At 67.3% G+C, this 56689-nt stretch carries 54 protein-coding genes and 2 pseudogenes (1 of these 56 cut by a window edge); 31 read left to right on the top strand and 25 right to left on the bottom strand.

Annotation, left to right across the window (positions count from 1 at the left end; genetic code table 11):
• The 6 genes from ABTX24_RS17580 to ABTX24_RS17555 all read right to left on the bottom strand — a co-directional run.
• A protein-coding gene (locus ABTX24_RS17580) for a TadA family conjugal transfer-associated ATPase (protein ID WP_350841329.1) crosses the window boundary here: on the bottom strand, positions 1-1195 show its 5' portion. The gene continues 203 nt to the left of window position 1, outside the view; 1195 of the gene's 1398 nt are visible here — the first part of the coding sequence; the start codon lies at positions 1193-1195; the stop codon falls past the left edge of the window.
• The gene (locus tag ABTX24_RS17575) at positions 1192-2376 is read right to left on the bottom strand and encodes a CpaE/TadZ family protein (RefSeq protein ID WP_350841327.1); all 1185 of its coding nucleotides are present in this window, start codon (positions 2374-2376) and stop codon (positions 1192-1194) included. The genes ABTX24_RS17580 and ABTX24_RS17575 overlap by 4 nt, the downstream gene beginning before the upstream one ends.
• Before the next feature lie 13 nt (positions 2377-2389).
• On the bottom strand, positions 2390-3175 hold the full coding sequence (gene cpaB, locus ABTX24_RS17570) for a Flp pilus assembly protein CpaB (RefSeq protein ID WP_350841325.1): 786 nt from the start codon (positions 3173-3175) through the stop codon (positions 2390-2392).
• 24 nt (positions 3176-3199) lie between these two features.
• A complete protein-coding gene (locus ABTX24_RS17565; RefSeq protein WP_350841323.1) occupies positions 3200-4345 on the bottom strand; it encodes a pilus assembly protein TadG-related protein in 1146 nt (381 codons plus the stop codon).
• Positions 4333-4746 (bottom strand): TadE/TadG family type IV pilus assembly protein, encoded by a 414-nt coding sequence (locus ABTX24_RS17560; RefSeq protein ID WP_160023427.1) that lies wholly within the window; start codon positions 4744-4746, stop codon positions 4333-4335. Before ABTX24_RS17560 ends, ABTX24_RS17565 begins: the two co-directional genes overlap by 13 nt.
• Before the next feature lie 74 nt (positions 4747-4820).
• Complete coding sequence (locus tag ABTX24_RS17555) at positions 4821-5027, bottom strand: Flp family type IVb pilin (protein ID WP_160023429.1); 207 nt, start codon at positions 5025-5027, stop codon at positions 4821-4823.
• 283 nt (positions 5028-5310) lie between these two features.
• On the opposite strand from ABTX24_RS17555, the gene ABTX24_RS17550 reads away from it, so the two are divergent.
• Entirely contained in the window at positions 5311-6054 is a 744-nt protein-coding gene (locus tag ABTX24_RS17550; RefSeq protein ID WP_350841321.1) for a prepilin peptidase, read from the top strand.
• A gap of 132 nt (positions 6055-6186) precedes the next feature.
• On the opposite strand, the gene ABTX24_RS17545 is transcribed toward ABTX24_RS17550, so the two are convergent.
• Positions 6187-6387 carry a hypothetical protein gene (locus ABTX24_RS17545; RefSeq protein WP_350841319.1) on the bottom strand — a complete coding sequence of 67 codons (201 nt, stop codon included), beginning with the start codon at positions 6385-6387 and terminating at the stop codon, positions 6187-6189.
• On the opposite strand from ABTX24_RS17545, the gene ABTX24_RS17540 reads away from it, so the two are divergent.
• The 4 genes from ABTX24_RS17540 to ABTX24_RS17525 all read left to right on the top strand — a co-directional run bounded on the left by ABTX24_RS17540 (position 6379) and on the right by ABTX24_RS17525 (position 11720).
• Positions 6379-7836 carry an ATP-binding protein gene (locus tag ABTX24_RS17540; RefSeq protein WP_350841317.1) on the top strand — a complete coding sequence of 486 codons (1458 nt, stop codon included), beginning with the start codon at positions 6379-6381 and terminating at the stop codon, positions 7834-7836. The genes ABTX24_RS17545 and ABTX24_RS17540 overlap by 9 nt on opposite strands.
• A complete protein-coding gene (locus tag ABTX24_RS17535) occupies positions 7833-8528 on the top strand; it encodes a response regulator transcription factor (protein ID WP_350841315.1) in 696 nt (231 codons plus the stop codon). Before ABTX24_RS17540 ends, ABTX24_RS17535 begins: the two co-directional genes overlap by 4 nt.
• An 80-nt stretch (positions 8529-8608) precedes the next feature.
• Entirely contained in the window at positions 8609-10105 is a 1497-nt protein-coding gene (locus ABTX24_RS17530; protein WP_350841314.1) for an MFS transporter, read from the top strand.
• A 16-nt stretch (positions 10106-10121) separates the two neighbouring features.
• Entirely contained in the window at positions 10122-11720 is a 1599-nt protein-coding gene (locus ABTX24_RS17525; RefSeq protein ID WP_502891090.1) for a glycoside hydrolase family 13 protein, read from the top strand.
• A gap of 10 nt (positions 11721-11730) precedes the next feature.
• On the opposite strand, the gene ABTX24_RS17520 is transcribed toward ABTX24_RS17525, so the two are convergent.
• Positions 11731-13431, bottom strand: a complete 1701-nt coding sequence (locus ABTX24_RS17520) for an alpha-glucosidase (protein WP_350841310.1) — start codon at positions 13429-13431, stop codon at positions 11731-11733.
• 69 nt (positions 13432-13500) lie between these two features.
• On the opposite strand from ABTX24_RS17520, the gene ABTX24_RS17515 reads away from it, so the two are divergent.
• Positions 13501-13980, top strand: a complete 480-nt coding sequence (locus ABTX24_RS17515) for an OsmC family protein (protein WP_160023444.1) — start codon at positions 13501-13503, stop codon at positions 13978-13980.
• A 22-nt stretch (positions 13981-14002) separates the two neighbouring features.
• Here the strand turns inward: ABTX24_RS17515 and ABTX24_RS17510 are convergent, their stop codons facing one another.
• On the bottom strand, positions 14003-14518 hold the full coding sequence (locus ABTX24_RS17510) for a potassium channel family protein (protein ID WP_350841308.1): 516 nt from the start codon (positions 14516-14518) through the stop codon (positions 14003-14005).
• Between the two features lie 210 nt (positions 14519-14728).
• On the opposite strand from ABTX24_RS17510, the gene ABTX24_RS17505 reads away from it, so the two are divergent.
• On the top strand, positions 14729-16447 hold the full coding sequence (locus tag ABTX24_RS17505; protein WP_350841306.1) for an AMP-binding protein: 1719 nt from the start codon (positions 14729-14731) through the stop codon (positions 16445-16447).
• Here the strand turns inward: ABTX24_RS17505 and ABTX24_RS17500 are convergent.
• Positions 16438-16998, bottom strand: coding sequence for a TetR/AcrR family transcriptional regulator (locus tag ABTX24_RS17500; RefSeq protein WP_350841304.1), 561 nt, complete (start codon positions 16996-16998; stop codon positions 16438-16440). The genes ABTX24_RS17505 and ABTX24_RS17500 overlap by 10 nt on opposite strands.
• A 97-nt stretch (positions 16999-17095) precedes the next feature.
• Here ABTX24_RS17500 and ABTX24_RS17495 point away from each other — a divergent pair, with 97 nt between their 5' ends.
• On the top strand, positions 17096-18535 hold the full coding sequence (locus tag ABTX24_RS17495) for an MFS transporter (RefSeq protein ID WP_350841302.1): 1440 nt from the start codon (positions 17096-17098) through the stop codon (positions 18533-18535).
• A gap of 4 nt (positions 18536-18539) precedes the next feature.
• Here ABTX24_RS17495 and ABTX24_RS17490 read toward each other — a convergent pair whose 3' ends face one another.
• From ABTX24_RS17490 to ABTX24_RS17480, 3 genes are all read right to left on the bottom strand, one after another.
• Complete coding sequence (locus tag ABTX24_RS17490; RefSeq protein WP_350841300.1) at positions 18540-19307, bottom strand: thioesterase family protein; 768 nt, start codon at positions 19305-19307, stop codon at positions 18540-18542.
• A 7-nt stretch (positions 19308-19314) separates the two neighbouring features.
• The gene (locus tag ABTX24_RS17485; protein WP_350841298.1) at positions 19315-20943 is read right to left on the bottom strand and encodes an AMP-binding protein; all 1629 of its coding nucleotides are present in this window, start codon (positions 20941-20943) and stop codon (positions 19315-19317) included.
• Between the two features lie 64 nt (positions 20944-21007).
• Positions 21008-22324, bottom strand: coding sequence for an MFS transporter (locus tag ABTX24_RS17480; protein WP_160023456.1), 1317 nt, complete (start codon positions 22322-22324; stop codon positions 21008-21010).
• 135 nt (positions 22325-22459) lie between these two features.
• Between ABTX24_RS17480 and ABTX24_RS17475 the strand changes: the two genes are divergently transcribed.
• From ABTX24_RS17475 to ABTX24_RS17450, 6 genes are all read left to right on the top strand, one after another.
• Complete coding sequence (locus tag ABTX24_RS17475; protein ID WP_350841296.1) at positions 22460-23347, top strand: helix-turn-helix transcriptional regulator; 888 nt, start codon at positions 22460-22462, stop codon at positions 23345-23347.
• Positions 23348-23369: 22 nt separating this feature from the next.
• Entirely contained in the window at positions 23370-23921 is a 552-nt protein-coding gene (locus ABTX24_RS17470) for a flavoprotein (RefSeq protein WP_350841294.1), read from the top strand.
• Between the two features lie 195 nt (positions 23922-24116).
• Complete coding sequence (locus tag ABTX24_RS17465; protein WP_160023463.1) at positions 24117-24380, top strand: hypothetical protein; 264 nt, start codon at positions 24117-24119, stop codon at positions 24378-24380.
• A gap of 42 nt (positions 24381-24422) precedes the next feature.
• Positions 24423-25121, top strand: a complete 699-nt coding sequence (locus ABTX24_RS17460) for a hypothetical protein (RefSeq protein ID WP_350841292.1) — start codon at positions 24423-24425, stop codon at positions 25119-25121.
• Positions 25122-25518: 397 nt separating this feature from the next.
• Positions 25519-26547, top strand: coding sequence for a caspase family protein (locus tag ABTX24_RS17455; RefSeq protein ID WP_350841290.1), 1029 nt, complete (start codon positions 25519-25521; stop codon positions 26545-26547).
• 324 nt (positions 26548-26871) lie between these two features.
• Complete coding sequence (locus tag ABTX24_RS17450) at positions 26872-28176, top strand: tyrosine-type recombinase/integrase (protein WP_350841288.1); 1305 nt, start codon at positions 26872-26874, stop codon at positions 28174-28176.
• Here ABTX24_RS17450 and ABTX24_RS17445 read toward each other — a convergent pair.
• Positions 28171-28377 carry a helix-turn-helix domain-containing protein gene (locus ABTX24_RS17445; RefSeq protein ID WP_350841286.1) on the bottom strand — a complete coding sequence of 69 codons (207 nt, stop codon included), beginning with the start codon at positions 28375-28377 and terminating at the stop codon, positions 28171-28173. The genes ABTX24_RS17450 and ABTX24_RS17445 overlap by 6 nt on opposite strands.
• 286 nt (positions 28378-28663) lie before the next feature.
• Positions 28664-29970, bottom strand: a pseudogene (locus tag ABTX24_RS17440) (ISL3 family transposase).
• Positions 29971-30132: 162 nt separating this feature from the next.
• Here ABTX24_RS17440 and ABTX24_RS17435 point away from each other — a divergent pair.
• Positions 30133-30642: a DinB family protein gene (locus ABTX24_RS17435; protein ID WP_350841284.1), complete on the top strand. Its 510-nt coding sequence runs from the start codon at positions 30133-30135 to the stop codon at positions 30640-30642.
• 51 nt (positions 30643-30693) lie between these two features.
• Here ABTX24_RS17435 and ABTX24_RS17430 read toward each other — a convergent pair.
• The 3 genes and pseudogenes from ABTX24_RS17430 to ABTX24_RS17420 all read right to left on the bottom strand — a co-directional run.
• Positions 30694-30894: pseudogene (locus ABTX24_RS17430) on the bottom strand (ISL3 family transposase); the annotation flags it as partial.
• 381 nt (positions 30895-31275) lie between these two features.
• Positions 31276-32181 carry a hypothetical protein gene (locus tag ABTX24_RS17425; protein WP_350841282.1) on the bottom strand — a complete coding sequence of 302 codons (906 nt, stop codon included), beginning with the start codon at positions 32179-32181 and terminating at the stop codon, positions 31276-31278.
• Positions 32182-32399: 218 nt separating this feature from the next.
• Positions 32400-33761 (bottom strand): ApeA N-terminal domain 1-containing protein, encoded by a 1362-nt coding sequence (locus tag ABTX24_RS17420; RefSeq protein WP_350841280.1) that lies wholly within the window; start codon positions 33759-33761, stop codon positions 32400-32402.
• A gap of 1237 nt (positions 33762-34998) precedes the next feature.
• On the opposite strand from ABTX24_RS17420, the gene ABTX24_RS17415 reads away from it, so the two are divergent.
• Together ABTX24_RS17415 and ABTX24_RS17410 are read left to right on the top strand one after the other, a co-directional pair.
• A complete protein-coding gene (locus ABTX24_RS17415; RefSeq protein ID WP_350841278.1) occupies positions 34999-35259 on the top strand; it encodes a hypothetical protein in 261 nt (86 codons plus the stop codon).
• Positions 35260-35421: 162 nt separating this feature from the next.
• Entirely contained in the window at positions 35422-35769 is a 348-nt protein-coding gene (locus ABTX24_RS17410) for an FCD domain-containing protein (protein ID WP_350841447.1), read from the top strand.
• A 95-nt stretch (positions 35770-35864) separates the two neighbouring features.
• Here the strand turns inward: ABTX24_RS17410 and ABTX24_RS17405 are convergent, their stop codons facing one another.
• A complete protein-coding gene (locus ABTX24_RS17405) occupies positions 35865-37124 on the bottom strand; it encodes an MFS transporter (RefSeq protein ID WP_350841276.1) in 1260 nt (419 codons plus the stop codon).
• 385 nt (positions 37125-37509) lie between these two features.
• Between ABTX24_RS17405 and ABTX24_RS17400 the strand changes: the two genes are divergently transcribed.
• The 5 genes from ABTX24_RS17400 to ABTX24_RS17380 all read left to right on the top strand — a co-directional run bounded on the left by ABTX24_RS17400 (position 37510) and on the right by ABTX24_RS17380 (position 41262).
• Positions 37510-37866: a hypothetical protein gene (locus ABTX24_RS17400; RefSeq protein WP_350841274.1), complete on the top strand. Its 357-nt coding sequence runs from the start codon at positions 37510-37512 to the stop codon at positions 37864-37866.
• The gene (locus ABTX24_RS17395) at positions 37859-38704 is read left to right on the top strand and encodes a class III extradiol dioxygenase subunit beta (RefSeq protein WP_350841273.1); all 846 of its coding nucleotides are present in this window, start codon (positions 37859-37861) and stop codon (positions 38702-38704) included. The genes ABTX24_RS17400 and ABTX24_RS17395 overlap by 8 nt, the downstream gene beginning before the upstream one ends.
• A 70-nt stretch (positions 38705-38774) precedes the next feature.
• A complete protein-coding gene (locus ABTX24_RS17390; protein WP_350841271.1) occupies positions 38775-39758 on the top strand; it encodes a bifunctional 5,10-methylenetetrahydrofolate dehydrogenase/5,10-methenyltetrahydrofolate cyclohydrolase in 984 nt (327 codons plus the stop codon).
• Complete coding sequence (gene purU, locus ABTX24_RS17385) at positions 39755-40627, top strand: formyltetrahydrofolate deformylase (protein ID WP_350841269.1); 873 nt, start codon at positions 39755-39757, stop codon at positions 40625-40627. The genes ABTX24_RS17390 and purU overlap by 4 nt, the downstream gene beginning before the upstream one ends.
• Positions 40624-41262, top strand: a complete 639-nt coding sequence (locus tag ABTX24_RS17380; RefSeq protein ID WP_350841267.1) for a cyclodeaminase/cyclohydrolase family protein — start codon at positions 40624-40626, stop codon at positions 41260-41262. The genes purU and ABTX24_RS17380 overlap by 4 nt, the downstream gene beginning before the upstream one ends.
• Before the next feature lie 59 nt (positions 41263-41321).
• On the opposite strand, the gene ABTX24_RS17375 is transcribed toward ABTX24_RS17380, so the two are convergent.
• Genes ABTX24_RS17375 through ABTX24_RS17360 form a run of 4 tightly spaced genes read right to left on the bottom strand, consistent with a single transcriptional unit; the run spans position 41322 to position 43751 of the window.
• Positions 41322-41639, bottom strand: a complete 318-nt coding sequence (locus ABTX24_RS17375; RefSeq protein ID WP_350841265.1) for a muconolactone Delta-isomerase family protein — start codon at positions 41637-41639, stop codon at positions 41322-41324.
• On the bottom strand, positions 41636-42343 hold the full coding sequence (locus ABTX24_RS17370; RefSeq protein WP_350841263.1) for an alpha/beta fold hydrolase: 708 nt from the start codon (positions 42341-42343) through the stop codon (positions 41636-41638). Before ABTX24_RS17370 ends, ABTX24_RS17375 begins: the two co-directional genes overlap by 4 nt.
• Positions 42340-43056 carry a 4-carboxy-4-hydroxy-2-oxoadipate aldolase/oxaloacetate decarboxylase gene (locus ABTX24_RS17365; protein WP_350841261.1) on the bottom strand — a complete coding sequence of 239 codons (717 nt, stop codon included), beginning with the start codon at positions 43054-43056 and terminating at the stop codon, positions 42340-42342. The genes ABTX24_RS17370 and ABTX24_RS17365 overlap by 4 nt, the downstream gene beginning before the upstream one ends.
• Positions 43053-43751, bottom strand: a complete 699-nt coding sequence (locus ABTX24_RS17360) for a PIG-L deacetylase family protein (protein ID WP_350841259.1) — start codon at positions 43749-43751, stop codon at positions 43053-43055. The genes ABTX24_RS17365 and ABTX24_RS17360 overlap by 4 nt, the downstream gene beginning before the upstream one ends.
• A gap of 341 nt (positions 43752-44092) precedes the next feature.
• Here ABTX24_RS17360 and ABTX24_RS17355 point away from each other — a divergent pair, with 341 nt between their 5' ends.
• From ABTX24_RS17355 to ABTX24_RS17325, 7 genes are all read left to right on the top strand, one after another.
• Positions 44093-45373 (top strand): hypothetical protein, encoded by a 1281-nt coding sequence (locus ABTX24_RS17355; RefSeq protein ID WP_350841257.1) that lies wholly within the window; start codon positions 44093-44095, stop codon positions 45371-45373.
• A gap of 45 nt (positions 45374-45418) precedes the next feature.
• Positions 45419-46936, top strand: coding sequence for a sensor histidine kinase (locus tag ABTX24_RS17350; protein WP_350841255.1), 1518 nt, complete (start codon positions 45419-45421; stop codon positions 46934-46936).
• Complete coding sequence (locus ABTX24_RS17345) at positions 46933-47601, top strand: response regulator (protein ID WP_350841253.1); 669 nt, start codon at positions 46933-46935, stop codon at positions 47599-47601. The genes ABTX24_RS17350 and ABTX24_RS17345 overlap by 4 nt, the downstream gene beginning before the upstream one ends.
• A 217-nt stretch (positions 47602-47818) precedes the next feature.
• Positions 47819-49456, top strand: a complete 1638-nt coding sequence (locus ABTX24_RS17340) for a flavin-containing monooxygenase (RefSeq protein ID WP_350841251.1) — start codon at positions 47819-47821, stop codon at positions 49454-49456.
• Positions 49457-49503: 47 nt separating this feature from the next.
• Entirely contained in the window at positions 49504-50289 is a 786-nt protein-coding gene (locus ABTX24_RS17335) for an SDR family NAD(P)-dependent oxidoreductase (protein ID WP_350841249.1), read from the top strand.
• A complete protein-coding gene (locus ABTX24_RS17330) occupies positions 50286-50861 on the top strand; it encodes a VOC family protein (protein ID WP_350841247.1) in 576 nt (191 codons plus the stop codon). The genes ABTX24_RS17335 and ABTX24_RS17330 overlap by 4 nt, the downstream gene beginning before the upstream one ends.
• A 107-nt stretch (positions 50862-50968) precedes the next feature.
• On the top strand, positions 50969-51967 hold the full coding sequence (locus tag ABTX24_RS17325; protein WP_350841245.1) for a helix-turn-helix domain-containing protein: 999 nt from the start codon (positions 50969-50971) through the stop codon (positions 51965-51967).
• Between the two features lie 131 nt (positions 51968-52098).
• On the opposite strand, the gene ABTX24_RS17320 is transcribed toward ABTX24_RS17325, so the two are convergent.
• On the bottom strand, positions 52099-53559 hold the full coding sequence (locus ABTX24_RS17320) for an aldehyde dehydrogenase family protein (RefSeq protein WP_350841244.1): 1461 nt from the start codon (positions 53557-53559) through the stop codon (positions 52099-52101).
• A gap of 74 nt (positions 53560-53633) precedes the next feature.
• A complete protein-coding gene (locus ABTX24_RS17315; RefSeq protein ID WP_350841242.1) occupies positions 53634-54533 on the bottom strand; it encodes a hypothetical protein in 900 nt (299 codons plus the stop codon).
• 441 nt (positions 54534-54974) lie between these two features.
• Here ABTX24_RS17315 and folP point away from each other — a divergent pair, with 441 nt between their 5' ends.
• Entirely contained in the window at positions 54975-55871 is an 897-nt protein-coding gene (gene folP, locus ABTX24_RS17310) for a dihydropteroate synthase (protein WP_350841240.1), read from the top strand.
• Between the two features lie 27 nt (positions 55872-55898).
• On the top strand, positions 55899-56689 hold a 791-nt coding region (locus ABTX24_RS17305), incomplete at its 3' end, for a molybdopterin-dependent oxidoreductase (RefSeq protein ID WP_350841238.1).

Here is a 56689-nt window from a genome sequence, read left to right as displayed (position 1 = left end):
TGTGGGTGATCCTTCGGGTGCCGTCCTTGAGGCGAGCCTGCTGGATGATCAGGTCGATGCCTGAGGCGATCTGCTCCCGGATCGCGCGGCTCGGCAGGTCGATGCCCGCCATCAGGACCATCGTCTCCAGGCGCGAGGCCGTGTCGCGTGGCGAGTTGGCGTGCACGGTCGTCAGCGACCCGTCGTGGCCGGTGTTCATCGCCTGGAGCATGTCGAGGGCCGCGCCGTCGCGTACCTCACCGACGACGATCCGCTCGGGCCGCATCCGTAGCGCGTTGCGGACCAGGTTGCGGATCGTGATCTCGCCGCGGCCCTCGGTGTTGGACGGCCGCGACTCCAGCCGCACGACGTGGTCCTGGCGCAGCTGCAGCTCTGCCGCGTCCTCGATGGTCACGATGCGCTCGTCGTGCGGAAGGAACGACGACAGTACGTTGAGCGTGGTCGTCTTTCCCGAGCCGGTGCCGCCACTGACGATGATGTTCAGCCGGCCCCGAACGCAGGCCGAGAGCAGGTCGGCGACCGGCCTGGTCATCGTGCCGAACCTGATCAGGTCCGCGACCGTGAACGGGTCGGCGGAGAACTTCCGGATGGTCAGGCTCGACCCGTCGAGCGCGATGGGGGACACGACGGCGTTGACCCGGCTGCCATCGGCCAGTCGGGCGTCGACCATGGGGCTGGCCTCGTCCACGCGCCGCCCGACCCGCGCGACGATCTTGTCGATGACGCGCCGCAGGTGGTTCTCGTCGGCGAACGCCGCAGCCACCGGGGACAGGCGGCCCGAGCGCTCCACGTAGATCCGGTCCGGGCCGTTGACCATGATCTCGGTGATCCCGGGGTCCCGCAGCAGCGGTTCGAGCGGGCCGTGACCGAGGATCTCGTTCCCGACCTCCTCGGCGAGACGGACGCGGTCCGCGGCGGTCAGCGGCGTGTCCTCCCGCTCCAGCACGCTCTTGACCGTCACCCGCACCCGCTGCGCCAGGTCGTCCTCGGCGAGCTGGTCGGCGTATAGGCTCGGCCCGAGCTCCTCGAGCAGGTTGTCGTGCACGCTCCGCTTGAGCTCGGCGAACGGGTCGGTGTGGCGGGCTGCGCGCGCGGCCGGCTCGGCGGACTCGGCCTCTGCCGGCGCGACCTGTGCGGTGGCCGGCTCCCGGCCCGGCCGTTGCTCGGCAAGGCGGTCGCTCAGTCGCATGCTCATGCGTCTCTCCCGCTTCGAGAGCCGACGGCACGCCACCGGCGAGGCGGGGCCTTGGGCGCCTGCACCTGAGGCGCCTGCGGGCCGTCCAGGCGCTGAGCGCCGAACTTCTGGATCGCGAGGCTGACGCGGTGCGACGGTTTCTCGGCCGCGATCGGAACACCGCGGTTGAAGGAGGCGGCGACCTCGAGATTGTTGGGAATCCTGGCCGCGAGCTGGCTGCGCAGTGCCTGCTCGACGTCGCCAGCCGTGATCCCGACCCGATCGTCCTCGCGGTTGAGGACGATGCTGCGGGTCGCCTTGGGGTACGAGAGCAGGTCGAGCATGTCGAGGGTGAGCCGGAGATTCTTCATCGCCGCCAGGTCCGGCGTCGTCAGCAGCACATGGTGGTCGCTCCCGTCGAGCGCGCGGAGCACGTGCTCGTTGAACTGCGGCGGCGTGTCCACCACGACGTAGTCGAACATCCCGCGCAGCACGCCGAGCAGGTCGTCGATCACGGCAGCCGGAAGCTTCTCGGCGTCGCCGGGCTCCACCGGGGCGAGCACACACTCCAGGCCGGGGCGGAAGCTGGTGAGCAGGCCGGCCACACCGGTCGCGTCCATGTTCTCGCCCATCGCGACGGCGTCCACCAGGGTCCGCTTGGGCTCGAGCTGAAGCGAGATCGCGATGTCACCGAAGGCGAGGTCGAGGTCGACCAGGCACACTCGGCGGGCACCGTTGGCGTGCAGCGTGACCGCCAGGTTCGTGGCCAGCGTGGTCTTGCCGCAGCCACCTTTGGCGCTGAAGACCGTGATGACCTTCCCCTCGCTGGCCGTTGCTGCCTCCGCGGGCAGCAGGATCGACTCCGAGAGCCGGCGGGAGCGTCGGCAGGCGTCCGCGAGCCCGGGCAGGTCGCCGGTGGCGACGAGCTCGCGGATGCCGGCCTGCATCGCGTACGCATAGGTCTCGACGTCGAGCACGGGGCGGATCACCACGACGCCGACGAGCGGTCGCGTCAGACGCAGATCGGTCGCGAAGCCGGCGGCCTCCTCGAAGGCGATCTCCGGCCCGACGACGACGAGTCTCTCGGTCGGGAGCTGCTCGAGCAGCTCCCGGACCCGGGGCAGGGTGGCGGCGGTCAGGACGGTGCCGAGGGCGGCGACCAGGTCGTCGCCGGGCTGGGATGGGGTGCAGAGGATGGTCATGTCGCTGTCTCACTCAACTCTCGGTGCGGGTCATGGATCGGGTGTCGGCGCCGCGGCCGGGCTTGACCTTGGACGTGTCGGACAGCAGCGCGAGGTGAAGCGAGCCGGTCTCGGAACGGAGGATCAGCCGCTCCGCGTCGTGCTGGTCGACGGCCATGGTGACCAGCACGCCGACCTGCTGGCCGCCGGCCGCGGCGGCATCCTTGGCCGACGCTGCGTCCTTGACCGGAGCGCCGCCGATGGCGAGCACCTCGACACGGGGCAGCAGCACGCGGGTGATCTGGATGTCCCCGCGCTTCTTGGGGAGGCCGTCGCCGGTGGGCCGGCCCTGCGCGTTGCCCTCTGTGTAGGTGTCGAACACGGCCACCTCGGAGCCGGCCTTCACGTACCCCGCGACCTCCTGGGTCACGCCGAGCGAGACGGTGACCGCGACCATGCCGTCCGGGACGGTCAGACCCGACGGGTTGGGCCGGTTCTTGTCGAACATCGAGCGCAGCACGAGCTGGCCGGGCGCGATGTCCGCGACGGCGACCAGCTGCGCGAGGTCCGCGGGGATCTCGCTCAGTACGCCCGCGGGCACGGTGTCGGCCGGCATCTGCTCGGTCCGCAGCAGGCCGGTGTCGACGGCCTTCCCGGCCTCGGTGCCGGCCGGCACCGCCTGATCGGCGATGAGCACGGTCACGGCCTGCTTCCCGGCCATCGCGCGGGCATCCGCGCCTCGGACGTACCAGAAGACCGACATGGTGCCCACCACCGCGAGCAGCAGCGCGAGGCCCAGGACGAGGACGGAACGTTTCATGGTGTGTCTCTTCTCTTTCGTTGCTCAGCCGATGACCTGGACCGTCGTGGCGCCCATGTCCGGCCCGCCGAGCACGGTGTCTGCCGTGGTGACGAGGTCTTTGGTGAAGTAGCCGAAGACGCACTTGGCCGCGCTGGAGGCGGAGGAGCACTTCTTCCGTCCGGTCAGGGTCGAGGTCGCCTTGAAGCCCGCCAGGTCGTAGCCCGTGACCACGAACGCTGCGAACCCGTGCATCTGGTACGTGGCGTTGCTTCCGGTTCCCTGGGCGACGTCGAAGATCGGGATCATGATGGGTTCCCCGGAGGTCCGTGCCACCGACAGCAGCTGCTCGCACGTCGACCCCGACACGCCGGGGTCCGCCGAGAACGACCCGTCGATGTCGACGTCGACCTCGCAGTCGCTGTTGGCCAGCCAGCCGAAGCCGCCGGGAAGGTCTCCGCCCGAGGGACTGCCGGGGCAGGGGATCGGATCGCCGCGGTCCGCCTTGACGGACAGGACGCGCTCATAGCTCGCGTCCGCAGGGGCCGGTGGTGCCGGCGCGAAGTCGACGCCGTCTCCGGTGGCGTACTGCCACTCGCAGAACGAGATCGTCAGCGGGAGCGTGACGGCAGCCCTCGGGCCGCCCCAGGCGGCACGTGCGCAGGCGAGCACGCCACGACCGTCGTAGTCGTCGCCGCGCAGGATCTTGCCGAACGCCGGGGGCAGCACCGTCGAGTCGTCGTCCTGCCGGGTGGTGGTACGGACCTCGACGAAGTTGCCCGGTGCCGGTGGACGGCTACCGAGACACGCGCTGGACTCCGCGTCGTCGGCCGGGCACGGCGTCAGGAACCCGGCGGCCGTGTTTCCGCACACGAGGCTCGCATCGGCCTTGCCATCGCTCGCGTCGTTGTCCCCGGCCAGCTCGGTGGCGATCTGCTGTGCGTCCGGGGCGCAGCCGTCGGCGTCCCCGCAGTCCTGGGCGAGCGCGAGCGCTGCCGCGTCGGCACCGTTCTGGAGCTCGGCCCGCTCGACGTAGAGCATGCCGGTGTCGACGACCAGGGCGCCGATGCCGAGCAGCAGTCCGAGGCCGAGCACGATCGCCACCAAGGTGGACACCGCGCCGCGGTCGTCACCTCGCCGACCGGCGCGGTCGATGATGCGATTGATGGTCCGCTTGATCAGCCGAGGCATCGCATGACTCCTCTACCGGTGAGCTGTACCGACGATCCGATGCCACCGCCGAACATGTCGGCGATGCTCCCGATCGGGGTGGCGAAGGTGAAGTTCTGGTTCGCGAGGACGACCGCATCGTCGGTCGGCCCCGGATTCGCCGGGCAGGCCGTGACCGAGACGGTCACGCCGCTCAGCGGCTCGGCGGCGGCACGCGCCCTGTCCGCGGCGCCCGGCTGTTGAAGAGCTGCCAGACGTACGCCTTCACGAGCTGCCTGGGTGAGCGCGATCTGCGCGTTCAGTGCCCGGCCGAAATCGATGAGCCCGAACAGCACGAGCAGCAGCAGCGGCAGCACGAGCGCGAACTCGACCGCGGCGGCGCCGCGGTCGGCCCGGTCGGGGCGGCTGAGGATGCGTGACATTCGGGTTTCCTTTGAGGTGAGGGTGAGAAGGGTCGAGAGGGCCGACCGGCGGTCGGCCCTCTCGACCAGGCGACTTACGCGGCGGCTCCGCCGGGCAGGGCATTGAGCACGGTGACGAACAGCGCGTTCAGCCGAGGGCCGAGGAGCAGGAGGGTCGCGACGATGGCGACCGCGATCAGGCCGACGAGCAGGCCGTACTCGACAGCGGTGGCGCCGCGGTCGCGGTCCGACGACGTACGGGCGTGGATCCAGGCCGAGAACTGAGTGAAGAGCGAGAGCATGTGAGACTCCTTGTGGATTGACGGTGAAGTGAGTGCCCGACTCGGGCTCCGGGCGTCCCGTAGCCACCCGATGTCTTTACGATCCCGGTTCTCGTGCGGACGCTGTAGCGGGCGAACGGCCATGGTTGGCCGGGGGCCGGACGACCCGTTGTCGTCTCGTGTCGGGCGTTCGGATGACACCCGTCGGGCGCCGACAGACGGTCGGTCATTTCTGCTTCCGCACCCTGGGCCGGGCCGCCGCGCTGCCTTACCGTCGAGGCGTGTACCTGGTGATGACGCTGTGATGGCATCGGTCATGGTGATGGCCGGCTCCGCGGCCGGGGCGCTGCTCGCGCCCTGGCTGCGGGCGCTGGCGTTCCGTCTGTCGGTCCCGTCGGGAGAACCCGATCGGACCCGGTGCCCTGGCTGCGACCGCGAGCTGGTGTCCGACCGGCATCGGCACTCGCTCCTCTCGCCGACCGGCCGCTGTCCCGGCTGCGGGGATCGGATCGGGCCACCGGCCGGCACCATGGAGCTCGCCGCGGCCGCGCTCACCGGTGCCGTCGGGGGCGCGATCGGGCCGCGCCCCGAACTGCTCGCGTTCGCCTTCCTGGCGCTGCTGGCCGTCCCGCTCGCGTTCATCGACATCGCGGTGCATCGGTTGCCCGATCGGCTGACGCTACCGGCGTACCCGATCCTCGCGGGTCTGCTCACCGTCGCGGCGCTCGCCGGCGGCGAGCCGCACCGGATCGCCGGCGTCCTCATCGGCGGGCTGGTGGCCGGCGTGGGCTACCTCGCGCTGGTGCTGATCCGCCCCGACCAGCTCGGCCTCGGGGACGCGAAGCTCGCCGGCCTGCTCGGCCTCGCACTCGGGTGGTGGGGGCTGTCCGCGGTCGTGCTGGCGTGCGCGCTGGCGTTCGTGCTCTCCGGGATCCTCGGGCTGGCTCTGTTGGTGACCAGGCGTGCGAGCCTCGACTCGGACCTGCCGCTGGGGCCGTTCCTGGTGGCCGGCGCCTTCGCGGTGCTGCTCGGGACGACCGGCTGGTAGTCCGCGCCGAGCACTGGCCTCAGCACAGCCTCGCGGCACCCTGATCTTGCGTCTGCCTCTGCGCATTTCCGTCTTTTTGTGGCACCTTAGATGAGGGGAGGGCCAGTAGAAGGGGGTCGCAAGACGGAACCATCAGCTGAGCACGCGGACACCAGCGCGACCCCGGACGCCCTTTCCGATCTCGTCGATCGCGCCACGGTCCTGCTCCACGATGCTGCGGCGGACTCGGACGACGTTGCGGAGTTCGTCGAGGATGTCGCGCGTCTCGATCCCGGCGCCGTACTCCGGGAAGCTGGTCTCGGTGATGAGCCGTACTCGTCCCTGGTGAAGCACGCGCGGTCGGTCGTGGTGCGGATCGGCCTCGATGGGACCTGGTCGGTGCTCTCCGATGCGATCATCGATGCGCTCGGCTATTCACCCGACATCGAGCTGCCCTCGGGTCTGCGGGACGCGGTCCACCCGGACGACGTCGACACCGCCGCAGCCGCGCTCCGTGCGGTCCGCGCCCGCGAGCTTCCGGCGGCCCGGACCGACATCAGGGTGCTCGCCGCCGACGGCCGATGGCGGGAGATGGACACCGTCTTCTATGACATGACCGACGTGACGGGAGTGCGGGCCGTGATGGCGTACGCGCTCGACGTGACCGATCAGCGGGTCGCCGAGCGCCGATCCAGGATCGAAGGGAAACGGCTTCGGGCACTCGTCCGGCAGCTCGACGCGGCCGTGGTGGTGGAGGACGAGGACGGCCGGACGGTACTGGCCAACGACACCTTCGCACGCATCTTCGGGCGCTCGAGCGCCGAGGCTTGGGGAGACGTCGAGCGCTCGGAGGTTCTCGGCGCCGTGGCCAGCCGCTGCCGCGAGCGGGCCACGGTGCGCGCCCAGCTCGACGACGTCGCGACCCTCCGCAAGATGTGCCTGGGCTACGGCCTCGAGCTCATGAACGGCCGCAGCCTGAGCCTGGACTTCGTGCCGATCCGTGACGGCGACACCGACCTGGGCGCGCTGTGGTACTTCCGAGACGTCACCGAGATCACCACGACCCAGCACGAGCTCCGCGAGCGCAACCGGGTGCTGACCGAGGCGGCGGAGCTGAAGAACCACTTCGTGGCCGCCGTCTCCCATGAGCTCCGTACGCCGCTGACGGCGGTGGCCAGCTTCACCGACATCCTGGGCGACGCGGCCTCCGGTTCGCTCACCGATCGCCAGCGGACAGCGCTCGACGCGATCGCACGGAATGCGGAGCGGCTGACGAGGCTGGTCGACGACCTGCAGCTGATCACCCAGCTCGAGCGGCACACCCTGCCGATCCACGAGTCACCCGTCGACGTGTCCGAGCTCGTGCAGCTCGCGGTCGATGACCACCGGCCCGCGGCGGACAGTGGCCAGGTGACACTGACCTGCGACATCGCCGACGGCCCGCCGCTCGACGCCGACCCGACCCGCCTGCGCCAGGTGCTCGACAACCTGTTGAGCAACGCCGTGAAGTTCACCATGCCCCGCGGCTCGGTCACGGTCCGGGCCGGATGTGCGGGGTCGAGATGGGTGATCGAGGTGGCCGACACCGGCATCGGCATCCCGGACGACGAGGTTCCCGCCATCACCGACACCTTCATCCGCGGCTCGAACGCCGTGCGGAGACGGTTGTCGGGCAGCGGACTCGGCCTGGCGATCTGCAAGACGATCGTCGAGCTGCACCACGGATCGTTCACGGTCGAGAGCGTCGAGGACCGCGGCACGACGGTGCGAGTCGCGGTGCCGCTGGATCGGGAGCTCCGGTGACCAGGATCCTCGCCATCGAGGACGAGCCGGACGTCGCGCTCGCCCTGCGGATGCTCTTCGAACGCGGCGGCTACGCCTTCGAGCTGGCGACCGATGGACGGGTCGGGCTCCGCAAGGTGCACGACGTACGACCGGACCTGGTGATCCTGGATGTGGGGCTGCCCGAGATGGACGGCTGGACCGTGCTCGATCGGGTGCGCGACTTCGCCGAGGTACCGATCCTGATGCTGACTGCCCACAGCGAGGAGTCGGAGAAGGTACGCGGCCTCCGCGGCGGCGCCGACGACTACCTCACCAAGCCGTTCAACAACAACGAGCTCCTGGCGCGGGTCGAGGCGCTGCTGCGTCGGGCGCGGTCGGCGGGGCGAGGCGACGAACGTACCGGGTCGGGGGTGTACGACGACGGTGTCGTCCGCGTCGACCTCCGGATCCGGCGGGTCGAGGTCGACGGACGGCCGGTCGACCTCACCCGCACCGAGTTCCGACTGCTCAGCGTGCTGGTCCAGCACGCCGGTGCCGTGCTCTCGCCGAGACAGCTGCTGGAGCAGGTGTGGAACGACCCGACCGGGATCGCGCCCGAGCGGGTCAAGTTCGCGGTCCTTCGGCTGCGTCGCAAGCTCGGCTGGTCCGGGGACGCCTCGCCGATATCGGCGTTGCGCGGTGTCGGCTACCGCTACCGACCCCACACCTGACCTGCGGACGGATGAACCGGTCGTGGGTCGGGCCATCCGACGTGGCGGAGGCCCTCGGCGGCCGTCACTAGACTGAGCGGGTGACCGAGACCGACAGCGCCGTCCTCCGGCTGGGCACGCCGCGTGGCCGCTGGGTGCTGGCGACGACGGTGCTGGGCTCCGGCCTGGCGTTGCTCGACTCGACCGTCGTCAACGTCGCTCTCGGCCGGATCGGGGATGATTTCGACGCGGGTTTCTCCGGTCTGCAGTGGACGGTCAACTCCTACACGCTGAGCCTCGCGGCGCTGATCCTGCTCGGCGGCTCCCTGGGTGACCGCTTCGGCCGGCGCCGGGTGTTCCTGATCGGCGTGGTGTGGTTCGCCCTCGCGTCGCTGCTGTGCGGGCTGGCTCCCAACATCGAGCTGTTGATCGCCGCGCGGGGGCTGCAGGGGGTCGGGGGTGCCCTGTTGACGCCGGGGAGCCTGGCGATCATCGCGGCGTCGTTCCATGTCGACGACCGGCCCGCGGCCGTGGGCGCCTGGTCGGGGTTCAGCGGTGTCGCGGCCGCGGTCGGACCGCTCGTCGGGGGCTGGCTGGTCGAGATCGACTGGCGGCTGGTCTTCCTCATCAACGTCCCCGTCGCGGTGCTCATCGTCATCGTCGCCTTGCGCTACGTCCCGGAGAGCCGAGACCCGGAGGCCGGCGGACGGCTCGACCTGACCGGCACGGTGCTCGCCGCCGCCGGACTCGGCGCTCTCACCTTCGGACTCACCCGGGCGGGCGAGGTGGGCCTCGTCGGCTCCGTGGCGGCGACGGCCGCGGTCGGAGCCGCCTGCCTGGTCGCCTTTGTGGTCGTCGAGGCCCGCTCGACCCATCCGTTGGTCCCGCTCGAGCTGTTCCGCAATCCTCAGTTCAGCGCGGCCAACGCCGTGACCCTGCTCGTGTACGCCGCGCTCGGCGTGATCTTCGTGCTGCTCGTCCTCCAGCTCCAGATCGTCAGCGGCTGGTCGCCGCTCGCGGCGGGGTCGGCGCTGCTGCCGGTGACCGTGGTGATGCTGCTCTTCTCGGCCCGTGCGGGCGCGTTGGCGCAGCGCATCGGTCCACGCCTGCCGATGACCCTCGGGCCGCTGCTCGCGGCCGGTGGCGCGCTCTGGATGGGGCGGATCGGCCCCGATGCGTCGTACGTCCTCGACGTGCTCGCGCCCGTCCTGCTCTTCGCCGTCGGGCTCACCCTGCTGGTCTCGCCCCTGACCGCCACCGTGCTCGACGCCGCCGACGACCGGCATGCCGGCATCGCCTCGGGCGTCAACAACGCGGTCGCCCGAACCGCCGGGCTGCTGGCTGTCGCCGTCATCCCGGCGGCGGTCGGGATCGCCGGCGACGACTACACCGACCCACAGACCTTCGACGAGGGCTACGGCATGGCGATGCTCATCAACGCCGGCCTGCTGATCCTCGGCGCGGCGCTCGCGGCGGTGTTCGTACGGCGTCCGCTCGCCGCCGAAGCGGAGCCGGACGAGCACCGCGTGCACATCGAGACGTGCGCGCACTGTGGTGTCACCGGCCCGCAGCTCCACCCTGCCGACCACGATCTCTGAGGCCCTACCTGGTGGCATGACCCGAGCGGCATCCGGTTACCGGACTCCCGTGGATGCTCCGTGGTGGCGTGAGGCCGTGACGTACCAGATCTATCCGCGCTCGTTCGCCGATGCGGACGGGGACGGCACCGGCGATCTCGCCGGCATCACCTCGAGGCTGGAGTATCTGGCCGACCTCGGCGTCGACGCGATCTGGCTCTCGCCGTTCTATCCGTCGCCGCAGAGCGACTACGGGTACGACGTCGTGGACAACCGCGACGTCGACCCGCTCTTCGGGTCGCTCTCCGATGCCGAGCATCTGCTGGAGAGGGCTCACCAAGTCGGTTTGCGGGTGATCATCGACCTGATCCCCAACCACACCTCCTCGGCCCACCCGTGGTTCGCCGAGGCGCTCGCGGCCGGCCCCGGCTCGGCCGAGCGGGATCGCTACATCTTCCGCGACGGCCGAGGGCCGGACGGCGACGAGCCGCCGACCAACTGGCGCTCGGTCTTCGGCAGTGGGGCGTGGACGCGGGTGGAGGACGGACAGTGGTACCTCCACATGTTCGACCAGGAGGAACCCGACCTCAACTGGCGCAATCCCGAGGTGGCCGAGGAGTTCCGTTCCGTACTCAGATTCTGGCTGGACCGTGGCGTCGACGGGTTCCGCGTCGATGTCGCCCACGGCCTGATGAAGGACCTGCGCGACCAGAAGGTCCCGGAGGGATACTCACCGAACTCCGACCCTGCGGTGATGTACGACGCCGGTGTCGAGGACGACCCGATGTGGGACCGCCCCGAGGTGCACGACGTCTACCGCGACTGGCACAAGATCGTCGCCGCCTACCCCGGTGATCGGATGCTGCTCGCCGAGGCGTGGACCCAATGGCCCGCGGACCTGCGCGGCTACCTGCGTACGGACGAGTTCGACCAGGCGTTCAACTTCCTGTGGCTGCAGTCAAAATGGTCGGCGGTGGAGTTCACCGAGGCGATCATGTCCACCCTGCAGGCGCTGGAGCCCTCCCGAGCCTGGCCGACCTGGGTGCTCTCCAACCACGACGCGGTCCGCCATCGGACCCGTTACGGCGACGGCCCACAGGCGCTCGCCCGCGCCCGCGCGGCGACGCTGACGATGCTGGCACTGCCCGGGTCGGCGTACCTCTACCAGGGCGAGGAGCTCGGGCTACCGCACGTGGAGCTGCCCCCGGAGCACCAGCAGGACCCGTGGGCGAAGGGCGGCAACGGCCGCGACGGCTGCCGGGTGCCGTTGCCGTGGAGCGGTGACGCCCCGCCGTTCGGCTTCAGCCCCGGCGACCAACAGCCCTGGCTGCCGCAGCCGGTCCAATGGGCCGACCTGACCGTGGCCGCCCAGACCGGTCGGCCGGGCTCGACCCTGGAGTTCTACCGGGCGGCCCTGGCCGCGCGCCGCCGCTACGCCCGCGGAGCCGGCGGCGAGGTGAGGTTCCTCGACGCGCCGGACGGCGTCATCGCCTTCCGTCGCGGCCGGTTGAGCGTCTTCCTCAACTGCGGTACGGCGCCCACGCCGCTGCCCGACGGTGACGTCGTGATCTGCAGCGGCGAGCGGCCGGTCTCCGATCTTGCGCCGGACGACGCGGTCTGGATCCTCACCGGCTGACGCAGAGACCTCAGCGGCGGTAGACGCGCGCCTCCCACGGGGCCATCACCGGGCCGCTGCCGCTCCCGATCACGAGCTCGCCGCGGCTCTCTCCGACGAGCTCGCCCAGTTGCGCCTCGGAGCTGCTGAAGTTCGCGAGCACGACCAGCTGCCCGCTCTCGTGGCGCCGGCGGAAGGCGAAGATCTGCGGATGGCTGTCGGACAGCAGGGTGAAGTCGCCGTCGACCACGGCCGGGTCCTCGTGGCGCAGCCGGATCAGCCGGCGGTAGTGCGAGAGCACCGAGTCCGGGTCGTCGACCTGTGCGGCGACATTGATCTCGGCGTAGTTCGGGTTGACCGCGAGCCACGGCGTTCCGGTGGTGAAGCCCGCGGAGGGGGAGGCGTCCCACTGCATCGGCGTACGCCCGTTGTCGCGGCACATCGCCCGGAGCGAGCGCATCACGTCCTCGGGATCCACGCCGAGAGCGACCGCCTCGTGGTAGTAGTTCACCGCTTCCACGTCATCGACCTCGTCGATGGAGGTGAACGGGAAGTTCGTCATCCCGATCTCGTCGCCCTGATAGACGAACGGGGTGCCCCGCTGCAGGTGCAGCACGGTCGCGAGCAGCTTGGCCGACTCGGCTTGCCAGCGGCCGTCGTCGCCGTACCGCGACACGACTCTCGGCTGGTCGTGGTTGTCCCAGTAGAGGCTGTTCCAGCCCACGTCCGCCAGACCCTCCTGCCAGGCCGCGAGCCGATCACGGAGTCGACCGAGGTCGAAGGGGCGTACGTCCCACTTGAACGTGCCGTGATCGATCTCGACGTGCTCGTAGTGCAGCACCATGTCGAGCTCGCGGCGGGCCGGGTCGGTGTACTTCCGGCCCTCTTCGACCGTCGTCTCGCCGGTCTCACCGACCAGCAGCAGGTCGCGGTCGTACCGGTCGAAGACCTCGCGGTGCATCTCGGCGAGGAACTCGTGCACGCGCGGGCCGTCGATCACCGACTGCCGCATGTTGCCGTAGCGCTGCCCGGGGAGGACCGGTGCCTCCGGAAGCTCCGGGTCCTTGGAGATCAGGTTGACCACGTCCATGCGGAAGCCGTCGACGCCGCGGTCCAGCCACCAGCGCAGCACCTCGTAGACCGCATGCCGCACCTCGGGGTTCTCCCAGTTCAGGTCCGGCTGCTTCTTGGTGAACAGATGCATGTAGTAGGCGGCCCTGCCCTCGCTGTAGGTCCAGGCCGGACCGGAGAAGAACGAGCCCCAGTTGTTGGGCTCGTCGCGCCACCAGTACCAGGCGCGCTTGGGGCTCTCGGGGCTCGAGCTCGACTCCAGGAACCAGGGATGCTCGTCCGAGGTGTGGTTCGCGACGAGATCCATCACCAGCTTCATCCCGCGCTGGTGGAGGTCGGCGATCAGCGCGTCGAGCTCCGCGAGCGTTCCGTACGTCGGGTCGACATCGTGATAGTCGCTGACGTCGTAGCCGTTGTCGGCCATCGGCGAGGGGTAGACGGGGGAGATCCACAAGACGTCGACCCCGAGCCACTCGAGGTGGTCGAGACGCTGCCTGATCCCGCGGAGGTCGCCCACGCCGTCACCGTTCCCGTCGGCGAAGCTGCGCGGGTAGACCTGGTAGACGACGGCGGATCGCCACCACCCGGGGCCGGTGCGCCCAGCGGGTGCGGGGACGCTCGATGGTGTGCGTTCTCCTTCAGCGGGTGCCAGGTGGGTCATGATGTGCGCGGTAACCGTGCGGGCCGCCACGCATACGCGCCGCCCACGGGCCGGCGATAGCGTGGGCGCATGGCACTGACCCACGACTACAAGGTCTCGGTGGAGTGGACGGGCAACCGTGGCACCGGGACGAGCGGCTACCGCGACTACGCCCGAGACCACGTCGTACGCATCGAGGGCCTGCCCGACATCCTGGGCTCCGCCGATCCGACCTTCCGCGGCGACGCGAGCCGGCACAACCCCGAGCAGCTGCTGCTGACCTCGCTGGCGCAGTGCCACATGCTCTCCTACCTGCACCAGGCGGTGACGGTGGGCGTGGTCGTTCTCGACTACCACGACGCCGCGACCGCCACCATGGAGACGCAGGGGACCGGTGGCCGGTTCACCCGGGCCGTGCTGCACCCGGTCGTCACCGTCGCCGAGGCTGCGATGATCGAGCCCGCGACCTCCGCCCATCACCAGGCCCACCTGGACTGCTTCATCGCGAGCAGCGTGAACTTCCCGGTCGACGTCGAGCCGACCGTGATCGTCGGTGGACTGACGGCGTAGCGATGGTGGTCGGCCCGGCTGCCTAGTCGGTCCGAGGGCGAGTCGGGGAACTGGTCTGGGCCCGGACGAGCGATGCCACCACCACGATGTTGAAGACGATCATCACGCACACCAACGCCCGCGCGAGCTGACCCTCGGCGTGGACGTCTCCGTAGCCAACAGTCGTCATGGTGCTCAAGGTGAAGTAGAGAGCATCGGTCCGCGTCTTCAGGCCGACGAGCTCGTCAGGGCGTGCCTGGTCGAGCAGGAAGAAGGTCAGCGACGCCGCCATCACCAGCAGGATCAGCAACATGGCCAGAACCCGCGTGCCGCGACCAGGTGCGCCCCTGCGGACGGAGCCGAGCTCTTTGATCATCACCGCCCCGACGAGCGCGAGCGCCCCCACCGTCACCAGCAGGCTCGCGCCCACGGCCACGGCCGAGTCTGCCGTCCACTTCAGAGGGAAGGCGAAGTAGGCGACCAACAGGCCGCCGAAGGTCAGGATCGGACGCGACCAGGCCTTGGACCGGGGACTCCGCTCATCTGATCGACTGCTCATCACCGGGCTCTCCGCTGGCCAGAGGCAGGCGCCTTTCCCATGGAAGTCTCGATTCATCGTACGAACTGAACCCTCAGGATGCGGTCACGGACGGGGCCGCCGCGTCACCCGTCACGGGTGACACCGGAACCAGCCGGCCAGGATCCGCTGCACCCAGCCCCCTCTTCCGGGGGTAGGGCGGGGGTCGGCCTCGCGACGATGATGACCGCCATGACTCGTTCGACCTCGACCGACGCCCTGCTCGCCGCCCGGGACGCGCTGATCGCCCAGCGCCTGGACTACGCCGAGGCGCTGGACACCTTCCGCTGGCCCGACGTCGGGGCGAGCTTCAACTTCGCCCACGACTGGTTCGACCCGATGGCTCGGGGCAACGACGCTCCGGCGCTGGTCATCGCGGAGTCGGACGGGTCGCGGGCTGCGTACTCCTTCGACGAGCTGGCGCGTCGCTCGGACGCGGTGGCCCGCTACCTTCGGCGTCTCGGCGTCGGCTCGGGCGACAGCGTGGTCGTCATGCTGGGCAACCAGGTCGAGCTGTGGGAGACGATGCTCGCGGCGATGAAGGTCGGTGCGGTCCTGATGCCGACGACGACGGCGGTCGGCACCGCCGAGCTGGTCGATCGGCTCGCCCGGGGCCGGGCCAAGGCCGTGGTCTGCAACGCCGAGGACGCGGACAAGTTCGACGGCGTCCCCGGTGACTACGTACGGATCGGCGTCGGGCTCGGCGCGGGGGAGCGGGACGGCTGGAACGACTACGCCGCGGCTGCCGCCGAGGCGCAGGAGCCGCTCGAGCACCCGGGCAACGCGACCTCTGACGCGCTGCTCCTCTACTTCACCAGCGGCACCACGAGCCGCCCGAAGCTGGTCGAGCACACGCACTACACCTACCCGGTCGGGCACCTGTCCACGATGTACTGGCTCGGGCTGCGCCCCGGCGATGTCCACATGAACATCTCCAGCCCCGGGTGGGCCAAGCACGCCTGGTCGAACTTCTTCGCGCCCTGGCTCGCCGGCGCGACCGTCTTCGTCCTCAACTATGCGCGCTTCGAGGCGGCCACGCTGCTGCAGCGGATCCGGGAGGAGCACGTCACCAGCATGTGCGCTCCGCCGACGGTGTGGCGGATGCTCATCCAGGCCGACCTCTCCGGCGGCTGCGGGTCGCTGCGCGAGGCGATCAGCGCCGGTGAGCCGCTCAACCCCGAGGTGATCAGCCAGGTCCACCAGGCGTGGGGCCTGACCATCCGGGACGGCTTCGGGCAGACCGAGATGACCGCGACGGTCGCGAACAGCCCGGGCCAGCCGGTACGTCCGGGCTCGATGGGCCGCCCGTTGCCCGGCGTCCCGGTCGTGCTGGTCGACCCGATCGAGGGGACCGTGATCGAGGGGCCGGGTGAGGGTGAGCTGTGCCTCGACCTCGCCGCCCGGCCGGCCACGCTGATGACGGCCTACCGCGATGACGAGAAGCGGACGGCCGACGCAATGCGCGGTGGCTTCTTCCACACCGGCGACGTCGCCAGCCGCGACGAGGAGGGCTACATCACCTACGTCGGCCGCACCGACGACGTCTTCAAGGCCTCCGACTACAAGGTCTCGCCCTTCGAGCTGGAGTCGGTCCTGATCGAGCACCCCGCGGTGGCCGAGGCGGCGGTCGTACCGGCACCGGACCCGGTGCGGCTGGCCGTCCCCAAGGCGTACGTCTCCCTCACCGCCGGCCACGAGCCGACGGCCGAGACCGCCCGGGCCATCCTCGAGTTCGCCCGCGACCACCTGCCGCCCTACCTGCGGGTGCGGCGCCTGGAGTTCTTCGACCTGCCCAAGACGATCTCGGGGAAGATCCGGCGCGTCGAGCTCCGGGTCCGTGAGCAGGACGTGGTCGACCAGCGGCCGCCGGGGGAGCACCGCTACGAGGACTTCTTCTCCCGTCAGTCCTGAGCCACCAGGCGCCGGACGCTCTCGACGACGATCTCCCGGCACCGAGCGCGGCTCGGCCGGCGCACCAGGGCCAGCTCGGGGGTGTGGAGGTGCCAGCTCATCGCCAGCGCGCGAACCTCGGTGAGCAGCTCGAGCGGCGAGTAGGCCGTCGTCAGCTTCCCCGCCTGCTGCGCCTCCTTGATCTTGGCCAGCTTGGCGTCGTTGGAGGCGACGATCGCCGGGAGCTTCCCGGTCGGGCGCTCGAGCTGGTACCAGGTCGTCAGCCGTAGCGTCGTGGGGAAGCGCTCGTAGAGGTCGAAGGACCGTCCGGCGTAGGCGGGCAGGTCGGTGGCGTCGAACTCGACCTCGTCGACGAACGCGAGCACCCGGTGGGCGAAGACGGCGTCGAAGAGCTCGTCCTTCGTGCCGAAGTACTTGTAGATCAGCGCCTTGTTCGCCAGCGCCGTCTCCGCGATCCGGTCGACGCGCGAGCCGGCGATGCCGTACGCAGCGAACTCGGCCTCGGCGGCGTCGAGGATGCGGATGCGGGTCGCCTCGGAGTCTCTGGCCATGCGTCCAGCCTAAAGCAAGTAACTAGTTAGTTGCATTTCGTGGCCTTCAGTGCTTCACTGAAATAACCAACTCGTTAGTTACTTAGGAAGTGCATACATGTCTTCGACACCCCCGCGCGCCGGTGCCCGTCACCGGGCGGTGGTCCTGATGGTGATCCTCGGCTGCCAGCTGATGATGACCCTCGACGCCTCGATCGTGACCACGGCGCTCACTCACATCAAGGCGGAGCTCGGCTTCACCGACTCGTCCTTGTCGTGGATCCAGAACGCCTACGTGCTCGCCTTCGGCGGCCTCCTGCTGCTCGGCGCACGAGCCGGTGACCTGCTCGGCCGGCGCCGCGTGTTCATCGCCGGGACGGCGCTCTTCACCGCGGCCTCGCTCCTGGCCGGACTGGCGTCGTCGGCCGAGCTTCTGATCGTCGCGCGCACGCTGCAGGGGCTGGCGTCGGCCTTCGCGATCCCGTCCACGCTGGCGTTGCTGATCACGAGCTTCCCCGAGCCCGAGGAGCGCACCCGGGCGATCGCGATCTACAGCGCGGTGATCGGTGCCGGCGCGAGCGTGGGGATCATCGTCGGCGGCCTCTTCACCGAGTACCTCTCCTGGCGCTGGGGTCTCCTGGTCAACGTCCCGCTCGGGATCCTGATCCTCGCCCTCTCACCGCGTTACCTCCCCGAGACCGAGTCCCGGCCCGGCCGGGTCGACATCCTGGGAGCGCTGAGCGTCACCGTCGGGATGTCGGCGCTCGTCTACGGCCTCGTCGAGGCTGCCGAGATCGGCTGGGGCAGCGCCCGAACCCTGCTTCCGCTGGCGGCGTCGGTGGTCCTGCTCGTCGGGTTCGTGCTCATCGAGCTGCGGGCCTCGCAGCCGATCGTGCCGATCCGGCTTTTCTTCAGCGTGCAGCGGTCTGGGGCGTACCTCGGCCGGATCCTGATCGTCGGCGCGATGTTCTCGACGTTCTACTTCCTCTCGCAGTATCTCCAGAACGTACGTGGCCTCAGCCCGCTCGCCACCGGACTCGTCTACATCCCGATGACCGGCATGTTCTTTGCCATGGTCTACGCCGTGCGCTGGGCCGGACCGAGGATCAGCAAGCCTGTGCTGCTGCTGACCTCCCTGGCCACCGCGGGGATCGGCATGGCCTGGCTGAGCCGGATCGACGCGACGACCCCGGTGGCGTCGATCCTGCCGCCGCTGCTGGTGCTGGGCATCGGCCAGGGCATCGCGATCATCCTGCTCACCGACTTCGGCATGGCCGAGGTGGACCCGGGTGACGCCGGCGCCGCCTCCGGCCTGGTCAACACCGCCCACCAGATCGGTGGCTCGGTCGGACTCGCGCTCCTCACCGTGGTGTACGGCAGCGCGGTGCACCATGACGCCGCGCCGGGCGCCGTCGCCCAGGCCCATGGCTATGCGACCGTCTTCGAGGTCGCGACGGGCTTCTACGCCCTTGCCGTGATCGTCGCCGTGGTCATGCTCACCGCCCATCGGCGTGCCAGCAGGTCGACCGCGCCGGTCACGGTCGCGGCCGCCAGCTGAGCCTTCAGGGACGGACCGTCAGGCACTGCGTACTGACGCCGAAGGCGCCCTGCTCGTCATGGAGCACGGACGTGGTCACACCGGCGCCCTCCGGGCCGAACGAGACGGTCGTGTCGAGCCCCAACCAGCCAGGAGCCGGAGCCCGGAACAGGTGCGCGGTCAGGTCGAGGTTGGGAAAGCTGACGGCCTTCGGGTCGACGCGGACGGCGACGCCGTTGGTGATGTCGAGCAGCCCGGCGACCTGCGCCAGCCGGCTCACTTCCTCGTCGGCGACGAGGGGGTGAGCCGTACGTACCCAGGACTGCGCCCGCCCTGGGCCGAGGTCTTTGCGACGCACCTCGACCGAGGCGATGAAGCCCCCGTCCCACAGCGCGGTCATGTCCCAGGCCGGCACCTCGTCCGGTGCCGGCATCGGTGGGTGACGGGTGCCCTCGAGCTCCGCGGTCGGGTAGCCGGCGGTCAGCCAGGCACGCAGGAGCACGACGGGCCGGCCGCCATGGCACGCCCGCGCCTCGACGAGCTCGATCGTGCGCCCGGCGCGGAGCACGGTGACCTCGAGGTCGACCGGCTCGAGCGGGACGGTGCCGAGGATGTCGTAGCTGACTCGGGTGATCTGGAGTCCGTCGTCGCGGCGGGCATCGCGGTCCCGCTCGACCTCGTGCGCGAGCACCCCGAGCAGGGTGGCGATGTGCTGCGTGTCCAGGTCCCAGGCGCCGCCGACGTGCTCGGTCGGGGTGAAGGTACGCGGACCGGTCCGGTGCCAATAGCTCATCAGCAGCTCAGAGGCCGAGAAGCGCGACGCTCTGCTCGCGCATGTCGATCTTGCGTACCTTGCCGGTGACGGTCATCGGGAACTCGTCGACGATCAGCACGTAGCGCGGTGCCTTGTAGTGGGCGAGCTTGCCGCTGGCGAAGGCGCGGACGGCCTCGGCGTCCAGCGGCTCGGCGCCGGGGCGCATCCGGATCCAGGCACAGAGCTCCTCGCCGTACCGCTCGTCCGGGACGCCCACGACCTGCGCCTCGGCGATGTCGGGATGGGTGAAGAGGAACTCCTCGATCTCGCGAGGGTAGATGTTCTCGCCGCCACGGATCACCATGTCCTTGATCCGGCCCACCACCACGCAGTAGCCGTCCTCGCGCATGACCGCTAGGTCGCCGGTGTGCATCCAGCCGTCGGCGTCGATCGCGTCGGCGGTCTTCGTCTCGTCGTCCCAGTAGCCCAGCATCACCGAGTAGCCGCGAGTGCAGAACTCGCCCGCCGTGCCACGCGGAACCACCTCACCGGTGGCCGGGTCGACGATCTTGATCTCGACGTGCGGCGCGGCCCGGCCGATCGTCTCGGTGCGACGCTCGAGGTCGTCGTCGGTGCGGGTCTGGCAGGAGACCGGTGAGGTCTCGGTCATCCCGTACGCGATCGCGACCTCGCTCATGTGCATCTCGCTGACGCACCGCTTCATGACCTCGATCGGGCACAGCGCGCCGGCCATGATCCCGGTACGCAGCGTCGAGAGGTCGTAGGAGGCGAAGTCCGGGTCGTTCTGCATCGCGATGAACATCGTCGGCACACCGTACAGCGCCGTGCACCTCTCGTCCTGGACCGTCTGCAGGGTCGTCGCCGGGTCGAAGCCGGGGCCCGGGATGACCATCGTCGCGCCGTGGGTGGTGCAGCCGAGGTTGGCCATCACCATGCCGAAGCAGTGGTAGAAGGGCACCGGGATGCAGAGCCGGTCCTGCTCGGTGAAGTGGATCGTCTCGGTGACGAAGAAGCCGTTGTTCAAGATGTTGCGGTGCGACAGCGTCGCGCCCTTCGGGAACCCCGTGGTCCCGGAGGTGTACTGGATGTTGATCGCGTCGTTCGGGTCGAGCGGGTAGTCGACGTGATCGGCCAGCCGCTCGCCGCGGCCGGCGGCCAGCAGCGCATCCCACTGCGGCGTACCCAGGAAGACGGTCTGCTCGAGAGCGCCGCACTCGCCCTCCACCTCGCCGACGAGCGAGACGTAGTCGCTGGTCTTGAACTCGGTCGCGCTGATCAGCAGCCGCACGCCGGACTGGTTGAGCGCATACGCGAGCTCGTGGGTCCGGTAGGCGGGGTTGATGTTGACCAGGATCGCGCCGATCTTGGCCGTGGCGAACTGGATCATCGTCCACTCGGCGCAGTTCGGCGCCCAGATGCCGACGCGGTCACCCTTGCCGATGCCGGCCTTGCGGAGGCCGACCGCGAGGGCGTCTACGTCGGCATCCAGCTCGGCGTAGGTCCAGCGTCGTCCGGTGGCGATCTCGACGAGTGCCTCACGGTCTCCGTGGCGGGCGACGGTGCGCTCGAAGTTGGTTCCGATCGTCTCCTCGAGCAGCGGGACGTCGATGTCGCCACGAGCCGACGAAGCGGTGATGGATGAGGTCTCGGTCATGCCGCGAGCATGACCGAGACCACGGTGGCAGCCACACCCCCGAAGGAGGGTGAGCGGTGCCGGATCAGGCGAGTGCGGGCTCCGCGTCGAGCTCCACGCGGCTCGTCTCCTTGGCCACCAGCAGGCAGCCGATGCTCAGCACGGCCAGGGCGCTGAGGAAGTACGCGATGCCGTCGGTGCCCCACCTGGCCAGCAGGTCCTCGGCGATGACCAGCGGGACGGCGCCGCCGAGGATGCCCGCGATGTTGTAGCCCAGGCCGGCTCCCGTGTAGCGGTACTTCGCCTGGAACATCTCAGGCAGGAACGCCGCGATCGGACCGTAGTTGAGGCCGAGTACGCACAGCATCAGGCTGTTGCCGAGGGCGAAGCTCGCGAAGCTGCCCGGCTCCATGATGGCGAAGGACAGCGGGCCGGCGACGAGGCCGAAGGCCGCGCCGATGAGCAGGACCACGCGGCGGCCGAGGACGTCGGAGAGCCACGCGGAGGCGATCACCGTCACGCTCATCGCGAAGGCCGCGACGATGACGCCGAGCAGGGCCTGGCTCATGCTCAGGCCGAGGGTGCCGACCGCGTGCGCGACCATGAAGCTGGCGCCGGTGTAGAAGGCGCCGAAGACGACGGCCATGATGCCGCCGCTGAGCAGCACCTGCCGCCACTGGTCACGGATGCAGCCGACGAACGGAAGGGCGCTGCGGGTGCCTGCCGACTGGACCTTCTTGAACGATGGCGTCTCGGCGATCTTCAGCCGGACCCAGAGGCCGACCGCGATGAGGACCGCGCTGGCCAGGAACGGGATCCGCCAGCCCCAGGCCGCGAACGCGGCGGGCTCCATCAGCCGGAAGGTGGTGAGCATGGCTGCCGCGGCGAGGATGAGCCCGAGGCTGGGGCCGAGCTGCGGGAACATGCTGTAGCGCCCGCGCTGGCCGCTGGCGGCGTACTCGGTGGTGAGGAGTGCGGCGCCCGCCCACTCGCCGCCGAGCGCGATGCCCTGCAGTGCGCGCAGCAGAACGAGGATCACCACGGCGCCCTTGCCGATCGACTCCACGCTCGGCAGCAGGCCGATCGCGAAGGTCGAGGTGCCCATGATCATCAAGGTGGTGATCAGCGTGGCCTTGCGGCCGATCCGGTCGCCGTAGTGGCCGAAGAGGATCGCCCCCAATGGTCGGAAGACGAACGCGACGCCGAAGGTCGCGATCGAGGCCAGGGTGCCCTCGGGGCCACCCATGGACGGGAAGAAGACGGCATTGAAGACCAGGGCCGCCGCGAGCCCGTAGATGAGGAAGTCGTAGAACTCGATGGTGGTGCCGGTCAGTGACGCCGTCGCGACGCGGCGCATGGTGCGCCCGTCGACCTCGGCTCGGTTAGCCGCGATTTGGGCCATGATCGTGCCTCCTACTCGGATGGGTGAACCGAGTGTGGGACTGACATCACCTGTCCGATACCCCCGGACGAGTGCCCTCGAAAGAGGGGGTACGCCTCTTGTTGCTTGTGATGGTCGTCACTTACGCTCAACGCCATGAGCACCGCAGCCATCGCCCCAGAGGCGCCGTACGACGGGTCCCGGATCGCCCAGACGCTGGCCTCCTTCCGGACCGCGTCGGGGCTGGATCTCGCCTTCGGTGGCCCGGTGCGCGGTGACGGCACGGCCATCGACATCACCGCGACCTGTGGCGCGAAGGGCGCCTCACTGCGCGGGCTGCGCGTGGTCAACGGGGAGGGCTTGGGCGGCAAGACCCTGCAGACCCGGCAACCCGGGTCCGTCGACCACTACTACACCGCCCGAGGGATCACCCACCTCTACGACACCGCCGTCGCTCAGGAGGAGATCCAGACGGTCGCCGCCCTGCCGATCCTGGTCGACCGGGCCCCGCGGATGCTCATCTACCTCGCCTCCCGGTCGCGGCTCGGTCTCGGCGGTGTCTGGTTCGACTCGCTGCGTCCGCTGATCCGCACCCTCGAGCGCGAGATCCTGATCGACGACGAGGTACGCAACCGGCTCTCGCGGCTGGCGCCCGCCCCGAGCCGGGCTCCGAGCCCGGACGAGGCGGCAGCCAAGCGCGATCTCGCCGAACGCAGGGAGATGGCGGCCGAGCTCACCGATCTGGCCGGCCAAGTGCTCGACCCCGAGGTCCGCAGCCGCCTCGAGGCCATGGTCCTCCGGCTCACCGCCGCGCCGGGGGAGAAGCAGCCGGCTCAGCTCGCTCCGGCCGTACGTCTGGCCGCCCGCGAGCTCGACGTACTCCGTCAGGTCGCGCTCGGGAGCAGCAACCGGCAGGCCGCCGAGGCCCTCGGGATCGTGGAGAGCACGGTGAAGTCCTACCTCAAGAGCGCCACCCGCAAGCTCAACGCCAACAACCGCGTCCACGCCGTCCGCATGGCGCGCGAGGCCGGCCTGATCGACTGATCACGTCGCGTACGCTCTCGGCGTGGCCATCATCGGAGTCATCGCCTGCGCTGCAGGCGGCGTGGAGCAACTCTGCGACGAACTGGTCACCCCGTTGGTGGATGCGGGCCACCAGGTCCCGGTGACCCTGACGCCGACGGCGTTCAGCTGGCTCAGCGCGAACGGCGAGGCAGACCGGATCGAGGCCATCACCGGCTTCCCGGTGCGGGGCCCGAGCCGCCTCCCGTGGGAGCCGCGCACTCATCCCGCGCAGCTCGACGCCATCGTCGTCGCCCCCGCGACCTTCAACAGCACAGCCAAGATCGCCCTGGGCCTGGCCGACAACCAGGCACTCACCGTTGTCACCGAGAGCCTCACGACCGTCCCGGTCGTGCTCTTCCCCCTCATCAACGCCGCCCATGCCGAGCACCCCGCCTGGCCCTCCCACGTGGCAGCCCTACGTGCCGCCGGCGTCGACCTCATCGAGGGTCGCGACGTCTGGCCCCTCTACCCGCCCCGTCAGATGCCTCCGGACCAGGCGTTGCCATGGAAGGCGATCGTTGACGCTGCGCAACAGGCTGCAAATCGCTCCTAGTACACCGCAGTTTGCGTCACCAACCTGAGGGACGAGCATGCGATTGCGTAAGGCTTCGGTCCCGAGTCGTAGCTGCACCTATATGCCGCAGGTCGCGTCTTCACCCGCCCACTACCGCGAATCGGTGAAGACAAGTCTGTCGCACAGGGGCACGATCGAGGAAAGGGGAGTTCCAGCAGAACGAGGGTGATGGAATTGACCAACGACGACATAACCGGGAATGCCGAGACCCAGGCAATTCCCGAGGTGGAGATCGGCGGGTCGACGATCCAGGTCCCCGAGTTGCTCGAGTACTCCCTGCCCCACGAGGTCAATTTCAAGCGGCCGCTCCAGAGTGTGGGACCAGAGTTTCTATTCACAGGCTCGATTCTGATGGCGGCCGATGGCCGTCTGTACTTCATCCCCTCGGGCGAATTCGAGGGCCTTGAATCCATCGCGCACGCCGATCTCGGAGACTGACTTCCGTCCGACGACGGGGCCGTTATAACGGATGCGCCACGTATGACCATCGTGGAGGACACGATCGTGGCTACGAAAGATACGGATTTCGCAACACTTTCTTCGCAGATCGCCGCAGCAATGATCAGCGCGCTCGAAGCTCGACCCCGGAGTCGGTCGGCAGACGAGAACCCGATGACGGTAACGGTCGGTGCAGTGATGTCGACTGGGAACGGCATCCCCACTGTGGTCGATCCATTCGGGACCCAGACACCGACCGGAGATCTCGCCGATCCGTCCCTCATGAGAAGCCGACCGCTTTCACGCGGTGACCTCTCTCGCCTCACCGGCCGGGCGCCGATCACACGCTCCAGCGTTGGCAAACTGAACGACTCGATCAGCGAAGACATCCCCAAGTGCTTGAGTCTGCTGCGAACCTTGACCGCAGATCCCCAGTCATGGAACGAACTCTTCGACCTGGACGACGACCTTCGGGACCTGATTCGTAGACTCGATCCAGCGGTAACTTCGGCGTTCGCCAAGCTCGTGGCCAAGCTGGAGCTGTTCCGCGACGAACTCACATCCATCACGTTCGACGTTATCCCGCCATCAGGGCCGAAGGCGCGAAGCGGCGATGACAAGTGGTACACGCCCGACAAGTTCGAGTTCAAACTCGAGGGCGGCGTGGGTTACGAATCCGGGGAGAAGTCACACTCCACTGCAGAAGTGAAGGCCTCCGGCACGGTCGTCTGGGAGTTCTAGAAGATGTCGCGCCGGCTGACCTGTCCTAGCGCCCGAACTGAGTTCGAAGGCAGCGAAGTCATCGGGATAGTTCTGCCCAGTGAAGACCACGGTCGGCAGATTCAGTTTCTCCCGCATCCTGTCCCGGTGACGGATGAGATGCGGGCGATCCCACAGGCCCTACCTTTCTCGGAGTTCCTGCGGGTGGCCGCCCCATGCGCCGATTCCAAGTGCGCAAACTTCGAAGACGGAGCCTGCACCGTCGCATCCTCGGTGCGCGGGACAGAGCCCATGGTGGCGGACCTGCCTCCCTGCCATGTGCGCGGGACGTGTCGGTGGTTCCGCCAAGAAGGTCGAGAGATCTGTTTCCGTTGCCCGGCCGTAGTCACTGACACACTGATGCAGAGAGATGACTCCATTGACTGAAGGCCTCGCCCTCCATATCGGCCTGAACGAGATCGATCCCAGGTCTTACGACGGCTGGAATGGGCGCCTGGACGCAGGTGAGAACGATGCACTCGCCATGGCTGAGTTGACCGAGTCACTCGGGTACGAGACGACCACGCTCCTGTCGCACCAGGCGACCGCCGAGGCAGTCTTGGAAGCGATCCGTGACGCTGCAGATCGGATACCCGTGAACGGGATCGTTGTGATCACGTACGCCGGACACGGCGGGCAATTTGAAGACCTCGGCGACGATGAGGAGGATCGCCGCGATGAGACGTGGCTCCTCTATGACCGCGAGGTGCTCGACGACGAGATTCGCGACGCCCTGAGCTTCTTCCGTGCGGGAGTCAGGGTCGTCGTCCTGTCCGACAGCTGCCACAGCGGGACGGTCGTGCGCGGCGTCTACGAGCGCGCCTACGAGGACCTCCCCGAGGTTCGGGCTGCCTACCATCGCGTCGCGGCGACCCTGCCGACTCGATCCCGGACCCGAGGGACAGGCGCCAGCGGTCCGCGCTTGCGGGGAGCACCTGTGGAGGTCCAGCGCCGGGTCCTGCGGAAACATCGGGACCAGTATGTCGAGATACGCCGGTCTGTCCCGCGAGACGCGACTCCGAGCGCATCGTTGATCCTTCTGTCTGGCTGCCAGGACAATCAGGAGTCCATGGAGATCGACGGCCATGGCGTCTTCACGGCGGCTCTGCTGGATCACTTCGAGCGCCCGGAGCCCAACCAGACCTACCGGTCGTTACACACGTCGATCAGCAGAGAGATGCCGCCGACACAAAGCCCGGGGCTGCTCACCCTGGGGCCAGCGTGGCAGGCGCTCGTAGAGCAGACTCCGTTCGAGATCCAGCCACCGACGACCTCGCCTTCACCTGATGCAGGAGCGCATGTGCCCTCGCCTCAACCGGAACCAACCTGGCGGTTCGAAGTGGACGTAGCCGAGCAGCTCAGTTCGCCGGAACGACTGGGCCGGCTCACGATCGAGTATCGGCCGTGACGCCTCGCCGAGGGCTTTGATCGGCAGCCAGGTGGTCAGGCACCCGGCGAACCCACTCTCCTAGGACGGAACAGAAGTAGCCCCTGACTCGCGTCTCCGCAGGCCAGGGGCTACTTGCTCTGTGGACGATACTGGGTTTGAACCTATCTCGCGCACCTCGGCGGAGATGCGGACACACCTTAGAAAACATACGATTGACCTGCATGAACGCGAAGCGCTGATGTGGACACGAGTGGACATGGAGAGCCATATCTGGCCGATCTAGTCCCACGTTAGTCCCACGAATCCACGCCTCGCGCCTTGACCGACGGGGTGAGTCTGACTATGGCGAAGAATGACAAGCGAGGCTTCGGCAGCATCGAGAAACTGCCATCCAAGCGCTTTCGCGCCTACTACGCCGACCCTGACGGCCGCACGATGGCGACGAAGTCCGGGCATGTGAAGCCAATGCGACACAACGCGCCGAACACCTTCGATTCGCGCCTGGACGCCGAGGCGTGGCTGCTCGACGAACGGCGGCTCATCTCCGAGGGCCGATGGACTCCGCCCGCCCACCGCAAGGCAGCCCGGGCGCAAGCGCCGTTGACCTTTGGTGAGTACGCTCCCCAGTGGCTCCGGACGAGGAAGGTGAAGGGCCGGCCGCTGGCGCCTACTACCCGTGATGACTACGAAGACCTCCTCCGCCTGCACATCCTGCCGACATTCGCGGATACGCCGCTGCGGGAGATTACCCCTGAGAACGTCGATACGTGGTTTGAGCGCACTGCACCTGGCCGCCCAACAACGCGCGCCCGTGCGTACGGGCTGTTCCGCACCATCCTGAACACGGCAATCGATCGCAACCTGATCCAGGGCGCCAACCCCGCGAAGGTCCGCGGCGGCGGAATGGTGAAGGCCACTCACGACGTGGACCCAGTCGACAACGACGAACTGGCCGTCCTCGCTGCCGCGGTCCCCGAACGGCGGATGTTGATGGTCCAACTCGGGGCCTGGACCGGTCTCCGGTTCGGCGAGCTCACCGAACTCCGTCGCAAGGACATCGACACGCGCACAAAGGTGATCAAGGTCCGCCGAGGCGTCGTCCTGGTTCGGAACGTGCCCGAGGAGCTGCCCAACGACACTCGGCCCTGTGGCTGCCGGCCGGGCTGCATCATCGGCCCGCCGAAGACCGACGCCGGTGTACGCGACGTACCGATCCCGCCGCACCTCCTTCCGGGCGTCCGGCATCACTTGCTGACGCACTCCCGGCCAGGCTCCGAGGGCCTGTTGTTCCCAGGCAAAGACGACAATCACCTCACGCCGTCGTCGTTCTATGGCCGGGCCACGACCTTCCACAAGAAGGGGCCGCGGAAGGGGCAGGTGAAGCGAATCGGGCATGGCTGGTACGAGGCACGGGTCGCCGCGGGGCGGCCGAATCTGCACTTTCACGACCTCCGGCACACTGGACTCACCAGCGCGGCGGTTGCAGGAGCGACACTGGCAGAACTCATGAACCTGGCTGGGCACACGACCCCGCAGGCGGCGTTGCGCTATCAGCACGCCAGCCAGGATCGGATGCAGGAACTGGCATCCAGACTTTCGAAGCTCGCCGGATTCGACGTCGATGCGGCTGCCGAGTCTGACTCATGAACGTGAGCTTGGAATCGGACGCGCGGACGCCTCGAGATCGGACAACCGCACGCGGATGCAGCGAGGACCGAACCGGTAGGCGGGAAGCGTCCCGGCAGCAATGCGCCGCCGCAGGGTCTTGACGGACTGACCGACATGATCGGCGGCGTCAGCAAGGCTGAGATACGGGTTCTCCACAGTTACGGTCGGAATCTGGCCCATGATGCTCCTCAACGGCATGTGTCACTACCTGAGAGGTGCGATGCGGTCACCGCTGAGGTCGGCGCCCGAGGCAACGGCGGCTCCATCCTTGTCTAGCCGCCTCGATGCGCTCGAGGGCCGAGTGGCGCCGAGCGCAGGAGTGTCTGATCCTCTGGCGACTCGCGTGAGACAAAGACGGCTCGTGCTATCGCAGGACGGCATCCCGAGGCCTGACCTGCGTTCAGGTCAGGCCCAGAATCGCGACTTGTTCGCCCGACTTCGTGGAACGCCCGGCAAAACTGGCTCTTCACAATCGAGGGTGTAGTTGGGGTCGGAAGCCGCCAGTCTCGAGTAGTGATCTGGCGATGTAGTTCGTCAGGTTGCGGAACCCGAGGGCGGAGCCGCGGAGGTGTTCAAGGCGGCCGTTGATCGCTTCGGTGGGGCCGTTGGATGTGCCGGGCCGGTCGAAGGAGGCGAGCACGTCGGCGGCGCGCTTGGTCAGGGTGCGGCCGAGCGTGATGATCTCGCTGAACGGGCTGGGGACGCCTCGGCTGATCGACTCGATCAATGCCTCATCAGCTCGCGGCCCCGGGTTCGGTCGGGCTCACGGTAGGCGGCGATCATCCGCTGGTAGATGCCCCAGGTGGCTTCGACCTCGACGTGGGCGTTGGCCGCGAATAGCTCCGTCAGCCGGTGCTGCTGGGTCTCGGTGAGCAGGTCGGCGCCGGGGTGCAGGGTGCGTCGCGCGGCATATAGTGGATCGCCGGTGCGGCCTCGGTGCCCGTGGGTGGCTTGCTGGACCCGGCGCCGGCACTGATCCAGGGCGTCGCCTGCCAGACGGACGACGTGGAAGGGGTCCAGCACCGGCACAGTCTCGGGTAGCTTTTCGGCGGTGGCGGTCTTGAACCCGGTGAACCCGTCCATCGAAACGACCTCGATATTGTCGCGCCAGGACTTGTCACGTTCGGCGAGCCAGGCCTTGAACGCCTGTTTGGAGCGGTCGGCGACCATGTCCAGAAGCCGCGCCAGCCCGGTGCAGTTGCGGATCGGCGTCAGGTCGATGATCACGGTCACGTACTTGTCGCCACGCCGGGTGTGCCGCCAGACGTGCTCGTCCACGCCGATGACGTGCACGTCGTCGAAGCGGTGCGGATCGTCGATCAGGACCCGGCGGCCCTCGGCCAGGACCACGTCGTTGGCGGTGTTCCACGAGACCCCCAGAGCGTCGGCGACGCGGGCGACACTCAGGTGTTGGCACACCAGGGCTTCCAGCGCCCACCACAGGCCACGTCGCGACAGCTTCGCCCGCGGCTCGGCGGCCCGCGACGTGTCCTGGCGCCACACGTGACCGCACCCGGCGCACCGGTATCGGCGGATGCTGACCTCCAAAACCGTGGGCCGCCACCCGAACGGCTCGTGCGCCAACCGCCGGACCACCGTGTCCCTGGCCGCACCCTGGCATCCGCAGCGACGACACCATTTGTCGGGCTCGACAACCCGGCACCGGAGAATCGCCCGATCGGGCTCTAACCGCTGCGCGAGCACTTCGAGCCCGAGATCATCAAGACGAGCGAACGTGGTCAGGTCAGGGCGGGCGAAGGTAGCGTCAGACACGTCGAGGTCTTCCAGATGGACGGCATAGTCACCTCCATCCTCGGGAGACCTCGACCCCTACCCGGCTACCGACGCGCCGACCGGACTACACCCTCAACTGCGACTGCGAAGAGCCCAAAATCGCCCCGGTGCGAGGGTCGGCCAGCGTGTTACGTTCGGGCCATGACCAGACCCGGTGAGATCCTCGGCAGCGTGGTCGCCGCCAGCGAGCGCGAGCAGCTCGAGACGTACCTGGATTACCTGCGTGACGCCGTCGTGCGCAAGGCCCGCGGGGTGTCGGAGGAGGACTCCCGGCGCAGCCCGGTGCCGACCGGCACCAACCTCGGCGGCCTGATCAAACACCTGCGGTGGGTGGAACTGGGCGGGTTCGCCCAGCAGATCGGGCAGATCCCCGCCGCGGAGCTGCCCACGCCGCCGTGGACCGACGCAGACCCGGAGGCCGACCTGCGGCTGGAGCCGAACGAGAAGCTCGACGACGTCATCGCCGCCTACCAGGCGGCGTGCGACCGCTCCCGCGAGATCGCCGCCCAGCACAGCCTCGACTACGCCGTCACCACACCGCGGGGCAGGGAGCTGACGTGGATGTACCTGCACGTGATCGTGGAGACCGCCCGGCACGCGGGCCACGCGGACATCCTGCGCGAGATGATCGACGGCAGCGTCGGCGACTGACGGCTCGCGGCGCGTCCTCGGTCCGTGTTCCGGGTCGTCGGAGGCGGCGTTACAACGGTATCGGCGGAGGCTGACCTCCAACACCGTGGGCCGCCACCCGAACGGCTCGTGCGCCAACCGCCGGACCACCGTGTCCCTGGCCGCACCCTGGCATCCGCAGCGACGACACCATTTGTCGGGCTCGACAACCCGGCACCGGAGAATCGCCCGATCGGGCTCCAACCGCTGCCCGAGCACTTCGAGCCCGAGATCATAGTCACCCCCATCCTCGGGAGACCTCGACCCCTACCCGGCCACCGACGCGCCGACCGGACTACACCCTCAACTGCGAAGAGCCGCAAAACTTCCGACGCTGCACATCAGTGGTAAGCGCGTTGCCAGCGAAAGGATCCCGAGCACACGGTGAAGGACGAGATCGACTTCGACTATTGCGGCGGTTCGACGCGGCCACTCGAACCGGGCAGCAATTGGGCTGTGTGATCGTCCGGTTGACGGCTGAGCGATACCCGCACGCTAAGCGAGTGACAACTGCGGCGCGGGCAAGGCTCGGTCAACCGCGGCAAGGCGGCCGAAAACGGACTTGTTGTCTCGGCATCGACGTCCCGCGACAGATCGACTCTGCTTCGGGCCTTGTTATGGGGTGACGTCCCGTCTATGTGCCAAGAGCAGAGCCGTGTTCCCAACTGCCGGTTCGAGGATTTGATCCCAAGCCATGCGAACCACACCGAGGTGTTCTGGCGCGGTCAGCCCAGCTTGCTCGTCTTGGATGTATCGATGGTCTGAATCGAGGTGGCTGTAGTTGAGTACCACGTCCCCTGCCAGTGCTGAAGGGAGCCGACGTCGATGGATCAGGCCTCCACGGACCTCGTCGCGAACCCAGACCGTCACCTCGTCCTCAGCCAGTTCACATAAGCTCACCCAGGCGGGTATCGCGGAGTAGTAGCCAGCAAGTCGGTCGAGCTCCTTCTTGCTGAAGACTGGCGCCATCCACCTCCCTGAGCCCTTCTGCGTTCGAAGGGGCTTCCCGGTAGCCAGTTCCAGCAGCGTGGCCAACCGGTCGAGGACTGAGACCTGTTTGATGAGTGCTCCATCCAGCAACATGCCGGCGAGCCATCGACTCAGATGTCGGTCGCCGGACAGCGTGCCATGGAGATCGTCAAGAAGCCTGGACGCCTGCGTTAAAGGAACATACGGGGCCACCAATGCCTTGACGTGCTCGGGCATCGCGAAATCCGGTGCGGACGTACCGTCGGGGCCGTTGACCGTGAAGTCCCGTAGCAACATGTAAGCCATGCAGGTGCTGAATTGGATCTCGTCCATCAGTCGCTGTAGCTCCGTGAGGGTATCGGCGAGCCGCGCCCCAGTGGTCGGCGCAAGACTCTCCTCTTCGGGGTCGCCGTCCTGCGGCATGAGCGGCTGGCTCAGGCCCTCCAAGGAGATGCGCGGCCAGTCCGCTTCGAACCTGGCACCATCGGCGGCTGCGATTTCGCTGAGGACCAATCTGGAAATAGCAGCAATCTCGGGCGTTGACTCATGCATAGTCCTGAGTATCGCGGCTACTCGAGATTCGTTATGACCGGCCTTCGGCCAGAATCGGTCGAGGTGCTCGATGGAACCCCCGCGCCGAGCGCGACGCGGGCATGAGTACCCGTTTTCGATCGTGACCCCGACTGCCGTGCCACACAGGATGTCCTGGTCCGCCTGTTCCGACGCCATCGGGTTGGGCAACCGAACCTCGGCCCACCAACCTGATGAGGTCAGGCCATTCCGAGTTTTCCCAGTGCCCCAGCGAGTGCTCCGCGGCGATCGACGGCCTCCGCGACCGCGTCAGCCGGGAGACCGGCTTGGGTGAGCAGCCGAGAACGGACTATCCAGCGCAGCACGAGTTCGGACCAGTGCATTTGCGCATACGCCTTTTCATCCAGAGTCGAGGGGTGAGCTACGCGGCTTCGAAGACTCGTTACTCGCCTGGGGAAGTTCGGGTCGGCCGCAAGAACCTGCTCACCGAGCGGCCCTGCATTCCTGAGGAGTGCTGCCACCTTTGCGGTCAGTCCTGGCTGATTGCCGCTGCGTAGGCGTTGGGTAGCCCAATCCAGGTCAGCCGGTGGAAGATTCCCCGCGTCGAGCGCTGCGACTGCTCGGTCCACTTTTTCCTTGTGAGCGGCCTGCTGTTCCGTCGTCGGTGCTACGAGGGTGTTCGCGAGGTCCTCAGCTGCCTGGAAGGTTGAGGCAAACCAGTTGTCTGCGTACATGAACGACGCGTCGAACGAGCTGCACAACAGTCCGGTCGCGGCCCGGAGGTCGACTCTGCTGCGGAACCACCCGGCAAGCACCTCTTCGAACGAGATCGGCAGCTCCTTGTGCGTCATGAGGGTTTCGGCTCCCCAGCTACGCAGCCACAGCGGGTCGTAATCCAAGTACTCGTTCTCGACCACCTCGCGGAACTTCACCCGGCGTGGCTTGCCTCCGCTCTCAGGGGTAACGGTCAGATTCACGACCTTCACGCTGCGCCCTAGGAGTACGACGAGCAGGTCTTTCAGCGGGCGAATGACCTTCTCATTGACGTGGTCGAGAGACATCGGTTCGTGGTCGACGATCAGCCAGGTGCGCCGTCTGAGATCGACGACCAGGTGCCCTCCTGTGCCAGACACAGTCGATACCAGTTCGACCTTCATGCCATCGAAGTCGCCTGTTTCGAGGACCGTCCGCTCGAGGCTGATTTGACCGTCCAATGGGTCCTTCTTGTCCCACATGATCATGTGCGGTGGGTCGACCCAAGCGGTGAGCAGGTCGAACTCGACACCGGTTCGTACGAAGGTGGGGTCGACCACGTATTCCCCAACGAGGGCGACCGACGCTCTCCACGATTGATACCCGTCTTGGCCAGTGCCCAACGGGTTCAGCAGCGTTACCTGACCTTCGTCGCGGAGGTCACCGAGCAGGAGAGGGAGGCGCATCGACGGTGGCTCTTGTCCGGGACGTTGGTCCGGGAACTCAACATGTTCTAGGGGTGCGTCGAGCCTCAGGACGAATGACGTCCCGGAAACGCTCAAGTCACCGAGGCTGCGGTCTGAGGATTCAGGGACAAAGAAGGCCCCGGTGTGCTCGAACGGCTCCATGTCGCAACGCTAGGCCGTACCCAACCCCGATGCCCCAGGTTTCGGCGGGCATATGACAGCACCAGGTCATATTCGCCGCTGAGATAGCTTCGTCGGGATTGCTGCACGAGCTGGTGACAGTTCGTGCAGCATTCCCCGGCCATCCTGCCTACGGATCTGTCTGGCCGGCTAGACGCGAACCGACGAGGCTGCCGCACAAGCGCCGGCCTCGTCGATGCCTTCGAATAGGCTCTGTTCCCACGAACCGGTCGCCGGCCTGTCACCTGTGTGTTGGTGGGTCGGCGGCTGCAGGTCGGACGTGGCAGTTGAGCATGCCTTTGATGCCCATCTGTTCTGCCTGGCTCTGGACTCTTCAGTGCCGGGCTACGGTTCCGGTGAGTCGCCGGAACCGTGCTCTCCACCCAAAACGCATCAACGCCCACGGCATCGCCGGCGCCTTCGAAGTGTCTGACCTCAGGCAGAACTCGACGTATGGGCTGGCTTGTCTCGGCGGAGCAGGCTGAGGCGGCCGGCGTGGCATCCGACGCCTATGACGACCATGGCAGCCCTTGTTCACGTGGTCGATAATCGACTGCGGCGCCTACCTGGATGCTTACCTCCCAGGCGGCGCTCGCTAGGGACGGAGGGGGGAGCAAGCTGTGTCGTCGCAGGTCACACGCATGCTCCCGCGAAAGTCGAGCGGAACGTCGGCTGCCGATCGCGGGCCTCCGGAGCTGTGCAAGATGGCCCGGCCGGCCCTTCATGTACAGCAAGCGCCGATCGTCCAGGCCGAGACGTTCGGTGGACGTCAACGACCTTGTCCGGGTCCAGGGGCTGCGACGTGTCAGTCCGCCTTTGCTGACGTAGTGACTCCACCCTTCAGGTCACGTAGGCAGCACCGCCCAAGGTTCAGAAACACGGCGGACGGTTAGGAACCGATGGCGGCATTCGTATCGATCAGCGAGGTAGTCGTGTTCTAGATGCAGCCGCTGGCCCCACCATCACTCGCTACACACGGTTGGCAGATCGAGGTAAATCGCCACGAGCGGGGTGTGGGGTGCACCTGGTGGACGTGAGCCAGACGCGAAAGACCAAGACCTGCGTGGAGTGCGGGCGGAAGTTTCCGCGCAAGGGCGGCCGAGGGCGCCCGCGACTGTATTGCAGTCCGCAGTGCCGCAACCGCGCGCACACGCGGCGGAGGACACCCAAGCCATCTCGCGCGCCGTCATCCCACACAGATGCCCAGCCGCGGCGGCCCATGACAACAGCCGAGCTGCTCCAGAAGATCCAGGCCAGCATCTCGACACAGGATGCCCAAGAAGTCATCGACTGGATCGTGGACTCACCGGACGCGATGCACGTGTTGCTCCAAGAGTTCATCGTGCGTATCGCGCTGGGTCGGATTCTTGAGGACGTGCAATACCAGAATGCTGTCAATAGCCTGACCACGGCGTACTCGATGGTCGGTCGGATCACGCGCGGCAACTTCACCCTGCCCGCCTACGGTCAAGATTATTGATGTCAGTTCACCCGCGTTGTCATAGCATGCGCGCCGGCGCCGGGGAGGCGACAGAGGAGCGCCATGGTCGAGCGGACTACCGCGTGGCCTTCGAGTACTTCGATGCACGGGTACCTGCGGACTGCAGTCGAGGTACTGTGAACCGTCAAAGCCTCCGAGCGGATCACCGATGCCGAGGCCGTTGAGCTCCATGCGTTCGGCGACCAGATATCCGCCGCACTGGCCACCGGAGACATCGCTGATTACGCTTGCCGCCACGATCAGCTCCGTGCCGCGGTACTAGGCATGGCGTCGCAAGGAGTAGCGACAAAGCTGCTTCAGCACTTGAAGACACTTGACGTGCGCCGCCAACTTCGACTCACCTACTCGCCGGGCTGGCCCCAGGTTTCTCTCGGTCACGACCTTGCGCTGATCGAGGCGGTCGCCAGCCGGGATGCGGCGGCTGCCGAGGTGGCTGCCCGCAACAGACTCGCGAGTGTGTTGAAGGCGCTGCGCGAGCTGACGGCCTGAGTCCCACTCTGCCTGGGGCCAACGCGTCTCGGGCGATAGTGCGTTGGTTAAACGTTGGCGGCTTCCGCGTCCGGTCCAGAGTTCTGGAACAAGGCTCAGGACAGCTTCGCCGCAAGCCCGGGGCTCGGCGTTCGAACGATGAGTCCCCGGCGGAACACCATGGCGACGCTCAACAGGCTGATCAGCGTGAGCACGGTGAGGTAGATGCCGATGGGGTATGAGGCGCCCGTGCGCGCGAACAGGGCGGTGGCCACGGTTGGCGCGAGCCCACCACCGAGGATCGTCCCGATCTGGTAGGCCAGCGACGTACCGCTGTAGCGGACGCGTGGCTCGAAGAGATCGGTGAGGAGTGCGGCGACCGGACCATAGGTGACCGCGACGAAGGTGGCGATGAGGAGCATCGCGACCAGGATCAGCGGGTAGCTTCGGGTGTCGAGGAGCGGGAACAGCGACGCTGTGGATGCTGCGAGACCAACCCCGCCGATCAGCAGCACGCGCTTCTGTCCGACACGATCAGCAAGGCTGGAGGCCCACGGAGTGACGACCATCCACAGCGCGGCGCTGATCAGTGTGAAGGTCAAGATCGTGTTGCGCTCCAAGCCCAGTGGCCCTGTCGTGTACGAGAGAACGTAGAGCGAAAGAACATAGCCCAAGGTGCCGGTCCCGATCATGCAGCCGGCCCCGAGCACGATCTGCGGACGCGCGGTCTTGAGCACCTCGATCAGTGGCGCCGCCTGCGCCTTCCCGTCGCTCTTCGCGGCAACGAACTCGGGGGATTCGGTGACGGCCCTGCGGATGATGAGACCACCGATGACGAGGACGGCACTGAGCAGGAACGGCACTCGCCATCCCCAGGCGACGAACGCCTCGGGGCTCACGCTACGTGAGACGAGGAGGAAGGCCAGGTTGGCGAGAATGACGCCGGCGGGAACACCCATCTGGGGGAAGCTGCCGTACAGGTTCCTGCGGCGCGCCGGAGCGTGCTCTGTTGCCATGAGGACTGCTCCGCTCCACTCTCCGCCGACCCCGAGTCCCTGGACGAAGCGGAGAACGACGAGCAGGATCGGCGCCCACACGCCGATGGTGGCGTACGTGGGGAGCAACCCGACGCAGAAGGTCGCGCCGCCGACCGTGAGGATCGACAGGATCAGCATCGGCTTCCGGCCGATCCGGTCTCCGAAGTGTCCCATCAGGACGCCGCCGAGCGGGCGGGCGAAGAAGCCCACCGAGTACGTCGCGAAGGCGGCCAGTGTGCCGGCGACGGCGGAGTAGTTCGGGAAGAAGAGCGGCCCGAAGACGATCGCGGCGGCCGCCCCGTAGATGAAGTAGTCGTACCACTCGAGTGCAGTGCCCACGAAGCTTGCCCAGGCGGCTCGGCGCGGGGAGCTCTGGTGTCTCGGTTCGGTTCGGGAAGGTGTCGTCGGCATCGTTGCTCCTGGTCTCTCTGCCGCCTCGATGTGGCGGTCATCACGGAACGTAGGCTCCACAGGAGCGCGCCGACTCGTGACGTTGACAGCGAACACCGGCCGACTTCGGCAGGTCTGGACGAGACAGTTGACTCTCGCCGGCTCGGTGTCTCGGATCTCCACCTCGAGCAGTACGTCTTTTGTCGCGGTGACCAGCGTCATACGGGCCTGTTGGCAGCGGGACGGCCGCGCGATGGCGAGGCGGCTCTGCCCAACTAGCGTCGACGTGAACCGACCGGTGGGCGTCTTCGCTGCGCCGAATAGGGAGGACGATATGACACGAACCGGAGCCGACGTGCCCGCAACCTATGTCTTCGATGGCCCGACGAGCCTTCGCGGGCACAACATGAACAAGCTGTTCATGTCTCTGATCGACCGCGACAACCGGCACGACTTCCTCGCCGACGAGGAAGCCTGCTGCGCTCGATTCGCGCTCTCCGAGGCACAGACTACGGCTGTCCTCACGCGGGACTGGCAGGCCATGCTCGATCTAGGCGGGAGCATCTTCTACATCTACAAGCTCGCGATGATCGACGGACTCTCCATGCAGTTCCTCGGTGGGGTGTTCACCGGCATGTCGGAAGCCGAGTTCCTGGCCGCGATGCAGGCGGGAGGGCGTACCGATGTCTGAGGTCATCTGGGGTCTCGGCACGTCGCATGTGCCATCGATCGGGGCCGCGATCGACAGAGGCAAGGCGGACGACCCGAGCTGGGCGCCGCTGTTCGACGGGTATGGTCCTGCGCAGGAATGGCTGGCGGAGAACACCCCCGACGTGGCGATCCTCGTATACAACGACCATGCGAACGGGGTCGACCTCGACATCGTGCCGACCTTTGCCATCGGCACGGCAGAGCGGTACACCGTGGCTGATGAGGGCTTCGGTCGCCGGCCTGTCCCCGACGTGGTGGGTCATCCCGATCTCTCGTTCCACCTGGTGCAGAGCCTGATCGATGACGGGTTCGACCTCACCGTGTTCTCCGAGCTGGAGGTCGACCACGGCTTCACCGTGCCGCTCTCCGTGTGGAAGCCCGATCCTGGTGACGCCTGGCCCTGCCCGGTGATCCCGATCATGGTCAACGTCATTCGTTATCCCCAGCCGACAGCCGCGCGATGTTACGCGTTGGGACAGGCGATCGGTCGGGCGCTTGCCGGCTACAGCGGAGTCAAGACGGTCGGAATCCTCGGTACCGGTGGCATGTCGCACCAGCTCGCCGGCGCCCGAGCCGGCTTCATCAACCCGACGTTCGACCACATGTTCCTCGAGGCGATCGAGAACGATCCCGCCAAGCTCGCCGCCCTCACCCGTGAGGACTACATCCGCGAAGCCGGATCTGAGGGGATCGAGCTGATCATGTGGCTGATCATGCGCGGTGCGCTGAATGCGCGAGTCCGCAAGGTCCACTCGGCCTACCACGTGCCGGCATCCAACACCGCGGCCGGCCTTGCCCTGTTCGACAACAGACCCTAGGGAAACGCGGACGACCTGAAGGACCCGACCGGCACCCGGCCGGACGCGATACGAGGAGTGCTGAGAAGAAGTGAGTGCAGAGATCATCGACGGCCGAGCGGCCGCCCGAACGTTGAAGGAGGCCGTGGCATTCGACGTCGCGCGTCTCAAGGCTGGGGGAACCGGGATCGGACTGGCGACCGTCGTAGTCGGCGAGGAATACAGCTCGGCGGCTTACGTGCGTCGGCTGACGCGGCTCGCTACCGAGCTGGACATCCCGCACCGGCCGTGCGTCTTGCCCGCCGACGCCTCGCAGACCGAGGTCATCGACCTCGTCCGGGAGCTCAACGGCGACCCGGCCATCTCGGGGATCCTGGTGCTGCGCCCGCTGCCGGCGCACGTCGACGAGGCGGCGGTCTTCCGTGCGCTCGACCCGCGTAAGGACATCGAGGCAGTACATCCGGAGAATGCCGGGCTCCTTGCGCTCGGTGTGCCCCGGTTCGTCCCGTCGACCGCCGCATCCGTCTTTCACCTGCTGGACACCTGGCTCGACTCGACCGGGCAGAACCGAGCGGACTTCTACCACCGGTCGCTGATCGTCGTGGTCGGACGATCGAACAACGTGGGCAAGCCGGCGATCTCCCTGGGGTACGAGCGGCAGGCAAGCGTCCAGTCCGTTGATGAGTGGGCAGACAGGAGCACGGGCCTGGGACGACACACCCGCTGGGCAGACGTGCTGATCGTCGCCGCGGGCAAGGCCGGGCTCATCAAGGCGGAGCATGTCAGCGACAACGCCGTCGTCATCGACGTGGGCATCAACGCGCAGACCGGCGAGGACGGTCAGGTCCACATGGTCGGCGACGTCGACTACGCATCCGTTGCTCCTCGAGCACGGGCGATCACGCCGGTCCCCGGCGGCGTCGGTCCGGTCACCGACGTGTGGCTCGTACGCAACACCATCCTGGCTGCGCGCCTGCTCTCCGGAATGACGCCTGACGAGGCTACCGCCTCCCTGACCGATCCGAGCACCTTGACCGCTAGCCCCGCACACATCTCCCTCCAGGAGGCGTCATGACCGTCCCTACCGATGCCCGTCGCGGCGTCCTGCTCCTGTCTTGTCCTGACACGCTGGGAATCGTGAACGCTGTCTCCGAGCTCCTGCTGCAGGAGGAGTGCACCATCGTGCAGAGCCAGCAGTTCGGAGACGCGATGAACGACACGTTCTTCATGCGTGTGGAGTTCAAGCGCATCGATGAGTCGCCTCTCGACTTCGAGCGGCTACACAGCCGGATGCACGCGGTGGGGGAGCGCCTCGCCATGACCTGGCACCTTGCAGACGCGAGCGAGCGGCTGCGCGTCGTCATCATGGTGAGCAAGTTCGCGCACTGCCTCAATGACCTGCTGTTCCGCAACTCCATCGGAGAGCTGAACCTCGATGTCGTCGCCGTGGTCTCCAACCACCCCGACCTGGGCCGGATCGCCGACAGCTTCGGAGTCCCCTTCCGGCACATCCCGGTCACGAAGGAGACCAAGCCGCAGGCCGAGGCGGCGCTACTGGACCTGGTCCGTGAGAACGATGTCGATCTGGTGGTGCTGGCGCGCTACATGCAGATCCTCTCCGACGATCTGTGCAAGCAGCTCGATGGCAAAGCCATCAACATCCATCACTCGATGCTTCCGAGCTTCAAGGGTGCTAAGCCGTACCACCAGGCCCATGCCCGAGGAGTGAAGTTCATCGGGGCGACCGCACACTACGTGACGGCGGACCTGGACGAGGGTCCGATCATCGAGCAGGAGCTGATCCGCGTCGACCACTCGCTCGCGCCCGACGAGCTGGCTGCCCGCGGTCGCGAGGCCGAGAGCCGCGCACTTGCCCGTGCGGTGCGATGGCACAGCGAGAACCGGGTTGCGGTCGCGGGGAACAGGACAGTCGTCTTCCCATGAGCATCGAACGCGGGCCGCTGCCCGAACTGACCGTCGATGGCTTTCTCGAACAGCTCGCCGCCCGGGTGCCCGCCCCGGGCGGCGGTGCCACCGCAGCCTTGCACGCGGCACAGGCCGCGGCTCTCCTCGCGATGGCTGCCCGCTATACGACCGGACCGAGATTTGTGCAGCACACCGAGGTCATCTCCGACACGGTCGATCGCTGTGACGCTGCGCGCGACCAGGCGCTGCGTCTGATGGCGGAGGACGCAGCGGCGTTCACCGCCGTGACGGAGGCCTACGGACTTCCGAAGGACACAGCAGAGGCCAAGGAGCAGCGATCTGACGCCGTGGCACGAGCCCTGACGGCGGCCGCGCGGCCGCCGGCACAGGTCGTCCTGGTAGCGAAGGATGTGATGACGCTGGCCGAGGCGCTGCTCCCGATCGCGAACCCGAACCTGGTGACCGACGTGGCCGCTGCGGCCGAAGCAGCACGCGCCGCCGCAACGACAGCACGGCTCAACGTCGAGATCAACCTTCCGGGAATCCGCGACGAACAGGTTCGAGACGAGCTCCTCGGCATCGTTGAGCTGGTCGACCAGCTCGCGGCCCGCTCGGCCGCTGTCGAGCAGGCAGTACGCGGCTCGATCGCCTGAAACGAGCGAAGGTGCGGGGCGGGCTGAGCCCGCCTCGCACCTTCGTGATTTCTCCTGGACTACTTCTCCTGCGGATGCGTAGCCAGAGCCTCGACGGTGATGTCCATCCACTTCCACATCGGAAGAGACACCAGAGCGTCGTGCAGCGCGGCTGGATCAGCCGCCTCATAAAGGCCGATGGTCGCGTTCCGACCGGGCACTCGCCACAGTCGCTTGAGCACGCCGGCCTCCCTCAGCTCCATCGCCCGTTCCCGCTCACCCTTCTTCAGTTGGTCGCGGACGTCGTCCGGGGTGTCGTTCGGAAGCAGATTCTCAGTGCGGACCAGAAATTCCAATGTGCCGTCCTTTCGGTTCAGGTTGCCTTTGTGAGCGGTCACGCCGCGCTGATCTCGAGCAGCATTGCGGCTAGGTCAGCGGGAGCGGTGACCATGGCTTCGTGGCCGGTGGAGATCTCGTGAGTGGCCCATCCGCGTGCGGCGGCCTTCGCCGCGTGCGGCGTGAACACCCGCATCCAGTCCACACACTCGATGTACGCGGCGGGGACCTCATCGACCTGGCCGGTCAGCTTCAGTGGCTCGGTGTAGGTCAGCCAAGGGTGCGGCGTGAGTCGCGGGCTCAGCCAAGCCAGGTCGTCCTCCTTGGTCACCCCGAGCTTGGCCAGCGACCGCACGGGGACCAGCCAGCCGAAACCTGGCCCCTCCACCGACTCGCGGTAGTGGTGAGCGATGGTGGGAGGAAGCAGGTCGATGGCGGCTTCGCCGTCGTCGCCAACGAACGCGTCGAGGTAGATCCGCTTGTGGAGCCGCTCCGGAACCCGATCCGCCACACCGGTGATGACTTGACCGGCGTAGCTGTGGCCGACGAGTACGACGTCGCTGCAGTCATGGCCCTCGAGCAACGCCACTACGTCCTGGACGTGGGTGGACAGGCCAACCTGAGGCGTGAGGAGGTGGGCACGGTCAGACAGACCGGTCAGGGTGGGGGAGAGCACCTCATGGCCGGCCGCACGGAGCGCCGGGGCCACTCGCTGCCATGCCCACCCGCCGTGCCAGGCACCGTGTACCAGGACGAATGTGGTCATCGGATCGCCTCCGAGTCTCGGTTGATCTGGTCGGCGTCGACGTAGCGCACGCCGAGCCGCTCGAGGAGTGGACGCATCTCGTAGATGTCGAGCCCGAGCTCGCCTTCACGGAACCGCCGCCGCTTGGCTGACTCGTTGGCCTCACGCTGAGCGGCGGCCTCGACAACCTGCTCACCCGCTGCCAGCGGGATGCACAGCACCCCGTCGTCGTCGGCGACGATGATGTCGCCGGGACTGACGAGCTGCCCGGCCACCACGACAGGTACGTTCACCGACCCGGGAACGGCCTTGGCCGTGCCCTGCGCGTGGATCGCCCGTGCCCAGACCGGGAATCCCATCGCCTGGAGGTCGGCGATGTCGCGAACCCCTGCATCGGTGACCAGACCACGAACCCCGCGGTGCAGCAGCTGGGTCGCGAAGAGGTCGCCGAACATACCGTCGGTCGAGCGAGATGTCGTCGCAACGACGAGTACGTCGCCCTCTCGACACTGCTCGATGGAGGCGTGGATCATCAGGTTGTCGCCAGGGTGCGACAGCACCGTGACGGCCCGTCCGGCGATCCGCGCGCCCGGATAGATGGGGCGGAGCTCCGGCTCGAGAAGCCCACGGCGGCCGTGGGCCTCGTGTGCCGTTGCCACCCCACTCTTCTCGAGCGCGGTCACCACATCATCAGAAGGGCCGCGGCTGGTGCGTACGATCACGTGCTCGGTCACTGCAGGACCTCCCCGACGATGGGGAACACCCGCTGGTAGGCCTCGGCCTGCACGATGGACTTCGCGCCGCCGTTACGGACGGCTTGCACGCCACGACGCAGGCCGAGGTCGGTGTAGTACGACAGCAGGTGGGACTGGGCGCCCATGCACTCCATGGCCTTCCGCTTCTTGTCGAAGACCGAGGTGATGTCCAGGAGCAGATTCGGAACGAAGCCGCACTGCTCGGGCTGGTGGGGCTCGAACTGCAGCACCTGAGGTGCCCCGATCGGGCTGGTGGCAGGGTCGTGCCCGGCGGCCTGGGCCACCTGGCGCGCCAGCAGCGTCGCCTCGTGCGCGGCATTGTGGTCCCGGTTGTAGGGATCGGAGGAAACATGGGTGAGTAGCACCTCAGGCTGAACCGCACGCATCGCCTCGACGATGCGGTTGAGCCCGGCGTCGTCCACACGCAGCGGGTAGTCGCCCAGGTCGAGGAATGAGATCGAGGCGCCGAGTGCGGCGGCCGCGGCCTCAGCCTCGGCACGCCGGGCGTCCTTGGCCGCCTCCAGCGTCATCCCTTCCTGCCGCCACAGTCCTTGGGACTCGCCGCGCTCGCCGTAGCTCAGACACACGATCTGCACGTCGTAGCCACGTTCCGCATACAGGGCGAGCGCTCCGCCTGCCCGCCACACGAAGTCGCCGGAATGGGCACTGATCACCAGCACTGACGATTGTCCGTCTGTCGCCATCTTCGTCGAACCTCTCTGGTCGTCTTGTCATCGTTCGCTCGGCCGCAATGGCCCAGTCCTTGTCGACGCTAGGCGGGCGCGATGCGGACGGTAAGTTGCGAATGACCAGTCCTCCACGTCGCTACGTCCTCCCTCGGCTACGTCATCCGTCGCGTCGCGAAATGGGAGCTGCGCGGCGTACGTCATTTGTCGCACGGCGGGTTGCCCGGATGGGCTTGGGATCGAGGTCATCCGGTTGTCCCCGCGCCGCTCGCGCCGCCCTAATGTCGCTGACAGGGCCAAGTAACTGCCGAGATCACAGCGAGGACGCCATGAACTACTCAGTCACCAACATGCGGAAGGCTCCCGAGGGCTATGCCTGGAGCCGGTTCGGTCAGCCGGAGTACACGGACTGGCTCGATGAAAGCATGTCGTGGAAGGAGACCTGCTACATCGGCGACTGGTCGTTCCTGTGGCAACACCGCTTCACGGGCCCGGACGTACTGCCCATGCTGAGCGAGATCACCGTCAACAGCTTCGCCAAGTTCGACATCGGACAGTCGAAGCATGCGATCCACACCAACCGGGACGGGAAGGTGATCCACGAGGGCGTCCTCACCCGGCTGGGGAGCGAGGAGTACGTCATCCACGGCCGCGGTGGATTCTGGGCGGCGCACCACCTTGAGTCGACCGACTATGACGTCAAGGTGGAGCAGGACGACTGGTTCATCCTCCAGGTGTCGGGACCGCAGTCCATCCACGTCCTGGAGAAGGTCGCCGGACGCGGGTTGCGGGACACCGGGTTCATGCGGATCAACACGATCACCGTCGCGGGCCACGAGATCTACGCCCTGCGTCAGGGGATGGCGGGCGAGATCGGCTTCGAGATCCAGGGACCCATTGCCCACAAGGCGGAGGTCTACGAGGCGATCGTCGAAGCCGGCCGCGATTTCGGGATCCGCAAGCTCGGCGGACGTACCGCACCGATCAACCACCTGGAAGCGTGCTTCCCGACGATCGCCACCGACTACCTGCCGGCGATCTTCGAGCCGGAGACCAAGGACTACCTGAAGCTCTTCTCCGAGTCGATGCCGGCCTTCGCGCAGCCCGCTCACATCGCGGGCTCATACGATGGCAAGGAGATCTCCGAGTACTACCGCAGTCCTGTCGAGCTCGGGTGGGGCCGCAACATCAAGTTCGACCACGACTTCCTGGGCCGCGAAGCGCTCGAGGAGGAGAAGGCGAACCCGCGGCGGGTGATTCGCACGTTGATGTGGAACGCCGACGACGTGCTCGACGTCCAGGCGTCGCTGTTTCGCCAGGGCGATAACTACCCCTTCATGGACATGCCGCGCGACCAGCGAGGATTCATGTGGGCGGACCGGGTCACCCGCGACGGCGAGCTCGTCGGGGTGTCGACCTCACGCGGATACAGCTACTTCTTCCGCGAGATGCTTTCTCTGTGCACGCTCGACGTGGCACACAGCGACATCGGGACGGCCCTCACCGTGCATTGGGGCAACCCCGATGGTCCGCAGAAGGAGATCCGGGCGACGGTGGCGCCGGCTCCGTACAAGACCGACCGCAGGCGGTCGGACCTGCACAGCGCCTGACGCAGGGGATACTTGGCGGAGACCGCGACCAACGCAGGAGGTCCGATGACGATCAGTCAGCCATGGGTGGAGGTCCTGGACGCCCTTGGCACCGGCGTGGCCATTCTGCGGCCCGATGGGCGGATCCGATGGATCAACCGCAGCGGTGAGCGGATCCTGCGTAGCGCTCGTCAGGACCTGGTCGACGTCCGAACCCCTTTCGTGCTGCCTCCGGAGGAGGATGTCGACGGAGACACCGAGCGCCACGCAACGTGGGACGTCCGGGTCGGCGAGCCGATCGAGCTCGCCTACTCGGCGAGGCGCCGCGACGATCTCGCGCCCGACTCCAGCCTGCTCATAGAGTTCCGTGACGTCACCGAGGAACGGCACCAGCACCGGCGTGTTGCGGCGCTCGCCCGCACTGCAGCGGGCACCGCCTCGGACAGCTCTCTCGAGGCAGTGTTGAACGCGATGGCCGGTGAGGTTCAGCGGTCACCGGGGGTGGCCGGAACACAGGTCGTCGTCGTGGCGCCGGACGGGGAGGAGCTCCAGCTCATGGGGTCTGCGGGCTTCGCAGAGGTGTCCAGCTTCTTCGACCTGCTGATGGCGTCGAAGCAACGTGGCGCGGACCTCATCACCGAGCGTTGCCTGAACGAACGCCGCCAGTTCGTGCTCCCGAGGCGGCGTGAGCAGATGCTCGCCAACCCTTCCTGGGAACCGCTGCACGAGTACGTCGCCCAGATCCAGTGGGACGACTTCATCAGCACGCCTCTACTGTCTCGGGGCAAGGCTCTCGGTGTGCTCAACGTCTACGTCGCCACCGGGCACCAAGCAACGCCGGCCATGTTGGGCTTCCTGGAATCGATGGCCGAACAGGCTGCTCTCGCGGTGGACTACGCGACCTTGATCGCCAACCAGCGCTTCACCGCTCGCCGCGAGGAACGCGCCCGCCTCGCCCGCGACCTTCATGACTCGGTCGTCCAGCACGTCTTCTCGCTCGGCATGCAGGCGCGGGCACTCTCGGGCATCGGACGAGGACTTCCGCGGCCGCAGGGCGAACGGGTGCTGTCCATCGCCGACGAGATGGCGGATCTGGTCGACAACGTGAAGCGCGACCTGCGCGGCATCGTCTTGGCCATGCAACCTTCCGTCGCTGCCGAGCTCGGGCTCAGTGTCGCCCTCGATCGGCTCGCCCAAGGGATCGGACGGCGTGATGGGGTCGCGGTGGACCTGGTGATCGACCCGAAGGCCGACAGCTCCCTCGATGGCGCCGACCAGGCCGAGGACGTCTATCAGATCGTCGCCGAGGCTCTCCACAACGCTGTCAAGCACGCGCAACCGACCTGTGTCCGAGCGGAGATCATCGTCGACTCAGGCGTGCTCCGCATCGAGGTCGCTGACGACGGCCGAGGCCTGGCGGCCCGCCGCTCCGGCAACGGGGGCTTCGGCCTCACCTCCATGCGTGACCGGGCCCGGCGTTGGAGCGGGACGGTGGAGATCGACACACAAGTAGGTACGGGAACCCAGGTCCGCGCTGTGTTACGGCTGCCTGCGAACCGCCTTGAGCGAAAGGACAGGACATGACCGACCAGGAGACGATCTCGGTGTTCGTTGTCGATGACCACGAGGTGGTCCGACGCGGGATTGCCAGCTTCCTCGAGTTCGCCGACGGCATCACCTTCGTCGGCGAAGCCTCTGATGGGCGCGACGCGCTCGATCGGCTGGCTGTGATGGACGCGCAGCGCGTCCTCCCGGACGTCGTTCTCATGGACCTGCAGATGCCACGGCTCGACGGCGCGGAAACCGTCGCGCTCATCGCCGAGCGCCATCCGACCGTTCGCACGGTGATCCTGACCAGCTTCTCCGAGGTCGAGCGCGTGCAGGCAGCGCTCGCAAACGGCGCGTCCGGATATGTGCTCAAGGACGCCGCGTCCAGCGAGGTCGAGGCGGCGATCCGCGCGACGCAACGCGACGAGGTGTTCATCGACGCCGCCGTCGCAGGCAGCCTCACCAAGCGGTTACGAGGTCCGGGACATGGTGTGGGCGCGCTCAGCCCGCGCGAGCGAGACGTGCTCGTCCTGGTCGGCCGAGGGCTGTCCAACCACGCGATCGCCGAGCGGCTCTCGATCAGCGAACGGACCGCACGTACGCATGTCAGCAAGATCCTGACCAAGCTGGACCTCAGCACTCGTACCCAGGCCGCCTTGGTCGCCGTACGTGAGGGGCTCGTCGAAGCGAACCCCGAGTAGGAACCGAGGCAGATCAGCCTGGCCCCAGGCCCGTAGACCGGCCGCGACCCCGAGCAACGGGGTCGCGGCCGCTTTTGTGACGACATCTCGGTGCCGCGCCCGCTGACAGACACGCACCGTGCAGCGTCGTGACAGAGCAGTGCTGTGACGGACAACACATCCGTCCGCGAGGTGCCTAGCGTTCGGAGGACACGACCACGCATCAGAAGGAGTTGCCATGCCACGTCTGTCCACAAGCTCGGATCGCGCCCTCGACTACGACGCCATCGTCGTCGGAGGGGGCTTCGCAGGGCTGCACATGCTGCGCCGGCTGCGCAGTGCAGGATTCCGAGCCCACCTGTTCGAGGCGGGCGCCGAGGTAGGCGGTACGTGGTACTGGAACCGCTACCCGGGCGCACGATGTGACTTCGAGAGCTTCGACTACAGCTACGGGTTCGATGAGGACCTGCAGCAGGAATGGAGCTGGTCCGAGCGCTATCCATCCCAGCCCGAGATCCTGCGCTACCTGAACCACGTCGCCGATCGCTTCGGACTCCGCGACGACATCACGCTGTCGACTCGCGTGACGTCGGCGACCTATGACTCGGAGACCCACACGTGGACCGTGAACGCTGCTGCCGTCGGCGGAGCCGGTGAGTCCACCGAGGTCACCGCGCGGCTCGTGGTGATGGCAACCGGCGCCCTGTCCGCACCGCGGCTGCCGGATGTGCCGGGCATCGACACCTTCGCCGGCCTGCGACTGCAGACCTCGGCGTGGCCGGCCGGCGGAGTTGATCTCAGCGGCAAGAGAGTCGCCGTCGTCGGCACCGGCTCCTCAGGCGCCCAGGTGATTCCGAAGATAGCCGCCCAGGCAGAAAAGCTGCACGTGCTCCAGCGGACCGCCGGGTTCGTCGTGCCGGCGCACAACCGACCTCTCACCGCTGGCGAGCAGGACGCAGTGAAGTCGACCTACCGCGACTACCGCGACCGGGCACTCGACGCGTTCCTAGGGGTGCACTTCCCCCTCGCAGGCGAGTCGGCAGCCACCGCCGATCCGGCCGAACGCACGGCTGCCTACGAGGCTTGCTGGCAGAAGGGCGGCGCTTCCATCCTCGCCTCCTACCCCGATCTGCTCGCCGATCCAGCCGCCAACGAGACCCTTGCAGAGTTCCTGCGCGGGAAGATCGCCGAGACCGTGCACGACCCGGCGACCGCCAAGCGCCTCACCCCGCAGGGGTTTCCGGTAGGAGCTAAACGGCTCGTGGTCGAGACCGACTACTACCCGACGTTCAACCGTCCGAACGTCGAGCTCGTCGACCTGGGTGAGGAGCCGCTCACCGAGGTCACTCCCTCCGGTGTCCGGGTAGGCGATCGGGAGATCGAACTCGATGCACTGATCTTCGCCACCGGGTTCGACGCGCTGACCGGGCCGCTGCTGTCCATCGACCTCCGGGGCTCCGGGGATCAGCGGCTGGCCGAGGCATGGTCCGTCGGCCCGACCACCTACCTCGGCCTCGCCGTCCCCGGGTTCCCCAACCTGCTGACTGTCGCAGGCCCCGGCAGCCCATCGGTGCTCAGCAATGTCGTTCGCTGCACCGAGGAGAACGTCGAATGGATCGGAGCACTCGCAGAACACCTGCGCGCCCACGACCTGACTGAGGTTCAGGCAACGGCCGAGGCTGCGCGAGCCTGGACCGAGCACGTCACCGAGATCGCCGGGATGACCGTCTTGACCTCGGCCGACTCGTGGTACCTCGGGGCGAACGTGCCGGGGAAGCCGCGGGTGTTCATGCCGTACGCCGGCGGATTCCCCGAATACCGACGCCGCTGCGCCGAGGTTGCGGACGCCGACTATGCGGGTTTCGCCCTGTCCTGACCGTTCCTCCCACAGCTCATAACTCACCACTCATGAAGGAGTGACCCATGGAACTCACTGACAAGCGCGCCATCATCACCGGTGGCGCGGCCGGAATCGGGCGCGCGACTGCAACTCTCATGGCTTCCCGCGGTGCGGCCGTCCTGCTCGTCGATCGCGACGAGGCCGGTCTCAAAGAGACGGCGGAGGCGATCGCCTCCGCCGGTGGGACGGTGCACACGACCAACGCCGACGTCTCCGACGAGCAGGCGGTGCAGGAGTACGTCGGCTACGCCAAGGAGCTGTTCGACGGGCGTATCGACGTCCTGTTCAACAATGCCGGCATCGAGGGTCCCGTCGCGGACCTGGTCGACTACCCGGTTGAGGACTTCGACAAGGTCATCGCGGTCAACCTGCGTGGGGTCTTCCTCGGTCTCAAGCACGTCTTGCCGGTCATGATCGCCCAAGGCAGCGGCTCCGTCATCAACACGGGCTCGGTCGCCAGCGCCCGGGGGCTGGCAGGAGCCATCAGCTACAACGCGGCCAAGGCTGCCGTGCTGGGCATGACCCGCGCCGCCACCGCGGAGCTGGGGTCCGCCGGCGTACGTGTCAACGCCGTGCTTCCAGGCATGATCGAGACTCGAATGCTGCGCAACCTCGTCACCCTCATCGCGGGAGACGTCGAGACCGGACTCGAGGTCGTGGCCCAATCGGCGCCCCTGGGCCGCAACGGGCGACCCGAGGACGTCGCCGAGATGGTGGCATTCCTCGCCTCCGACGCCTCGTCCTATGTCACCGGCGCCGGCTTCCCGGTCGACGGTGGCGGGCTCGCAGTCATGGCCAACGGGCGATGAGCACGGTAGACGCGAGTGGTGCCGCCACCGACTCCAGGTTCGGGTTCGGCGGCCTCCCGGGCCGGATCATCCAGAGCGCGTTCGTCGTTCCTGACCTCCACGCTGCCATCGAGCGATGGGCTGGCGAGCTGCGAACTGGTCCGTGGTTCCTCTTCGACCACTTTCCGGGCGAGGGTGAGGCGAGCTACCGGGGCGGCCCGTCGAGCGCCGATGTTTCTATCGCGATGGCGTTCACGGGCAGCCTGCAGATCGAGCTCATCCAGCCCAACGACAACGCTCCCTCGGTCTACCGGGAGACGATCGAGCGAAGGGGCCACGGTTTCCACCACCACGGGATCGCGAGCGAGGACGTCGAGGCGGACATCGCTTCCTACCGGACCCGCGGATTCCAGATCGCGTACCGAGCAGACGTACCGACCGGGAGACAGGTGGTGTACCTCGACGGTGGAGCGGAGGCCCCCGGCTTCATCGAGCTGATCCCGGCATCGCCAGCAATGGACGAGCTCTTCACCGGATTCTGGAAGGCGAGCATCGGATGGGACGGGACTGATCCCATCCGACCCGTCGGTTGACAGTGACTACGTCATCCGTCGTGAGGTGACACGGCAGGATGACGCTATCCAGCAAGATCAAACGGGAATAGCGTCGCGGGTGACCCTCGTACAGGGAGGTGCAATCTGTGTTCACCATCTCCACCCGCGACGTTCCTGTCCGGGAGCAGCAGGACTTCTGGCGCACCACTATCATCAACAACTTCTTCGCCGTGGACAGCACGATGCCGGCACCGCCGCAAGCCGGATACGACAGCAGGATGACTCGGATCGGGTTCGGCGGGCTGACCGTCGACTCGGTTCATGCGGATCCAGCACGTGTGAGCCGCTCGGCTCGGCTTGCTCGATTGTCGCCGAGTGAGACCATGCAGATCTCCGTGCTGCTCCGCGGCCGTTCGGCCCTCACCCAGGAGGGACGTACGGCAGCCCTCACAGAACCGGGGGACTTCGCCTTCATCGACACCAGCCGGCCTTATGTGTGCGAGTTCTTCACACCCGGAGACCAGATCATGGTCCAGGTGCCGCCGACAGTCCTCACCCCCGGCGTGGGTATCCCGGACGACCTGACCGCGGTCACCGTCCGAGGGCAGGCGGGTCTGTCCGCCGTCGCTTCGTCGGCGCTGCTCGCTCTGGACCGGCTGGGTAGCGACCGGAACGATGCTCTGGCGGGTTCCACGGCGCGCAGCGCCGTTGAACTAGCTGCTAATGCTCTCCTCGAGTGCCTACCCGGGGACCCAACACGGGCTCCGGCGGCCAGGATCCTCGAGCAGGCGCAACGGTTCATCGAAGCTCACCTCCACGACGCGGATCTCCGACCTGCTGACGTGGCTGCGGCAATCCCCGTCTCCGAGCGCTACCTGTACGCAGTGTTCCAGGAGAGTGGCAGCACACCGTCGCGCTGGTTGCGGGAGGCTCGCCTCGATCGTGCGCGCCGATTGCTCGATGGCACCCGGGGTGACGGCGCCCGGTCGATCGAGGCCGTAGGCGCCGCTGTGGGTCTTCCGCGGGCCTCTCACTTCAGCCGCCTGTTCCGCGAGCGGTACGCCATCAGCCCCCGTGGGTATCGCGACGCGCTTCACCCCGTGCAGCCGCGCGAACCTGACGGACCGTTCTCCCCAGTGCGCTGAGGGACGTGGCGGGTTTTCGTCACCTGCTCGCGTCCAGCTGATCTCCCAACACATGCGCCCTACATCGCCCAGACGCGCCAGATGGTGGTGTCCGCCGACGAGCAACGGAACACCACCATTTGGGGGAGAGACTAAGCGCGGAAGGTCACCGTGTGCGGCTCGGTGAAGTCCATGAAGCCGTCGGTTCCCATCTCTCGGCCGATTCCGCTCTGACGGAACCCGCCGAAGGGCGCACGATCGTCGCACGCGCCGGCGTTGGCCTGGTTGACCCACGTGGTTCCGGTTCGCATTCGGCGGGCGATCTCGCCACCGCGCTCCTCGTCGGCAGTCCAGACCGACGAGCAGAGCCCGGACCACTCGTTGTTCAGCTGGTCGACCAGACCATCGAGGTCCTCGAAAGGCAGGATCGGAACGGTCGGGCCGAACTGCTCCCCGGTGACGACCTCCAGAGAGGGCGAGGGATCGAGGACGAGCGAAGGGAGGAGGAAGTGGCCAATACTCTGCGCGGCCTGCTCCGTGAACGTGCCGAACTCACGCACTTCGGCCCCCGACGCTCGAGCCTCGTCCAGCAGGCGGCGTACGTAGTCGCGTTGTGCGGCCGTGTTCAGCGGCCCCATGTTGACGGGTTCGAAGCCGTTGCCGACCGCATAGCCCTCGAGGACCTGGCCCATGGCGTCGGTGAGCTCGGTGAAGCGGCTCCGCGCGACGTAGATGCGCTTGACGCTCATGCACACCTGACCAGAGGTGAGGAAGCACGCTCCCACCAGGTCGGAGACCAACGCGTCGCTGAGATCCGTGTCCTCGAGAACGATGGCGGGGTCGTTGCCGCCGAGCTCCAGCGTCACCTTCGTCAGCGACTGAGCAGCCAGGGCCATGATGCGAGTGCCGGCGGCGGTGCTCCCGGTGAAGACGACGTGCTGGACCCTCGGGTCGGTGATCAACGGCTCGACGTCAGGGTTCGCACCGCTGATCACGTTGATCACGCCCTTGGGAAGCCGTGAGCCGATGATCTCCAGGGCTCGGGTCACGGCGAGCGGCGTCGTGGGCGGCGGCTTCACCACCACGGTGTTGCCCGCGACAAGTGCATAGGGCAGGCTCGCGGCAAGAATCGCCAGGGGCCAGTTGAACGGCACGATGATGCTCACGACCCCGACTGGAAGGCGGTGAACCTCGGTGCGGAACGGGGGCGATGAGAACCGTTCTGGCTCACGGACCTCAGCGGCCAGCTCGCAGGCAGCCCGGAAACGAGACTGGAACACTGCCACGTCGATCGCCGCTTCGGGCTGGATCTTTCCGTTCTCGCGAACCAGGATCTCAGCGAGGTGACCCTCGTGGCCTTCGATCCCGGCCAGCGCGTCGAGCACGAGGGCCGCTCTCTCCTTGGCCGGTGTGCTGGCCCAGCCGGAGAAGGCAGCGTCCGCCGCTGCCACCGCCGCGCGGGACTGATCCTGGGATGCGTCGGAGAAATGACCGACGATCGCATCCGGTGCCGAGGGATCGCGGACGGGTGACCAGTGATCGGTTTCGACACTGGATCCATCGATGAACAGCCCGACACGCGTCTGGGTGTCAGATGAAGTGCTCGTGGTCATGGGAATGCCAACCTTCTCTCGTGCCGATCGCCGAGTCCTGATCGACGTACTTTTCGTTTGAAACGGATCTCGACTCAGACCGCGAACTTCCGCTGGGCACGCTCCACTTGGCCGAGCTTGGCGGCGGCGAGGCGGTGACGTTCGGGCGTGGAGATGCGTGGATCAGGGAGGACCTTCTCCTTGGCGACGAAGGCAGCGAGCAGAACGAGCTCGAACACCTTGGTGACCAGTTTGTTGGTGTGCGGGATCCGGTGGACACGATGGCTCGGTTCGCTGACAAGGGCCATGATGAGGCTCCTGCCTACCCCGCGGAAGCCCTTCGGGAACCAGTTCTGGGCGAACTTGTCGATGAGGAGCATGGCGGCCCGATGGCCCGTGTCGGTCTGCGGCCAGTCCCTTGATTCGAACTCGGCCATGAACTCGAGCATGCCCTCGAAGTTCTCCGGGAACTCCTGGGAGACGGGCCCGACCTCGCTGCGGAACAGCTTGGAGACTTCGTACCAGTACCGGTGTGCTGCGATCTGCTGCTTCTCGGTGAAGCCGCTCATTCCTACACGCAAGCGGAGCCTGTGCATGTCAGCGCCGAGGACGCACATGGTGAAGATGAAGTCACCGACGTCGGAGAAGAGGCCAGGATTCTTCTTCCAGATTCCCTCATGGATCTTGTTGACGATCTCGACCGACTTCTGCATCTCAGGGCTGGAGGGCCCGCGCTCGAACCAGGTCCACAGATGATCGCTCGTGTCCTGCTCCCGCTTGTCCGTGCGGGCGAAGATCTTGTTGGTCGCTTCGAATGCCGCCGGCCCGGTCGGGGGCAACGTGAACTGCGTGAACCCGGTCGTGTAGAGGAAACTCATCATGAAGTCGTTCACCCAGTAGCAGGTCGAGAGCTTCCAGATGGCCTCGTAGTCGACAGTCGGGTCCAACCGCTCGATCTCCGCAGAGATCCACTTGTACCCACGCTGCTTGGTCATGCGCACTTCCCCTAACCTTGGATATCGGATCTGCGGCCTGCAACTCCCCGGACAGGGTGGAACGTCGCGGCGCACCGATCGTCTTTGATGCTTATGAGGAACGGTAGAAGGCTGTGACCTCCGTCATAACGTCCCGTTGACCAGTCTGCAATGAGTCATATGACGCATCGGCACCGATCCGGCGGGCCGAACCGGCGACCAGCGACCGGGGATGCGTCATTCGTCTCGGTCGGCATCGGCACGATGCCACTGCCATCGCCGCTCGTCGGGTGCTTCACTGGAGCGGACGAAGCACCAGGTAACGGGAGTCCGTCAACGGCTTCACATCGACGGCGCCAGTGGCACGCCGAGTCGAATCTCACCGCGCACGGTCGCGACGTACGCGCCACGTTCCTTTGCGCGCGTGAATGCGTCCGCTGACATCACCCATGAGGAGACCGCATGAGAAGCACCACGACCGCTGGTGACCTGGCGGCGCGCCTGCAGGACTCCGGCATGCCTCTGGTCTGCGGTGTCGTCAACGTCACGCCGGACTCGTTCTCGGACGGAGGTCGCTTCTTCGCCCGCTCGGCTGCTGTGGAGCATGCGCTACGGCTGGTCGAGGAAGGCGCCGACGTGATCGACATCGGAGGGGAGTCGACGCGACCCGGTTCCCGGAGACCCAACGAGCACGAAGAGCTCGACCGCGTGCTGCCGGTCGTGGCCGAGGTGGTGGAACGGACCGGTTGTGCTGTGTCGGTTGACACCTCCCGCCCGGCCGTCATGAACGCGGCTGTCGACGCCGGCGCCGTCATGGTCAATGACGTACGCGGACTCCGCGAGCCGGGCGTGCTCGAGGCGGTCGCCTCCCGCGGGGTGACCGTCTGTGTATCCCACATGAGCGGCGAGCCGGGGACGATGCAGCTCGCGCCCGCCTACAACGATGTCGTCGCCGATGTTGCGAACTATCTCGCGGATCGTGCGGCCGTCTGCGTGCGTGCGGGCGTCGAGCTGAGCTCGATCGTCGTGGACCCCGGATTCGGCTTCGGGAAGACACTCCAGCACAACCTTGCGCTGATCTCGGGGCTCCGGCGCCTAGCTGCTCTCGGGTTTCCGGTGATGGCGGGAATCTCGCGCAAGTCGATGCTCGGCGAGATCACCGGCAGGCCTGTCGACGAGCGCCTGCCGGCTTCATTGGCTGCCGGCCTGGTGGCGGCAGAGAACGGCGCTCGGATGATACGGGTCCACGACGTCTCGGCCACGCGTGACGCACTCGCGGTCTGGGAGGCAGTACGCGGGATCTCGGATCGGGCACCGGCCGGGGTCGCGTCGTACTCCCGGATCAGCCACACACGTTGACCTGATTGCCAGGAGATGGAAGGTCAGATGACAAAGGACGACGGGGTTGAGGCTCTGAAGCTCTCCGCGCCGAAGGACTACGCCGCCGGCGTGCCGGCGGTGGTACACGCCCTGGAGTATGCGCTGGCCGAGGCGGGGCCGCGGCGTACGGCGTTGACGTTGTTGAACCTCAACCAGGCCGACGGGATCGACTGTCCGGGTTGTGCGTGGCCGGATCCGGGGCATCGGCATCGCAACGAGTACTGCGAGAACGGTGCGAAGCACATCGCGGACGAGGCGACGACGCGGCGGGTGACCCGCGAGTTCTTCGCCGAGCACCCGGTGGCCGAGCTGGATGGTCGTTCGGATCGGTGGTTGAACCAGCAGGGTCGGTTGACCGAGCCGATGGTGAAGAGACCGGGTGGCACGCACTATGAGCCGATCGGGTGGAACGAGACGTTCGAGCTGATCGCGGGTGAGCTGCGTGGGTTGGCCTCGCCGAATGAGGCGATGTTCTACACCTCGGGCCGGTTGAGCAACGAGGCGGCGTTTCTGCTGCAGCTCTTCGCGCGGTCGTTCGGCACGAACAATCTTCCGGACTGTTCGAACATGTGTCATGAGTCGTCCGGTTCGGGGTTGGGGGAAACCCTGGGGATCGGCAAGGGCAGTGTCTCGCTGGAGGACATCCACGAGTCGGACCTGGTATTCGTGGTGGGCCAGAACCCGGGCACGAACCATCCACGAATGTTGTCGGCGTTGGAGCAGACCAAGCGCAACGGTGGCACGGTGATCGCGGTCAACCCGCTGCCCGAGGCTGGGTTGCGGCGGTTCAAGAACCC

It is taken from the genome of Nocardioides sp. NPDC127514 (assembly GCF_040302125.1).
Classification (GTDB): Bacteria; Actinomycetota; Actinomycetes; order Propionibacteriales; family Nocardioidaceae; genus Nocardioides.
Note: the sequence above shows the minus strand (reverse complement) of the source record. Positions and strands in the feature narration are given on the sequence as shown.

Coding starts and splice junctions, on each gene's coding strand:
- ABTX24_RS17575 (WP_350841327.1), bottom strand. CDS start 2,376: ATGACCATCCTCTGCACCCCATCCCAGCCCGGCGACGACCTGGTCGCC.
- cpaB (WP_350841325.1), bottom strand. CDS start 3,175: ATGAAACGTTCCGTCCTCGTCCTGGGCCTCGCGCTGCTGCTCGCGGTG.
- ABTX24_RS17565 (WP_350841323.1), bottom strand. CDS start 4,345: ATGCCTCGGCTGATCAAGCGGACCATCAATCGCATCATCGACCGCGCC.
- ABTX24_RS17560 (WP_160023427.1), bottom strand. CDS start 4,746: ATGTCACGCATCCTCAGCCGCCCCGACCGGGCCGACCGCGGCGCCGCC.
- ABTX24_RS17555 (WP_160023429.1), bottom strand. CDS start 5,027: ATGCTCTCGCTCTTCACTCAGTTCTCGGCCTGGATCCACGCCCGTACG.
- ABTX24_RS17550 (WP_350841321.1), top strand. CDS start 5,311: ATGGCATCGGTCATGGTGATGGCCGGCTCCGCGGCCGGGGCGCTGCTC.
- ABTX24_RS17525 (WP_502891090.1), top strand. CDS start 10,122: ATGACCCGAGCGGCATCCGGTTACCGGACTCCCGTGGATGCTCCGTGG.
- ABTX24_RS17520 (WP_350841310.1), bottom strand. CDS start 13,431: ATGACCCACCTGGCACCCGCTGAAGGAGAACGCACACCATCGAGCGTC.
- ABTX24_RS17515 (WP_160023444.1), top strand. CDS start 13,501: ATGGCACTGACCCACGACTACAAGGTCTCGGTGGAGTGGACGGGCAAC.
- ABTX24_RS17510 (WP_350841308.1), bottom strand. CDS start 14,518: ATGAGCAGTCGATCAGATGAGCGGAGTCCCCGGTCCAAGGCCTGGTCG.
- ABTX24_RS17505 (WP_350841306.1), top strand. CDS start 14,729: ATGACTCGTTCGACCTCGACCGACGCCCTGCTCGCCGCCCGGGACGCG.
- ABTX24_RS17500 (WP_350841304.1), bottom strand. CDS start 16,998: ATGGCCAGAGACTCCGAGGCGACCCGCATCCGCATCCTCGACGCCGCC.
- ABTX24_RS17495 (WP_350841302.1), top strand. CDS start 17,096: ATGTCTTCGACACCCCCGCGCGCCGGTGCCCGTCACCGGGCGGTGGTC.
- ABTX24_RS17490 (WP_350841300.1), bottom strand. CDS start 19,307: ATGAGCTATTGGCACCGGACCGGTCCGCGTACCTTCACCCCGACCGAG.
- ABTX24_RS17485 (WP_350841298.1), bottom strand. CDS start 20,943: ATGACCGAGACCTCATCCATCACCGCTTCGTCGGCTCGTGGCGACATC.
- ABTX24_RS17480 (WP_160023456.1), bottom strand. CDS start 22,324: ATGGCCCAAATCGCGGCTAACCGAGCCGAGGTCGACGGGCGCACCATG.
- ABTX24_RS17475 (WP_350841296.1), top strand. CDS start 22,460: ATGAGCACCGCAGCCATCGCCCCAGAGGCGCCGTACGACGGGTCCCGG.
- ABTX24_RS17460 (WP_350841292.1), top strand. CDS start 24,423: ATGACCATCGTGGAGGACACGATCGTGGCTACGAAAGATACGGATTTC.
- ABTX24_RS17450 (WP_350841288.1), top strand. CDS start 26,872: ATGGCGAAGAATGACAAGCGAGGCTTCGGCAGCATCGAGAAACTGCCA.
- ABTX24_RS17445 (WP_350841286.1), bottom strand. CDS start 28,377: ATGGGCCAGATTCCGACCGTAACTGTGGAGAACCCGTATCTCAGCCTT.
- ABTX24_RS17435 (WP_350841284.1), top strand. CDS start 30,133: ATGACCAGACCCGGTGAGATCCTCGGCAGCGTGGTCGCCGCCAGCGAG.
- ABTX24_RS17425 (WP_350841282.1), bottom strand. CDS start 32,181: ATGCATGAGTCAACGCCCGAGATTGCTGCTATTTCCAGATTGGTCCTC.
- ABTX24_RS17420 (WP_350841280.1), bottom strand. CDS start 33,761: ATGGAGCCGTTCGAGCACACCGGGGCCTTCTTTGTCCCTGAATCCTCA.
- ABTX24_RS17415 (WP_350841278.1), top strand. CDS start 34,999: ATGACAACAGCCGAGCTGCTCCAGAAGATCCAGGCCAGCATCTCGACA.
- ABTX24_RS17400 (WP_350841274.1), top strand. CDS start 37,510: ATGACACGAACCGGAGCCGACGTGCCCGCAACCTATGTCTTCGATGGC.
- ABTX24_RS17395 (WP_350841273.1), top strand. CDS start 37,859: ATGTCTGAGGTCATCTGGGGTCTCGGCACGTCGCATGTGCCATCGATC.
- purU (WP_350841269.1), top strand. CDS start 39,755: ATGACCGTCCCTACCGATGCCCGTCGCGGCGTCCTGCTCCTGTCTTGT.
- ABTX24_RS17380 (WP_350841267.1), top strand. CDS start 40,624: ATGAGCATCGAACGCGGGCCGCTGCCCGAACTGACCGTCGATGGCTTT.
- ABTX24_RS17370 (WP_350841263.1), bottom strand. CDS start 42,343: ATGACCACATTCGTCCTGGTACACGGTGCCTGGCACGGCGGGTGGGCA.
- ABTX24_RS17355 (WP_350841257.1), top strand. CDS start 44,093: ATGAACTACTCAGTCACCAACATGCGGAAGGCTCCCGAGGGCTATGCC.
- ABTX24_RS17350 (WP_350841255.1), top strand. CDS start 45,419: ATGACGATCAGTCAGCCATGGGTGGAGGTCCTGGACGCCCTTGGCACC.
- ABTX24_RS17345 (WP_350841253.1), top strand. CDS start 46,933: ATGACCGACCAGGAGACGATCTCGGTGTTCGTTGTCGATGACCACGAG.
- ABTX24_RS17340 (WP_350841251.1), top strand. CDS start 47,819: ATGCCACGTCTGTCCACAAGCTCGGATCGCGCCCTCGACTACGACGCC.
- ABTX24_RS17335 (WP_350841249.1), top strand. CDS start 49,504: ATGGAACTCACTGACAAGCGCGCCATCATCACCGGTGGCGCGGCCGGA.
- ABTX24_RS17330 (WP_350841247.1), top strand. CDS start 50,286: ATGAGCACGGTAGACGCGAGTGGTGCCGCCACCGACTCCAGGTTCGGG.
- ABTX24_RS17320 (WP_350841244.1), bottom strand. CDS start 53,559: ATGACCACGAGCACTTCATCTGACACCCAGACGCGTGTCGGGCTGTTC.
- ABTX24_RS17315 (WP_350841242.1), bottom strand. CDS start 54,533: ATGACCAAGCAGCGTGGGTACAAGTGGATCTCTGCGGAGATCGAGCGG.
- folP (WP_350841240.1), top strand. CDS start 54,975: ATGAGAAGCACCACGACCGCTGGTGACCTGGCGGCGCGCCTGCAGGAC.